A 50,519-nucleotide genomic window follows, 5' to 3' on the forward strand; every position below is an offset into this window, starting at 1 on the left:
ATCACATGCCCGTTGCGGACGGCAACACGAACCCACCGCACCGACACACCGGACCACACGACGGCTGCAACGGGCGGATCACCGGCACGGACCCGACCCACCCACCGGACAAACGGCGAAACGGCCCAACAGCCGGCCCCGGCCCGGCGGGCCCGACAGCCAGCCCCGGCCCGGCGGACACGCCCCGGCGACCGTCAGTCCGTCACATCGATCGCGTACCGGTTCGTCTCGACCCCGGCAGCCGTCACCACCTGCACCTCGACCCGTCCCGGCTCCACATCCACCGGCACGGGCACCGTCAGCAAGGCGTCCGTGGGGTTGCTGAAGCCCCCGGCCACCGGCACCAGCGGCACATGCACATGCACGGCCCCGATCCGGACCACCATCCGCGACAGCCGGTCCGCCGCCTGCGCCCCGGGCGGCACGAACCCCGCCCCCCGGATCTCGATGTCGTCACCGGTACGGATGGGCGCGTCGAGATCCCCAGCTTCCCGGGACCGCACCACGGAGAGGATCACCGGCCGCCCGCCCTCGGCGTACTTGCCCGCGAGATACGTACCGGCCGACACCAGCACCAGCAGCGCCAGCCCCCACGGAAGGTCCGGCAACTGCGCCGGCCGCCGAGCCAGCCGCACCCCCGCGAAGACGAGCGCCACCGCACTGATCACCACGTACTGGATGTCCGCGAAGCCCCCCTTCCCCGCATCGTCCGTGAGCAGATCGGCGGCCCGCGGCCGATCCGCCCGCACCTTCTGCAACCGTTGCCCCAGAACCCGCAGCCCCACCACCCGCCGCACCAGCACCGCCACCCCGCACACCACGGCGACGACAGTGACCACACCCGCGCCCCGCGCGAGCTCCAGCCCGGCGATCAGCTCGTCCCGGCGGCCGTGCGCGGACGCCGCCGCGAGCTGCCCGACGATCACCAGCACCGCGTACACCACGAACAGCACCCACCCCCCGGCCACCGCCCGGGACGTGGAGAGCCGGTTGTCCTCACCGATGACGGGTGCGAGCGCACCCCCACGGCTCCGGTGCAACCAGGCCGCGCCCGTCAGCAGCCCGGCCACCACGACCGCCGCGACCAGCCCGGCGGTCCGCGCCGCCGTCCACCCCGCGCCGATCGCGGTGAGCGCCTGCGCCAGCAGGAACACGCCCACACCGCCCCAGACCGCGTACGCGGTGTACCGCCACAGCCGCGCCAGCCAGGCCGTGCCCTCCAGCCGCCCGCGCTCGGCGACGAGGTCCGCGGACTGGGTCAGTTCGTCGGAGACCCACTGCCGGGACGCGGAGACCGAGTGCGCGACACCGGCCGGCAGCCCACGCCCGGACGCCAACTCCTCGCGCTTCGCCAGGAATTCGGCGACGGCACGCCGGTGCCCCGCCCGAGCCCCGTGCGGGCAGTCCCCACAGGTGCAGCCCCCTTCATGGGCACCATCGTGGGCACCTCCCCGGCCTCCCCCGGACGCACCCGAGAACGCCCCGGGATCCGCCCCTTGCCCGGCCCCGGCACCGCGCCCCGCACCGTGTCTCGCCTCCTGCACCGCCACGCCCGTTGCCGCCTTCCCGCGCCGCACATCTCCGCCCAGCCAGACCTTCCGTACGCCTGACTGCCGCCCAACTGCCTTACAACTGCCTTACAACTGCCCCGCGATGACAGCGAATTGTGCCGTACGGAACACGGCGCGAATCCGGCAGGTCCGGTCAGCGTGGGTGAAGCACGGGCGCCCGTGTTGACCGGGCTGCGAGAATTTCCCCATGGCCGAGATCATCCAGCGCGACGGGACCTGGGCCTTCGACGGCAGCACGGTCCGGATCACGCCGGGGCTGCACCGTTCCGTGCCGCTGTTCCGCCAGACGTACGGGGAGATCGCCGTCCCGCTGGAGGCGGTGTCGGGCATCGTCTACGAACCCGAGCGCAAGCGGGGCCGACTGCGGCTCAGGCTGCGCGAGGGCTCGGACCCCCTGCTTCAGGCGACCGGGGGCAGGCTGCCCGACGCGGCGGACCCGTACCGGCTCACGGTCGACGTCGACCGGTCCGGCGTCGCGGAGTACGTCGCCGAGGAGGTCCGCCGTGCGCTGCTGCTGGACCAGATCCCCAAGGAACCGGCGCGGTCGTACCTCCTGTCGGGCCCACCGGTCCCGGTCTCGGTGCGCTCCAGCGACGGGACGGTCTCGTTCGACGGCGTGCAGGTGCGGATCGACTGGTCGGACACGTCGGACCGGGTGAAGCGGGCGACGGGCCCGCGGATCATCGCGGTGGGCGACCTCGTACAGGTCGAGTGGCTGCCCAACTCCGGTTACGAGGACGGATTCCTGCGTTTCGTCACCCGCGAGACGGCGTTCTCCAAGCTGCCCACCGAGAAGGACCCGTACGCCCTGGACCTGTGGGGCAGCACGCGCCGTGACCTGCTGACCGCTCTGGTCGCCGCGGCGGTGACGGCGCGTCTGCCTCATCCGTCCACGCGGACGGACGAGCACGTGGCCCGGGAGCGCCCCGCGCTGACGGCAGCGGCACCGCCCGCGTCGGATCGGCACGACGTACTGCTGCGCCGGCTCAGGGAGTTGGGCGAGCTGCACCGTGCCGGGGTCCTGACGGACGAGGAGTTCGCCCTGACGAAGGCGGCGGTCCTACGCGACTTCTGACCCGCAACCCGGCACCGCCCCACAACCCACGCCCCATTGCGCCGCCCCTCCGATGCACGGTCCCTCAACGCACCGTCCCCCGACACACCGCGCCCGACACCACGCCTACGACAACAGATCCGGCTCACTCCGACTGATGTCCTGCCACAACGGCTGGTAGTTGATCCACGCCACCAGATCACCGCCGAGCTGTTCACGCGTGGCGACCGCCTGCTTGTGGTCGATGAGGAGGGGACGCCCCGCGGCCTTGGCGGTGAGCTGGACCTGGCAGGACCGCTCCATGGACAGGAACCACCAGGCGGCGGCGTCCACCGAGTCGCCCACGGTCAGCAGCCCGTGGTTGCGCAGGACGAGCGCCTTGCGGGTGTCGAGCGCGGCGGCGATCCGACGGCCCTCCTCGGCGTCGACGGCGACGCCGCTGTACGCGTCGTAGAGTGCGTGATCTTCGTAGAAGGCACAGCTCTCCTGGGTGATCGGGTCGAGCAGGTCGCCCAGCGCGGCGAGGGCGCGCCCGTGCACGGAGTGGCAGTGCGCGACGGCGACGACGTCGGGCCGGGCGGCGTGGACCTGCGCGTGCACGGTGAACGCCGCCTGGTTCACGTGGTAGCGGCCCTCGATCACCTGCCCGTCCTGGTTGGCCAGGACCAGGTCGCCGACGGTCACGTGCTTGAAGGGCATCCCGAACGGATTGACCCAGAAACAGTCGCTGTACTCGGGGTCGCGCGCCGTGATGTGTCCGGAGACCCCGTCCTCGAACCCGAGCCGGCCGAAGACGCGCAGCGCCCCGGCCAGCCGCTCCTTGCGGTGCCGCCGCTCGTCGTCGACCGAGTCGTGCATCGGCGGCATGGCGAACCGGAGCCGGTCGGTGGGTAGGGGCAGGGGCGGGGTGGGCCCGTGCATATGTCCTCCAGCACTGGCGTGTGCGGTACGGAGCGGAAGTTACCCGGGGTCAGCGCAGGAGAACAGAGTCGTCCGGTGAAGAGATGGCCACAACCGCGGCCGGAGGTCACTGGTCTGTCTGGTTGACACCGACCCACGCCTGGGACACGGGAGGCACTCATGAACCGCGCGGAGCGGCGGATCCTCGTCCTGCTCGGGCAGCTCGCGGAGCGGGACTTCGTCGTCGTCGACGATCTCGGCGGCTCACCGCGCCGGCTCGCCACACTCGCGTACGTGGCCGAGCAGCACGGTTTCCGTTACGCGCGGGCGCACCGGGTGGGACGTGCGCTGCAGATCCAGCTGGTGCGCACCGAGCGCGCGGGAACGGCACCGAAGGGCGAGGACTCGCGCACGGAAACGGGGCCGAGGACCGAGGACGCGCGTGCCGTGCCCGGGCTGCGTCCCGGCACGCTCCGGCCGCTCGGGGAGGCGGCACGGACAGTACGCGGGCTCCGGGACCGGATCGAGTTCGACGCGATGGCCGAGGACCCGAGCGCGTGGTCCCGCGCGGCGATCATGACGGGCTGCGCGCTCTTCGTCTCCCTGGTCTGCGCGGTGTACGGCTGGCGTGCGGCGCTGATCGGGTTCGCCGTCGCGGAGGCGTTGTCCATGGGCTTCCTGGCCCTGGAGGTCGTCCACCGCCGCAAAGTGGCGCGCCGCGTCGGTACGGCGGGCCTGGCACCCGGCTGACAGGAAACAGGGCATCCGGCCCCGAGGCCCCGACACCGGGCAGGGAAACCCAGACGGAAACGCAGACGGAAACCCAGACAGAAGACGTCCGGTATCCACGCCACACTCCTCGCATGACCGAGCACCCCACTCCCCGCCCGCCGACCTCCGCTCCCTCGTCGCCGTCGCCCTCGTCGCCCTCGGCACCGGCGGCACGACCGGCACGACCGGCACCCATGAAACCGGCGAACTGGGCAGCCTTCGCCGCCGCGGAACCTGATCTGGCCAGGACGGTCGAGGACCGCTTCGGCGGCTTCACGCACCACGTCCTGGCGACCCTCCGCAAGGACGGCTCGCCCCGCACGACCGGCCTGGAGGTGCGCTTCCTGAACGGCGAGTTGTGGCTCGGCATGATGCCCGGCTCGCTCAAGGCCCTCGACCTGCGCCGCGATCCGCGCTTCGCGCTCCAGGCGAACCCGGGGCCGGGCACGGGCATGGGCGGCGGGGACGTGCGGATCAGCGGCCGAGCGGTGGAGGTCGGCGACGAGGACGCGACGACGAAGGCGGCGTACGTGAAAGAGGTGGAACCGCCGCAGCCGTTCCACCTCTTCCGCACCGAGTTGACGGAGGTCGTACGGACCTACATCGAGGACGACACGTATCTGGTCGCCGAGGTCTGGCGGCCCGGAGAGCCGGTGCGGACTCTCAAGCGGACGTGACCTGGGGATCTACTCCCACTCGATGGTGCCCGGGGGCTTGGACGTGACGTCCAGGACGACGCGGTTGACGTCCGCCACCTCGTTCGTGATCCGGGTGGAGATCTTGGCGAGGACCTCGTACGGCAGGCGGGACCAGTCGGCCGTCATGGCGTCCTCGCTGGAGACCGGACGCAGGACGATCGGGTGACCGTACGTGCGGCCGTCGCCCTGGACTCCCACGGAGCGGACGTCGGCGAGTAGGACCACCGGGCACTGCCAGATGTCGCGGTCGAGGCCGGCGGCCGTGAGCTCCTCGCGGGCGATGGCGTCGGCCTCGCGCAGCAGGTCGAGGCGCTCCTTGGTGACTTCGCCGACGATGCGGATGCCGAGGCCGGGGCCGGGGAACGGCTGGCGCTGGACGATCTCGTCCGGCAGGCCGAGCTCCTGGCCGACCATGCGGACCTCGTCCTTGAAGAGCTTGCGCAGCGGCTCGACGAGCTCGAACTCGAGGTCCTCGGGGAGACCGCCCACGTTGTGGTGGGACTTGATGTTGGCCGTGCCGGTGCCGCCGCCGGACTCGACGACATCCGGGTAGAGGGTGCCCTGGACCAGGAAGGCGACGTCCTCGCCCTCGGCGGCCTCGGCGATGATCTCCGCCTGGGCCTGCTCGAAGACGCGGATGAACTCGCGCCCGATGATCTTCCGCTTCTCCTCGGGGTCGGAGACCCCGGCCAGCGCGGCGAGGAAGCGCTCCTCCGCGTCCACGACCTTCAGCTGTACGCCGGTGGCCGCGACGAAGTCCTTCTCGACCTGCTCGGTCTCGTCCTTGCGCATCAGACCGTGGTCGACGTACACACAGGTCAGCTGGGAGCCGATGGCCTTCTGGACGAGGGCGGCGGCGACGGCGGAGTCCACGCCGCCGGACAGGCCGCAGATGGCGCGCTTGCTGCCGACCTGCTCGCGGATGAGGGCGACCTGCTCGTCGATGACGTTGCCGGTGGTCCAGTTCGGCTTGAGGCCGGCACCGCGGTACAGGAAGTGCTCCAGCACCTGCTGGCCGTGCGTGGAGTGCATCACCTCGGGGTGGTACTGCACGCCGTAGAGCTTCTGCTCGTCGTTCTCGAAGGCCGCGACGGGGACGACGTCCGTGGACGCCGTGACGGTGAAGCCCTCGGGGGCGGCGCTGCACGCGTCGCCGTGCGACATCCACACCGACTGCTCGTCCGGCGTGCCCTCGAAGAGGGTGGAGCCGGACTTCGAGACGTGCAGGGGCGTGCGGCCGTACTCGCGGGCGCCGGTGTTGTCGACCGTGCCGCCGAGGGCCGTCGCCATCAGCTGGAAGCCGTAGCACATGCCGAACACGGGGACGCCGGCCTCGAAGATCTCGCGGTCGAGGCGCGGGGCGCTCTCCGCGTAGACCGACGACGGACCGCCGGAGAGGATGATCGCCGCCGGGTTCTTGGCGAGCATCTCCGCGACGGGCATGGTGCTCGGCACGATCTCGCTGTAGACCCGGGCCTCGCGGACGCGACGGGCGATGAGCTGGGCGTACTGCGCACCGAAGTCGACGACCAGGACGGTGTCGGGGGCGGCGGCAGCGGGGGTCGCTGATGACACGGGTTGCCTTCCGGCGGTGAGCATGGTGGGTGTGGTGCCGAGTCTACCGGGGGCCGGGACCGGGGCGCCGACGCCGGGTTTGTCACCCCGCCCGGGGCCCGCGGGAGCGCGCCGCCCGGGGTCTCAGCATCCGAACGAGCTTGGTGCGCGTCCGCCGCCGGTGCATACTGGCCGCATGTTCACGCACCAGACCACCGCGATCTTCGCGTTTACCTATGGCAACCGGCCCACCGGCTGCCATGGTCGTGCTGCTTGAGCAACTGACAAGCGACTTCCCAGGCGCCCCGGGCCGACAAGGCCCGGGGCGCCTGCCGTTTCCGGGCCCTGCCGCCCCGGGGCACCCCTCCCACGGACAGAGGAGCCCCACCATGGCCGACGTACTCGGCAAGACCGGTGCCCGCACCGACGAGGCCGCCGATGTGATCACCGGTGCCCGTGAGCGCATCGACGCGCTGGACGACCGGATCATCGGTCTCATGCAGGAACGGATGGCCGTCTCGGCGGTGATCCAGGAGGCCCGGATCTCGTCCGGCGGCCGCCGGGTGAACCTCTCCCGCGAGATGGAGGTGCTCGGCCACTACCGGGAGGCGCTGGGCAAGCCCGGCACCTCCCTGGCCATGACGCTGCTCGAGCTGTGCCGGGGCCGCGTCTGACCACGTCGGGGCCGCTTCTGAACCCGTACACGGCGTACGCACGTACGCATTCCGTCTCACCCGTACGGCGCGTGACCGGGCCGCCGCGGGCTTCGTTGGTCCCGGTGTCCGTGTCATCCAGGGGCGGGCCCGAAAGAACCACGCGTGGCTCCACTGGAGCGATGAGACGTACGGATCGTGCTGTGCGTCGTGGGACCTCGCTCCAGGGGTGTGACCGGACGGCAGGGGACAGCAGCCCGGTCACTCAAGAGAACGGTCGGCTCCGGGGACGCCCGGGGCCGGCCGGCGGAATCCGTTCGGAAGCGGTCGCGACGGTTGCGGAGGCCGTCGCCCGTCCAGCACGATGCGCGAACGGCTCCCGTACGAACCCTCCGGCCCCGTCAGTCCCGCACGACCACCGGTCCCGCACGACGACCGGTCCGGTACGAACAGCCCTGCACGACTCAGTCCCGTAGGCATCAGTCCCCCAGGCGTCAGCCCCGTACGAACGGCCCACCGTACGAGAACACCCGCCGTACGAGAACGACCCCGGCTCTCATGGCGGACACCCCGTAGCCGACCGATCAGCCAACCGGATCCACTCCACACCGCAGTACGCCCGTACCACCCGCTCGCCAAAGGTCGACACCACGTGCGCGCCTCGAACGCGCCGGGGCGCACGACCGGCGGTCACACCGGAACACCCCCGGACCGGCGACGCACCCCCCGGCGTCGCTCCCAGGCACCGGCGCTGCCCTGACGCCGGTGCTGACGAAAGAAGGGCCCCGCGGCTCCTCCCTGATCTCGGCTCCGCCCGAGCAGGGACCCACCGCGGGGCCCTTCGCCGTGCAATGACGCGTGCGGGTCTAGGTCCGGGACAACGTGCCGCAGGTGCCCGGCTCGTCGTGCTGGATGCCACGGCTGCGGTCGTACGGGTCGACGGTGGGGCCCGACGGGTCCGGGCCGCCGGGGTCGGCCGCGTCGAACCGCGGGTGCAGGAAGCCGTCGTAGACGTCGCAGGCCGAGTTGGCCAGGTCGCGGTCGTAGCGCCGGACCGAGAGTCTGCCGGGTGTGACCCGGTACTTCGTCGGGTCGGAGACCTCCAGGTCGAGGACGCGGCGCACGATGGTGCGGGTCACCGCGGTGGAGTTGTTGTCGGCCCGGGTCACGGGATACACGAAGCTGTAGTCGGCGTGGACGACGACGGAGGCGTGCTCGCCCGCCTTGAACGTGATCCGGCCGCGCGTCTTGACCACGTCCCCGACGAGCCGGACCTCCTTGGGGTCGAACCGGCTGAACAGTGCCAGCGGATCGTGGTCCTTGTCCGGTGACCGCAGCCAGCCGTTCACGTCGTCGAGCATCTTCGGCTGCTTCGGGTCGAGCGTGGCGATCGCCGCCTCGGGGCGTTCGCCGCGCAGCGTCGCCCGGTCGAGGTTGGCCTCGACGAGCAGGGTCTTGGTGCGCCGCAGCGCGGTGGCGACCTGCGCCTCGGTGAGCGGGCCGACCGCGGTGGCCCGGGGGACGACGATGCCGTCCGCGCCGTCGGCCCAGCGCTCGGCGGGCGATCCGGCGAACGGCCTGTCCAGCGTGGGGGTACCGGGCGACCGGGAGGGTACCGCCGTCGGGGGTGCGGTCTCGTCGGGGAGCCGGGAGGCCGCGGGGGCGTCGTCGGACGACGTGCCGAAGGGATCGCCCGGCAGGAGCGACGGCCTCATCGCGACGACCGCCACCACGACGGCGAGCGGCACTCCGATGACGGCCCACACGCGCCGGCGCCGCGTGGAGCGGCGCCTCGTCTCGTGCACCGAGGGGCCCACCCGCCAGCTCTCCGGCCGGTCGCCGCGCTCGTCCTGCTGCCGCAGCCGCTCGGTCACCATGCGCGCCCGCGCGGACGGCTCCTTGGGAGCCGAACTCCGGATGTCGCGCTCGGTGTCGCGGGCGAACTGCTCCCACACGTCGTCGCTGAAGGACGAATCCCCGTTCCCACCCGGCTTGTTGTCAGACACGAGGGACATTTCTAAGCGGTTCGAAAGGGCTTGCACAAGTCGCACCCGGATGTGACTCACCACACATAAAAATCATGTGAGGTACAGGACAACCATTCCCAGGTCCCACCGGTCACACCTGCAGAACCAACGGCCACACCCGCGCCCCACACGCGGAGGCCTCACCCAGACAAGCCCACTCGAGCGCCCGCGAAAGCGCGGCGCACCGGACTTTCGAGGTCTTCATGAAGCTTCGCCGTGCCATGGCCGCTGCGGCCGCGACGGCTGCCATAGCCCCGCTGGCGCTGCTGTCGGCGCCGGCCGCGTTCGCGACGGACGACACCGCCAGCCCGACCGCGAGCGCAACCGCATCCCAGTCTCCGAGCGAGTCGGCATCGCCGAGCGCCACCGAGACCACCCCCGAGGCGACCGCCTCCGCGACCGCCTCGGCGTCCGCGACCGAGTCCGCCCCAGCTCCGAGCGACTCCGCGTCCGCTTCCGCCACGTCCCCGGCGCCGAGCACCTCCGCTCCGGAGGAGTCCGAGTCGCCCGACCCGGAGCCGTCCGAGTGCGAGGACTCCAAGGTCGACGTGTCCATCACCGGCCTGCCCGGCAAGATCTCGGTGGGCAGCGGCTGGCACAAGTTCTCGCTGAACGTGGCGAACAACTCCGAGTCCACCCTCAGCGACCTCGGCTTCTTCGCCGGCGCCTCCTCCGACAAGGCGGGTGAGGACCTCTTCCAGAGCAAGAAGGTCCAGCTCCAGGCCTACAACCCGGACGACAAGGTCTGGGAGGACGTCGACTCCGAGGGCTACGCGGTCGGCTTCGTCGGCTACACCGACGAGCTCAAGCCCGACTACGAGGTCAACATCCCGATGCGCATCAACGTGAAGTCCAGCGCCCCGGTCGGCGCCGGCTTCTCCCTGGGCGCCAGCATCTACGGCGACGCCGACGGCGAGTGCACGGGCTTCGGCGAGGTCGCGTACAAGTTCCAGATCGTCGCCGCGGGCACGAACACCGACGGCACCAAGCCGCAGGAAGGCGGCAAGGTCCCGGTCTCGGACAAGCCCGCCGACAAGGGCAACACGCCCGAGGTCGACGGCAGCCTGGCCGAGACGGGCTCCAGCTCCGCCCTGCCGATGATCGGTCTCGTCGGCGGTATCGCCGTCGTCGCCGGTGCCGGCGCGGTGTATGTCGTCCGTCGCCGCAACTCGGGCGGCGCGACCGCGTAACGCGGCCGGGCCCGTACGCCTGGGCAGTACGCCTGATACGAGAAGAAGGACCTGCGCTCGGAGGGGGGCGCAGGTCCTTCTTTCTTTCTTCCGTGAGGGGGCGGACTTGCTTCCGTGAGGGGGCGGACTTGCTTCCGTGAGGGGCGCACCGGGTGCGCGGGGACCGCGCGCCGGGCGGGTGGCGCCGACGCGCACAGGGCCCCCGCGGGTCACTTCTTCGGCGGCACCGCGGGTATCCCCAGGAACGGCAACTTCAGCGCGCCGAACGCGTCCGCCGGGACGGCGGGGTGCAGCGGCTCCACCGGCTTCAGCCGCTCGTACGCCGCGCCCGGCGCCGGACGCGGGTCGGCCTCGCCCTTGTTGGGCCAGTACGACATCGCCCGCTCGGCCTGGGCGGTGATGGTGAGCGACGGGTTGACCCCGAGGTTCGCGGAGACCGCGGCGCCGTCGACCACGGAGATGCCCGGGTGGCCGTACAGCCGGTGGTACGGGTCGATGACGCCTTCCTCGGCGTCGGCGCCGATCGGGCAGCCGCCCAGGAAGTGCGCGGTCAGCGGCGTCCCCATCAGCTCGCCCACGTTGCTGCCCGCGAAGCCGTTGATCTCGGCGGCGATCGCGGAGGCGCTCTCCGAAGCCGCCTTGATCTGCTTGGGGTTGGGCGCCCCGTGGCCCTGCCGGGCGGTCAGCAGTCCCTTGCCCGCGCCCTTCGGCTTCAGGTACGTCGTCAGGGAGTTGTCCAGCGACTGCATCACCAGGCCGATGATGGTCCGCTCCGACCAGCGGCGGTTGGACAGCGAGCGGGCCACCAGGACCGGGTGCCGCGCCGCGTTGGCCAGCCAGCCCAGCACCCTCGACGAGCCCTCCGCGTAAGGGACTTGGAGGATGGACAGGCCGCCCATCGAGTTGGAGCCCTTGCCGTAGCGGACCGGCTCGATGTGGGTGTTCTCGTCGGGGTGGATGGACGACGTGATGGCGACACCGCGGGTGAAGTCGACGCGCTGCTCGCCGGTGGCCTTGCGGTAGCGGCGGTTGTCGGTCTGCGCGCCCACCAGCGCCTCGGAGTTGGTGCGGGTCAGCTCGCCCAGCTTCTGCGACAGGTGGGGCAGCTGGCCGCCCGCCTTCATGCGGTGCAGCAGGGTCTGCGTGCCGTAGGTGCCGGCCGCGAGGACGACCCGCTTCGCCTTGAAGGTCCGCCCCTCTCCCTTGCGCTTGCGGTCCGTGGGGAGGGTCTGGACGGCGTATCCGCCCTGCGAGTCGTCGGTGACGGACACCACGGTCGTCATGGGGTGGACCACGGCGCCCGCCTTCTCGGCGAGGTGGAGGTAGTTCTCGTTGAGGGTGTTCTTCGCGCCGTGGCGGCAGCCGGTCATGCACTCGCCGCACTCGGTGCACGCCTTGCGGCTGGGTCCGGCACCGCCGAAGTACGGGTCGGCGATCTCCTGGCCGGGGGCCGCCTTCGCACCGCCGTCGGCGTCCTGGCCGTCCCCGAAGAAGACGCCCACCGGCGCCATGTGGAAGGTGTCGCCGACGCCCATCGCCTCGGCCGCGGCCTTGAGGTGGACGTCCGACGGGGTCATGGTCGGGTTGAGCCGTACGCCCAGCATGCGCCGTGCCTGGTCGTAGTACGGCTTCAACTCCCCTTCCCAGTCGGTGATGTCCTTCCACTGCGGGTCCTCGAAGAAGGGCTTCGGGGGGACGTAGAGGGTGTTGGCGTAGTTGAGGGAACCGCCGCCGACGCCCGCGCCCGCCAGCACCATGACGTTGCCCAGCAGATGGATGCGCTGGATGCCGTACATGCCGAGCTTCGGGGCCCACAGGTAGTTCTTGATGTCCCAGGAGTTCTTGGGCAGGGAGTCCCGGGTGAAGCGGCGGCCCGCTTCGAGGACGCCGACGCGGTACCCCTTCTCCGTCAGGCGCAGGGCGGTGACGGAACCACCGAAGCCGGAGCCGACGACGACGACGTCGTAGTCGTACGCCGCCTCGTCAGGCTGATTCTGGGCAGAGCTCTCCTGTGACACGTGCTGCTCTCCTCGTTTCTCCTCGTCGAGAACCGCTGTGAGGAGCGGTGCGAAAGGGTGGGACGGACAGGGGGACGATCGGGACGGGGCGAAGAAGGGCGGGCCGACCGGCCCGCCCCGGGGGCCGCGGCGTCTAGCGGAGCCGGAACGCCTTCATGACCTTCAGGCTCCGGCTCATGAACGCCGCGTACTTCTCGTCGTCCATGCCGAGCGACGGCGCCATCGGCAGCAGCCGCTGCTGGGCGACCGTCTGGGCCTCCGTGTACTTGAGGATGCCCTCGGAGCCGTGCCGGCGGCCGAGACCGGAGTCCTTCATGCCGCCCATCGGCGACTGGACGCTGCCGTACGCGGGCGCGTAGCCCTCGTTGACGTTGACCGTGCCGGTGCGCAGCCGGGCCGCGACCGCGCGGCCCCGGCGGCCGTCCTTGGTCCACACGGAAGAATTGAGGCCGTAGGGCGTGGCGTTGGCGAGCTCGACGACCTCGTCCTCGGTCTTGAAGCGGTAGAGGGAGACGACGGGCCCGAAGGTCTCCTCGGCGCAGACGGCCATCGGCGCCTCGACGCCGTCGAGAATGGTCGGCTCGTAGAAGTAGGGGCCGATGTCGGGGCGGGCGACTCCGCCGGCGACGACCTTGGCGCCCTTGGCGACGGCCTCCTCCACGTGCCGGGTCACGGTCTCCAGCTGCCGCTCGCCGACCAGGGAGCCCATGTCGGCGCCGTAGGCCAGGGAGGTGCCGAGGCGCATGGCCCTGGTGCGGGCGGCGAACCGGTCCGCGAACGCGTCGGCGATGGACTCGTGGACGTAGAGCCGCTCGATGGATATGCAGAGCTGGCCGGCCGAGGAGAAGCAGGCGCGGACGGCGCCCGCGGCGGCCTTGTCGATGTCGGCGTCCTCCAGGACCACCATGGCGTTCTTGCCGCCGAGTTCGAGGGAGACGCCTACGAGGCGTGCCGCGGCGCCCTGGGCGACCTCCCGGCCGGTGCGCGTCGACCCGGTGAAGGAGACGTAGTCGGCGTGCTTGACGACCTCGGGACCCACGACGGGCCCGTCGCCGATGACGACCTGGAATACCTCGGCGGGCAGCCCCGCCTCGATGAGCAGGTCGCGCGCCCACAGAGCGGTGAGGCAGGTCTCGGTGTCGGGCTTCATCACGACGGCGTTGCCCGCGACGAACGCCGGGAGGGCGTCGCCGACGGACAGTTCGAGCGGGTAGTTCCAGGGGGCGATCTGGCCGACGACGCCGCGCGGGTGGCGCAGCTCGGTGACCTTGGTGAGGGTCGGCACGGCGCCGGTGTGCCGCTTGGGCCTCAGGTACGCGGGCGCCTTGCGTCCGTAGTGCCGTGCGGCGACCGTGACGGCCTGGACCTCCTCGTGCGCGTGCAGCCGGGCCTTGCCGGTCTCCAGCTGGATGAGGTCCAGCACCTCGGCCTGCCGGGCGAGGACGAGGTCGTGGAAGCGCAGGAGCACGGCGGCGCGCTGCCGGACGGGCGTGGCTCCCCAGGCGATCTGCGCCGTGCGGGCCCGCGCGAACGCCTCGGCGACGTCCTCGGGGGTGGACTCGGGCAGGTCGGCCAGCTTCTCGCCGGTGAACGGGGTGTGGTTGGCGGTCCGCCCGGATCCGGCCACACCCTTGGTGAGCTGGGCCACCAGCTCGGGCGTCACGACATCGGCCGCGGTGCGGGCTCCCGCGGGGGCGGGCGCGAGGGGGTTGGTACCGGGCCTGCCCGTACCGGCTTCGTCGCCGCTGGTCGTTTCCGTGGCCTGCTCCGTGGCCTGCGAGTCCGTCATGAGCCGCAGGGTATGCCTGCCCGGCCCCTTTGGGTACCCGTCGGTAATCGGCTTTCACGGACTGCACACACGCTGCCAGTGATCGCTGGCAACAAACGCCCTGATCAGGGCGTTGTTCGCCCGACGATCACGGGTTGATGACATCGCGGGGACGTCGCCGGGACACCGCGGGGACGACCGGGACGCCCGCGGTGGCCTTCCGGGGTGCCCTCGGCGGAGGACCCGGGCGTCCTCCGCCCTCGGCGGACGGCCGGGGCCGCGTACGGCGGAAGACCCCGGCGCCGTGACCGGAGGGCCGCGCCGCCCACGCCAGGTCCACGTCGCCCGACGGCCCCTCAAAGTCCCTTCGGCAAGCGGGCGATGCAGGAGCGAACACTTCCGACCTTGATCGGTTGACGATTCCTTGACCCTTCCCTCATAGTCCTTTCACTCTCGGACAGATCGAAGGATCGACAAAAATGAAGAGACTCGCGCTGTCGCGCGCAGGCATGGCCGCGGTCGCCTCGGCCCTCACCCTCACCCTGGCCACCGGCTGCTCCGACAGCGGCTCCGGCGACAGCGGCGAGAGCACCGGCGCGGACAAGGAGACCACTGCCGCGAAGGCCCTCAGCAGCGCCGAGCTGGAGCAGCGGATCATCGTCACGAGCGACGTCGACGGCTACAAGGTCGAGTCGGCGGACAAGTCCGACGGGTCCACCACCACCAAGGACGACCTCGAGGTGGAGGACGCGAAGTGCGCGCCGGTCGCCTACGTCATGGCAGGGCTCGCGCCCGGTGACTCCGCCGCCGACGTCAAGCGCGTGGTCACGCAGGACCCTTCGGCCTCCCCCAGCGTGTCTTCCTCCAAGAAGCTGGAGGACATGACCGACGAGGAGCTCGACGACGCGATGAAGTCGATCACCGACGCCCTGACCGGCACGGTGACGATCGTCTCGCTCTCCTCCTACGAGGGCGACGGCGCCGAGAAGACCCTGTCCTCGGTGTCCGACGCGGTGAAGGGCTGCGCGGGCGGCTTCAAGGTCGCGGACAAGGGTGACACCCAGAAGATCACCAAGGTGGAGGGCGAGAAGGCCTCCGGCGACGGCGACGAGGCCCTCGCGTTCGCGGTGACCGTGGATGCCGACGGTGGCGACGTGACCGTGCACGGCGAGGTCGTCCGCCACGGCAGCACGGTCGCCACGTACTACACGCTGAGCCTGGCCGCCTTCGCGGGCGAGACCCCGGACGGCGCCGCCGACTACGACATCCCGTCCGAGATCGTCAAGGCCCAGACCGCCAAGCTGGCCTGATCCCCGCGCGGGCCGCCGGCCGGTCCGGCTCGCCCGGGGTCGCCGGTCGGCCGGGCTCGACCGGGGCCACCGGTCCGCCCCGAGCGGGACCGCCGGGACCGCGGGTCCGGCCCGAGCCGGACCCGGGCCGCTGGAGCGGCCCGAGCGCAACCCCTCGCCCCCGACGGGGTCCTCAGAGCCTGTCGATGTCCAGGTTCGCGATCGCCGCCTTTGCGACTTCACGGCCGCGTGCCGTGAAGTCGCCCTCACCCGGGTAGCTGATGGTGAGCTTGTACATGTCGCCCGCGGACGACTTGTAGTAGAAGATCCTCACCTCGCGGGGGCGGGGGTTCTGGCTGTCGGTGGTCGTGTACCTCACCGTGTTCTCCGCTGCGGGCTTGCCCTCGTACTCGGTGCTCCCGTCCGTGGACGTCCGCGGCCCCTCGGGCATGTTCAGGGTGTACTCGCCGCTCTCCTTGAACCCGTCGTTGTCGGCGTACATCTCGGCGGCGGCCGAGCCCTTGATCTGCTTGCCGGTGTCCTCCTCCGTCTTTCTAGCCAGCGTGAGACCGACCCAGATGCTGCCGCTCAAGTCGGTGTACGTGACCCAGTGGGTCTTGTCCGACGAGCGGTCGGGCCGGCTCACCCGGTAGCCCTTGGGCACCGCGAGCGTCGCGGCGACGTCCTTCTCGTGCACCTTCTTCCAGCCGTCCGGCAGCGGCCCCGCGAAGGGGTCGGCGATCACCAGGTACGCCGCCACGGCCGCCGCGACGACCGCCGCACCGAGGCCGAGCAGGGCCTTGCGGCCCACCCGGATGCCCCTGCCGTCGGGCAACGCGACCTGCGTGACCTGCGCGACCTGGGTGGGCGCCGGGGCCGGCGGCCGCGCCGCCTCCTCCAGGAGCCGCCGCACCCGGTCCGCGCCCGGCCGGCGTGAGGGGTCCTTGTCCAGCAGGCCGTTGATGACCTCGGCGAGCGCGCCGCTCGCCGAAGCGGGCGCCGCGGGCGTGGAGTTGAGGACCGACTGAAGCGTCGCGGGCGTGTTGCTGCGCCGGAACGGGGAGACGCCCTCGGTGGCCGTGTAGAGCACCACGCCGAGCGACCACAGGTCGGACGCCGGCCCGGGGCGCTGCCCCAGCACCCGTTCCGGAGCGATGTACTCGGGTGAGCCGACGAAGCCGCCGGTGTCCGTCAGATCGGTCTCGCCCTCGATCTGCGCGATGCCGAAGTCGGTGAGGACGACGCGGTCGTGACGGCCCAGCAGGACGTTGTCAGGCTTGACGTCGCGATGCAGGATGCCCGCCGCGTGCGCGGCCTCCAGGGCTCCGAGGACCTCCAGGCCGACGCGTGCGGCCTCGCGGACGCCGAGCGTGCCCTCCTGCAGGGCGTCTCCCAGCGAGCGGCCCTGCACGAGCTCCATGACGATCCAGGGCTGTCCGTCCACGACCGCGACGTCGTGGACGTTCACGACCGCCGGGTGGTCGAGCCGTGCGGCGGCGCGCGCCTCGCGGCGCATCCGCTCGAAGGCGTTGGAGCGTTCACGCTCGGGAAGGTGGTCCGGGACGCGCGGCTCCTTGACGGCGACCTCGCGGTCCACCGTCTCGTCCTTGGCCCGCCAGACCGTTCCCATGCCGCCGTGCCCGAGCTTGGCGAGCAGGCGGTAGCGGCCGGCGATCAGCCGGCCCGTCCCCGGGTCCTGCGCGGGGCGGGCCTGCTGCTCGGGGACGACCTGGGTGGGCGTGGCGTAGGGATTGCCCGGGTACGGGACGGCCGACCGCGGTGCCGGTGCCGCCGGGCGCGGTGGTTGCAGACCGAAACTCGTTGGTTCGTCGGCCCCGTGCGGGACTCCCCCGTTGTTGCTCATGCCTCCATCTCTATCGCGGTGGGGGCTTCGGCTTCCAGACCCGCCGGCGGCCGGTCACAGACCCGTGACGCATGCCATCCCTTATCTCCCGTTTACGGCAGTACGTGCGGCCTGTGCCCGGGCTCATGCTCATGCGGCCGTCACGGCACGCGCGGACGGCCGTCCAGGTCACCGTGAACCGGCGCGCGGACGGCCGTCCAGGTCGCCATGAACCGGCGCAGACACCCGTCCAGGTCGCCATGAACCGGCGCGCAGACACCCGTTCAGGACGCCGTGAACGTGTCCACCGCCACGTCGAAGTACTCCTTCGCCTCCGTCGCCTTCCCGACCGGCGCCGAGACCCACACGTCGTACATCCGGCCGCCCTCCTCCCAGCACAGGTCGTAGGTGTGCCGGGCCCCCTCCGCCTCGTCGAAGCCGTCCCAGGTGAACTGCCACAGCGCGGCGGGCGCTCCGGCGTGGGTGGTCCGCTCGACGACGCCGTCGCGGTAACCCGGGTTGTTCGCGGGGCCCTTGGCGGCGGACTCCCGCATCACCGCGAGGGGGCCGCCCGGTTCGGGGGCGGCCACCTTGATGCCGATCCGGAAGGTCTGTCCCGGTGACATGTAGAAGACCCGCTCCCCCTGCGGATCGCGGGTGAACCCGTCGGGCACGGCGAGCGAGAAGCCCTGGTCCCGCGCGACGTGGTAGCCCGAGGGCGCGGCGGTACGGGAGGTGTCGGCAGGGCTCTGCCGCCGGGTCACGGTCACCGTCGGGGCGGGGCGCTCCGGCGACGCGGACGGCGTACGCGAGATGCTGGGCGTACTCGGGGCGCCGGACGTGTGGGCCGTGCCCGACGAGGAGGGCCTGCCGCCCCCGCCACCGCCGTCGTTCATCAGCAGGGCCGCCGCCGACACGCCCGCACCGGCCATCGCGGCGACCAGGGCCGCGGCGACCAGGACACCCCGTGTGGACTGCTTCGGCGGGCCGTCCGCCGCGGTGCCGGTCGATACGGACGGCACCGGCTTCGGTCTCGGCACGTCGCGCTGTGTCGGCGTGTACGGCACCGCCGGCCGCGGCGTACGCCCGGTATCCCGGAAGGCGCGCAGCATCCGCTCCGCCTCGGCCGCGCCGAGCCGCCGCTCGGGATCGCGTTCCAGCAGGCCGCGCACGACGGGCAGGAGCGGAGCGGCCTGGGCGGGCGGACGGATCTCGTCGACGACGACGGCGTGCAGGATGCCGCCCAACGAGTCGCGGCGGAAGGGCGATTCGCCGCTCAGGATCGTGCACAGCAGCGCGCCGAGCGACCACAGGTCGGACTCGGGTCCCGTCCTGACCCCGGACATCCGCTCGGGAGCGGTGTACTCGGGCGAGCCGACGAACGCGCCGCTCTCCGTCAGCGTCGTCGCGCCCGCCACCTGGGCGATGCCGAAGTCGGTGAGCACGACCCGGTCGCTGCCCGCCTCCAGCAGGACGTTGGCGGGCTTGAGGTCGCGGTGCAGGACACCCGCGTCGTGGGCGCGGCGCAGCGCGCCGAGGAGGTCGATGCCGATGCGCGCGGCCTCGCGGGCGTCGACCGGACCGTGCGCCGAGATCCGTTCGGCGAGGGAACCGCCGTCGATGAGCTCCATCACCATGTACGGCCGCTCGTCGTCCTCGACGACGTCGTGCACGACGATGATGTGCGGGTGACGCAGCTGCGCGACGGCACGGGCCTCGCGCAGGGTGCGGTCGCGTTGCTGCCGGGCCTCGTCCGCCGAGAGCGAGTCGTCGAGGGAGAGTTCCTTCACCGCCACCTGCCGGCCGAGCAGCTGGTCGGTGGCACGCCAGACGACCCCCATGCCGCCGCGCCCGATCCTGGCTGTCAGCCGGTAACGGCCCGCGATCACACGGACGTTCTCCCCCTCGGTCCCCATGGGCCCCATCATGCCGCACCGGACGTGGACCCTCCGGGGCGGCGACGACGGCGTGGGCGGTATCAGGCCTTGGGGCGCCAGCCCCGCAGCATCACGTCGAACTGCTCGCGGGCGGTGTCCCAGTCCGCCGCGGGCGCCGACATGTAGATCGCGTACTCGACGCCGTCACGGTCGAGGTAGGTCTCCTCGATGGCGCGGCGGGGGCCCGGGAACGGTGTCTGCTTGGGCAGTGCGGTCCAGGTGAAGTCCCAGAGGGAGCCGGGGCAGTCGCGGAAGGTGTTGGACTGCAGGCTCACCCGCGAGTAGGCCTGGAGCTTCGTCAGCTGCTTCTCCAGGTCGAGCTGGTGCATGTACGGGTTCTCGAAGTCCGGCGAGTCGTCCACGGCGATGCGGATGAAGTGCTTCCCGCCGTCGGGCGTGTAGTCGACCTGCGTGCCGTTGGCCTGCCGCTGCCACTTCTTGCTGGGCAGCGCGAGACTGAAGCCGTCCACGTCGTGCACGCGCACCCAGCTGTCGGGGACGGCACCGGCGGGGGTGGAGGTGGACTGCTCGCTCTTGCCGGTCCCGCCGGTCTCCTTGCCGGTCCGGGTACCACCGGTGCCGGTGACCGAGGTGTCGTCCTTGCGCCAGTCGCTCACGTACTTGACGCCGATGGCGGTGCCTCCGCCGACGAGCGCCGCCAGCACGACGACGAGGGCGCTGATGGGGCCGCGCCGCCGCTTGCGCGGGGTGGGCGCGGCTCCCGCGTGCAGGGTCTGGTGCGCGGTGACGCCGGGTCCGCCGTAGGCCGGCCCGGGGCCGCCGTAGGGCACGCCCGGCCCGCCGTGCGACGGCGGCACGTGCGCACCGGTCCCGTGGTCCGGTTGCCCCGGACGGTGCGTGACGTCGGTGTCCAGGTGCTCCGTCGGCACGTACGCCTGCGCGGCCTTCGGCCGACGTCCCTCCATGGCCTCGGCGAGCATCTGCTCGGTGTCCTGGGGGCTCGGGCGTGTGGCGGGGTCCTTGCGCAGCAGCGCGGTGATGACGGGCTCCAGCGGGCCGGCGTACTGCGGCGGCGGCGGTTCCTCGTCGACCACGGCCTGCATGGTGCTCAGCGGCGAGGTGCGCCGGAACGGCGACCGTCCCTCCACCGCCGTGTACAGGGTGGCCCCCAGGGCCCACAGGTCGGAGGACGGACCGGGATCGTGGCCGCGCACCCGCTCGGGCGCCAGATAGTCCACGGAACCGACGATCTCGCCGGTGCGCGTGATGGTCGTGTCGCCCTCGACCTGTGCGATGCCGAAGTCGGTCAGCAGGACGCGCCGGTCGGCGGACAGTAGGACGTTGCCCGGTTTGACGTCACGGTGGAGTACGCCGGCGGCGTGGGCCGCCCGCAGCGCACGGAGCACCCACAGCCCGATCCGGGCCGCCTCGGCCGGTTCGACGCGGCCCTGTTCCTTGACCTCGTCGGCCAGCGAGTTGCCCTCGACCAGCTCCATGACGATCCATGGACGGTTGTCGTGCTCCAGGACGTCGTGCACGGTGACGACGGCCGAGTGGTTGATCCGGGCGGCGGCCCGCGCCTCCGCATGGGTGCGGGCGAGCAGCCTGGCCAGGTCGCCCTCGGCGACGTACAGCGCGGCGGTCAGCTCTTTGACCGCGACCGCGCGGTGCAGCACCTCGTCGTGTGCGCGCCACACCCGGCCCATGCCACCGCTGCCGATGGAGTCGACAAGCCGGTAGCGGCCCGCGAGGAGCAGGCCCTGCATCTGATTCACGTTTCCCCGCAATGGTCTTGACAGGGTCAGACTAAAGAGCGGTCCCCGCGCAGGGAACAAGCGGGGTCGTACGGAGACCGCACTGTGACGGTTCTCCCTTCCGTGTACGGAAGGGAACCAACCGGTGTTCACGTCTCTCGCCTGCGCACACCGGTGTTCAGGGGCCGGACGCCCGTACGGTCCGTGCTCAGCCGGTGACTTGGTAGGTCTGCGACGCCTGCTCGTACAGACGGGTCACCTCGTCCCGCTCGGCCTCGGGGCCGCGTACCTGCACCACGTGGTAGCGCCCGCCGACGAGGATCGCGAGGTTGCGGACGTAGAGCGAGCGGCCCTGGGAGTCCTGCCAGGTGAACTGGCCCTCGGCCATGGCCCGTCCGCCCACGTCGATGCGCCGCATCCCGCTGGACGTCGCCCAGGTCGAGTCCCGGAACGGCTGCAACTCCTTCTCGCTCTCACGCTGGTACGTCATCGGGTCGCTGCCGTACGTCCCCGTGCCGTCCCTGCCGGGCACGACGACGAGCTCGAAGTCGCCCTGCGAGTAGACGACCTGACCTCGGCCGTTCTTCGGTGTGCGGTCCCAGCCGCTCGCCACGGCGACCCGGAATCCCTCGGGGTCCTCGCGCAGGGTGAAGCCCCGGGCGACGTCCGGGTCGTCCGGGTTCTGCGAGGCGGCCGAACTGGACGCCCCCGACGGACTCTTGTCCGTGTCCGGGGAGGTCTGGTCGGGACGTGGCTCGCTGCTCGCCTTCGCGTCCCCGCCGGTGTCGGGCGGGGAACCGATGTCCCCGGCGGAGCCGGTCCGCTCGCCCGCCGAACCGCCGCTCCGGTCGGTCTTGGGCATGAAGACCATGGCGTACGCGATCGCGGCGGCCAGCAGGAGCAGGACCAGCAGGAGCAGGTTCCGGCCCAGCCGGCGGGGTTTCGCCGTCCGGTCCTGTCTGGCGCGCTTGTGGCGGGCGTGCGGGCTGGTCGCGGGCAGCCCGGCGCGGCGCCTGCGGACGAGCTCGCCCCGGCGCCGCACGATCGGCAGCCGGCTCGGGTCGAGGGGGGGTGCCGCGACGACATGAGCCCCGGCCTCCGGTTCCGGCGCGGACCGTACCAAGGACCGCAGCCAGCCGCGCAGCTCCTCGAAGTCGAGGCGCTCGGTGGGGTCCTGGCGCAGTAGCGACTCCACGACGGGCCTCAGCGGCCCGCATTCCTCGGCGAACGCGGGCGGCTCCGCGCACACCAGCTGCACCAGCTCGGCGGTGTTCTCCTCCGGGTAGGGCGCGTGGCCCTGCACGGCGCGGAAGAGCAGCGCGCCCAGCGCCCACAGGTCGGTCGCGGGGCCGATCGGTGCCGCCAGCTGCCAGTTCTCGTGGACGGGGCCGGCCTGTTCGGGTGCCCACCGCTCGGTCACGGGGCCGACCACGGCCATGCGCGCCTGCCGGGCGCGCTCCGCGGCGAGCGCCGTGCCGGGCCCGCGGCGCGAGGGCGTGGCGCCGACGAGCTCGCCCCAGCCGCCGCCCCCCGCCTGCACGTCCCGTGCCTGCGGGCCCTGCCCCGGCCCGTCCTCGGTTCCGTAGGGCCGGCCCTGCGCACGTCCGTCACCGGGTGCCCGGTCGGTGTCGGCGCCCCGAGGGGCGCCGTGGGTCCGCGCGGGCACGCCGGGGCCGCCGCCCTGTCCGGCGGCGGAGGTCTGCTGTCCGGGTGCGAGCGGGGGCAGTCCGCTCCGTGTGACCGCCCCGCCGTACGGGCCTTCGGGGAGCGCGCCCTGCCGGCCGTCGCCCCCGCCGGCCCCGGTACGCGGCTGCGCGCCGTGCCAGCTGCCGCGGCCCCCGACGCCGTACGGATCGGCGATCCGACCGGGAGGTGCGGTGTGGGGGCGCTCCACGCCCTGGCCCGGCAGCCGGGGCGGTCCGCCGTGTCCGGTCTCGTGCGGGCCGGGGTTCCCCGGCACCTGGGTGTCGGGCTGTCCGGGGTGCTCCGAGGTCCTGGGCGCCGGGAGCGCGAACCGGTCGCCCCGCTGTTCCTCCTGCACACGTGCCGCGGCGCGCGCACCGGCACGGTACGCGGCGATGGCTCCTGCCCGCGCCGCCCGGATGTCGCCGCCGGGTCCGCCCGCTCCCCGGCCGCCCCCGGCGGCCGGGCCGCCCGCTTCGAGCGCCCGTGGTCCGGCGCCCGCGGCGGCTCCGGGCATCCCCGGAAGGGACGTGCCGTGCTCCGCCCGCGCCTCGATCGCGGCCCGTCGTGCCGCCTCTGAGTCGGCTCCGGACGAGGCGGCCACGGCGACGCCGGGCACCCCGCCGTTCCCGGAGACGGGACCGCCGGGGCCCCGGCCTCCGGCACCCCGGGGCGCTCCCCGCGTGCCGGGTCCCGAGGCATCGCGCGAGGCATCGCGCGAGGCGTCCGCGCCCGCCGGACCGCCGTGCCCCGAGGGTCCGTTACCCGCCCGACCGGCGCCGTCGGCTCCGGTCCCGGATCCGTCGCCGACGTCCTCGCGGGCGGGCACCGGGTCGTACCCGCACAGCGCTTCCTCGGCGGCCCCCGCGGCGAGACCGGTCAGCATGACCCGGCCGTCGTCGCAGACGAGCACCGTGCGCACGGTGATGTTGCGGTGCACCCAGCCGTGCGCGTGCAGGACGCGCAGCGCGGTGAGGACGTCCGAGGCGACCTCGGCGGCGCGGTACGGGCTCAGCGGCTTCTCGGCGAGCAGTGCGGCCAGGGGCCTGGCCGGCACCAGCTCGCTCACGATCCACAGCGACCCGCCCTCGGCGAACACGTCGAACACCTGGTCGAGCCGGGGATGGTCCGGGATCTGCGCGGCGGCCTGGGCGGCCTCGACGGCCCTGCGCACGGCCGGTTCGGTGGGTCGGCGGGTGGTCCTGGCGGACGCCCGCCGTGCCCCGCCGTCCCGGGCCACGAACCCCTCGGGCAGGCCGTCCGCGTCGAGCACCTCGGCCTCGACGACCTCCGGCAACGGCACCTGCCGTACCAGGACTTCCTGCCCGCTGTAGGTGTCGAAGGCGCGGGACTCGGCGAACTCGTACTCGTCGGACGGGGGCAGCGGCAGCCGGTAGCGGTCGGCGAGGACCCGTCCCGCATAGTCGTCCACGATGCCTCCCCCGGCCGATCGGTTGGTCAATTCCGTTCGCCTTGCGTTCCGTTACGGCTTCGTACGGTCCGCAACCACTCACGATACGTGCCGGAGGCAACCCGCAAGCGGGGATGCGAGATCTCAGGGCCACCATCCGTGGCAGAACGTCACACCGGTGAGCGGTACGTCACGACTTCGGCTGGAACGTCTTGGTCAGCGTCTTCCAGGTGTCCTTGCGCAGATCGCTGTCCCAGTCGGCCGCTTTGGCCGTGTACATCAGGGCATATCCCTGATGCGAGTTGACGACGAACCCACGGTCGATGGACCGGTACGCGGTGCCGCCCTCCGAGTAGGTGAACTCCCAGTCGGCCGTGTTCCAGCCGCGATAGTCCACCTTCTCTATGCGCACCCGCTGGTACTGCGAGCGCACCATGTACCGCTCCTGGTTCTTCCAGTCCGCGACCGGGTCGTCCTTCGGCGTCGTCGTCCAGCCGACGAGGAGCTTCTGACCGTCGGGGCCGGTGAAGCGGGCACCCGCGGCGCCCGTGGACTGGTACTTCCACCCCTTCGGAAGCCCGATCGAGAAGCCCTGCGCGCTCTTGTACTTCGACACGGCCGTGGAGTCCGACGCCTTGCCGCCGTCCGAGCCGCCCGACGGGGCCTCCGCGCTCGCCGACGGGTCCGACGTGTCGCCCGCGTTCCCGTCCCCGTCGGAGCCCTTGCCCTTGTCCTTGTCCTTGTCCGACTTGTCGTCGCTGTCCGTGTGGGCGGCGCCGCCCTTGTCCTTGTCGTCGCTGCCGCTGCCGCCGGCGGTCACACCGCCGGAAGCGGCCGACTTGGTGTCGCCGCTCTTGCCGCCCTTGGCCCCCTCGTCGTCCCCGCCGCCGAGCGTGAGCGCCAGCACGGTCCCGAGCACGGCCAGCGCGACGAGCACCGCGACGATCACCAGCGTCCGGCGCGGTACGACATCCGTGAGCGACGCCCGCGGCGCCGGCCGCGGCGGCCGCTCCGGAGCCACCGGCCAGCCCGACCCGGAGACACCGCCCGGCGAGCCCGCGGAACCCGCCGCCGTGGCCGCCGAACCGGAGTCCGACGACGCCCCGTCGCGAGCCCCCGCCTTCCCGGCGGGAGCCGCACCGGCCCCGGACGCCTTCCCGGACACCGGCGCCGAGGGCGACGGCGAGGTGGCCGCACCGGCACCGGCGGTGGCCGCTCGCTCGCTCCCCGCCGTACCGGCGGACTCCTTCGCGCGCGCCGTCGCCGCCGCGGTGGCGGCTCCGGCGGCCGAGGCGGCCTTGCGCACCGAACGCAGCGCTCCGCGCAGCCGGTCCCCGGCCTCCTCGCCCCGCTTGCCCGAGGCGCCGCCCGAACTTCCCTTGCCGGGTCCCTCGTCGGGCACCGGTGGCAGGGCCACGACCTTCGTCGCGTCGGCCGGCTCCGGCTCCGCCTTCTTCGGCTCGGGCGTGTGCAGCACCTCGTTGAGCAGGGAGCGCGCTCCCGCGTCGTCGAGCCGCTGCGCGGGGTCCTTGGCCAGCAGGCCGTAGATCACGCTCTCCAGGGGACCCGCGTTCTTCGGCTGCTCGACCGGCTCGGTCATCACCGCGGTGAGCGTCGCGATCGCGGAACCCTTGTCGTACGGAGGGACACCCTCCACCGACGCGTACAGCAGACCGCCCAGCGACCACAGGTCGGCGGCGGGGCCGGGCTTGTGCCCGCGGGCCCGCTCCGGCGAGATGTAGGAGGGGGCGCCGACGAGCATGCCGGTCGAGGTGATGGACGGATCGCCCTCGACCTGGGCGATGCCGAAGTCGGTCAGCACGACCCGGCCGTCGTCGGAGATCAGCACGTTCGACGGCTTCACGTCCCGGTGCAGGATGCCCTCACGGTGCGCCGAGCGGAGCACGTCGAGTATCGCCAGACCCACCTCGGCGGCGCGCCGCGGCGTGAGCAGCCCGTCCTCGCGGATGACCTCGGCGAGCGACTTGCCCTCGACGAGCTCCATCACGATCCACGGCCTGTTGTCCTCGTCGACCACGTCGAAGACCGTCACCGCGCCGTTGTTGCGGATCCGGGCGATCGCCTTGGCCTCGCGCAAGGTGCGCGTGACCAGCCGTCGCTTCTCCTCCTCGTCGATGCTCGACGGGAACCGCAGCTCCTTGACGGCGACCGTGCGGCCCAGGGTCTCGTCCTTGGCCCGCCACACCGTGCCCATGCCGCCGCGGCCGAGAACATCCCCCAGCCGGTAGCGCCCGGCGAGGAGACGTTCGCTCTTGTCCTGACGGGATGCTCCCGCCCGCTCCGCCTCCGACATGCGTCCCCTCATGCAACCCGCCCTGACAGAGCCTCCATTGTCCCTCACCCGACAAGCGCTCAGCGCCCAGGGTGCCTCTCACGCGGCGACGGCCCGGCGACCGCGACGTCACTCGGGCCGGGACCGCCGCAGACCCGCGGGACGACGTCCCGCATGATGGACCGCGACAAGGAAGGACCGCCGATGCCTGCGCGCCGGACACCTCGGACACTCCTGGCCATACCCGTGTCCCTGACGCTGTTCCTGCTGGTCCCGGCCGACCTGCCCGACCTGGCTCCGACGAGCTCGCCGACAGGGCCCTCGGTCCGTTCCCGAAGTCCTGGCGCAGCCGCGACGGACGCAGCGCTCGCCCGTCTCGTCACCCGGGGCGGAGCCCCGGCCGCCGCTCTGCTGGCCCGCGAGGAGTCCGGCACGCGCTTCGCCACCACCGGTGGCGCGATGGCGCGCTCGGACCACTTCCGGGCGGGCAGCGTCACCAAGACGTTCATCGCCACGGTCGTCCTGCAACTTGCCGCCGAGCACCGGCTGTCCCTGTCCGACACCGTGGACGACCACCTACCCGGTCTGGTGCGCGGCGCCGGCAACGACGGCCGCGAACTGACCCTGCGCGCCCTGCTGACGCACACCAGCGGCCTGCACGACTTCACCGCGGACACCGGGGGCACCGTCCCCGTCACCCCGCTTCAGGCCGTACACATCGCGCTCACCCACCCTCCGGCCGACCGCGGCCGCTTCGCCTACTCCAACACCAACTACGTACTGCTCGGCCTGGTCGTCGAGCAGGTAACCGGCCACTCCTACGCCGCCGAGGCGGAACGGCGCATCATCACCCCCCTCGGTCTGTCCGGAACGTCCTTCCCGGGAAGCCGCCGCTCCCTCCCCGCGCCGCACGGCCGGGCGTACGCCGCGGACGGGTCGGACGTCACCACGCTCGACCCGCGTGTGGCCGGCGCGGCGGGCGAGCTGGTCAGCACCCTCGCCGACCTGAACCGCTTCTACACGGCCCTGCTCGGCGGTGACCTGCTGCCCCCGCGTCTGCTGCGCGAGATGCGCGACACCCGCACCGCACATGGCTCGTACGGCATGGGGCTGTTCCCCGTGAAGCTGTCGTGCGGCGTCACGGTGTGGGGGCACAACGGCCGGATCAGCGGCAGCTACGTGCGCACCGCGGCCACCGGCGACGGCCGCCACGTCCTCACCTTCCGCGTGAACACGGACGGATTGACAGATCCCGACCTCGAACCCGCGCTGCTCGCGGCCGAGTTCTGCCCCCGCACCTCGTAGAACGACTGGATTCCGGACAAAGATCCCCACTACCGACACTCGTTCGAGTGAGGAGCGCGGTCTACAGCGGCACGATGTCCGGCGCTCCAAGCCGCGCCGCGTCCGCCGTCAGGTCGTCGGGCTGCCGCTGCGACTCCCGCTCGGCCTCGACGCGCTTCTCGTAGTGCTCGACCTCGCGCTCGATCTGGTCCTTGTCCCAGCCGAGGACCGGGGCCATCAGTTCGGCGGCCTCGCGGGCGCTGCGGGTGCCGCGGTCGAAGGTCTCGATGGAGATGCGGGTGCGCCGCGTCAGGACGTCGTCGAGATGCCGGGCGCCCTCGTGCGAGGCGGCGTAGACGATCTCGGCGCGGAGGTAGTCCTCGGCGGCCGCCAGGGGCTCGCCCAGGGAGGCGTCCTCGGCGATGAGGTCGAGGAGCTCCTCGGCGAGCGACCCGTACCGGTTCAACAGGTGCTCGACGCGCACCACATGGATTCCGGTGCGCTGCGCGATCCGCGCCCGCGCGTTCCACAGGGCGTAATAGCCCTCGGCTCCGAGCAGCGGCGTCTCCTCGGTGACGCATTCGGCGACCCGCTGGTCGAGGCCGTGCACCGCCTCGTCCACCGCGTCCTTGGCCATCACCCGGTACGTCGTGTACTTGCCGCCCGCCACGACGACGAGCCCGGGCACGGGGTGGGCGACGGTGTGCTCGCGCGAGAGCTTGCTGGTCGCGTCCGACTCCCCGGCGAGCAGCGGCCGCAGGCCCGCGTAGACGCCCTGGACGTCGTCGCGGGTGAGCGGGACCGCCAGCACCGAGTTCACGTGTTCCAGGAGGTAGTCGATGTCGGCGCTGGACGCGGCGGGGTGGGCCTTGTCGAGGTCCCAGTCGGTGTCCGTGGTGCCGACGATCCAGTGCCGGCCCCAGGGGATCACGAAGAGGACGGACTTCTCGGTGCGCAGGATCAGGCCCGTCGTCGAGGTGATCCGGTCCTTCGGCACGACCAGATGAATGCCCTTGGAGGCCCGTACGTGGAACTGGCCTCGCTCCCCGACCATCGCCTGGGTGTCGTCGGTCCACACGCCCGTGGCGTTGACGACCTGCTTGGCACGGATCTCGTACTCCCCGCCGCCTTCGACGTCCTGGACGCGGGCGCCGACGACCCGTTCGCCCTCGCGCAGGAAGCTGGTGACACGGGCGCGGTTGGCGACCTTCGCGCCGTACGACGCGGCGGTGCGGACCAGGGTGGCGACATAACGGGCGTCGTCCATCTGTGCGTCGTAGTACTGCAGGGCGCCGACCAGGGCGTCCTTCTTCAAGGCGGGTGCGACGCGCAGGGCCTGTCGGCGGCTCAGGTGACGGTGCCTGGGCAGGCCTCGGCCGTGGCCCCGGGCCAGCGACATGGCGTCGTAGAGCGCGACGCCCGAGCCCGCGTAGAACCGCTCCCAGCCCTTGTGCTGGAGCGGGTAGAGGAACGGGACGGGCTTCACGAGGTGCGGTGCGAGCCGCTCGAGGAGGAGGCCTCGTTCCTTGAGGGCCTCGCGAACCAGGGCGAAGTCGAGCATCTCCAGATAGCGCAGCCCACCGTGGATCAGCTTGCTGGACCTGCTGGACGTGCCTGATGCCCAGTCACGGGCCTCGACCAGGCCCGTGGACAGGCCGCGTGTCACGGCGTCGAGCGCGGTGCCCGCGCCGACCACGCCCGCCCCCACGACCAGCACGTCCAGCTCACGCTCGGCCATCCCCGCCAGTGCCTCGGCACGCTCGGCCGGCCCCAGTGTCGCTGTCCTCATCGCTGCCTCCCGCTGTCCGTCGCGCTGGCCGCACCTGTCCGGCGAGACCGGGCCCGCATCTCCCCGCCCTCAAGTCTGACCGCGATGCCCTGCTTCGGCCACCGTCCGCTCCTCAGCCTGTGGACAACTCTCGACGACGCGCAGGGAATCTCAGCCAAACAATCCAGCAAATCGGTCATATTTACTCCTAGTGTGACATTGCACTCGCTCGTTCTGTCCACCGGGCTTGCGCACCTGTCCCGCTTCGGCTACTGGGAAGGACGGCCAACGCCATGCCCGCAGATCTCGCCGTCATCGGACTCGGTCATCTCGGCCTGCCTCTGGCCCAGGCGGCCGTGGCCGTCGGCATCCCCACACTCGGCTACGGAACGGGGCCGGAAAGCGGACCCCTCACCCCGGCCGAGCTGCGTCGGATGCTCGCGGGGGGCTTCCGGCCGACCACCAACCCGGCCGAACTGGGCCGGGTGCGCACCGCGGTCATCTGTGCGCCGGCCCCGCGAGGTGCGGACGGCGGCCTCGACCTCGGCCAGGTGGAGGCCGCCGCCCGCACCCTGGCCACCCGGCTGCGCCCGCACACCACGGTGATCCTGGAATCACCCGTGTACCCCGGAACCACCGAGGATTTCCTGCGTCCTCTGCTCGAAGAGGGTTCGGGGCTGCGCGCGGGGCGCGACTTCTTCCTCGCCTACTCACCCGGCCGGGTCGACCCCGGCAACCGCGACTTCACGCCCGCCAACACACCGAAGGTCATCGGCGGCCTGACCCCCGCCTGCACCGAGTCGGCCGCCGCCTTCTACGGCCGCCTCACCGACAAGGTGGTGCGCGCGCGTGGACCGCGGGAGGCCGAGACGGTGCAGCTCCTGGAGACCAACTACCGCCACGTCAACATCGCGCTCGTCAACGAGATGGCGGTGCTCTGCCACGGGCTGGGCGTCGACCTGTGGGACGTCATCCGGTGCGCCGAGACGAAGCCGTTCGGCTTCCAGGCGTTCCGTCCGGGCCCCGGTGTCGGTGGGCACGGCACGGCCCAGGACCTCGGCGGCCACACGGGGCGCACCCTGCGGATGGTCGAACTGGCCCAGCAGGTCAACGACCAGATGCCGCAGTACGTCATCCAGCGCGCCGCCGCACTCCTCAACGAGCACGGGAAATCGGCCCGCGGCGCGCGCGTGCTCCTCCTCGGCGTCACCTACAAGGCGGATGTCGTCGACCAACAGGGCTCCCCGGCCCACGAGATCGCGGTCCGGCTGATGGAACTCGGCGCCTCCGTCAGCTATCACGACCCCTACGTGCCGGCGTGGAGCGTCCTGGGCCGGCCCGTGCCACGCGCCGACTCCCTCTACGAGGCCGCGGCCGACGCCGACCTGACGATCCTGATCCAGCAGCACCGCACCTACGACCTGCAAGGTCTGTCCGTGAAGGCCCAACTCCTCCTGGACACACGGGGAGCCACTCCGACAGGAGCGGCGCACCGCCTCTGACCTCCCGGTAATCCCCTCCCACCCGGTCACTCGGGCCTGCTACTGTGCGGCAGCTCCGCACACAGGTGCGCCCGGGTCCCGGGCGCCCACAGGTGTGCTCCCACATCTTGCGCACACCACAGGTGCGCCCGCATTCCCTGGGGGGAACCACATGAGTCAGTCGACTCCGCCGCCGTCCGGCCCGCCGCTCGAGAACCCGTACGCCGGTCAGGCACCCGCCCCCGGGCAGAGTGCCCCGCAGGGCGCGCCCCAGCCGGGCTTCCCGGTCGCCCCGGTGGCGCCGGCCGCTCCGGTGCGCGACAACCTGGTGCTCGGCCTGGCCGCCGCCTTCGTCGCCGCCCTGGTCGCCGCCGGCGTCTACGGCGCCATCATCGGCCTGACCAAGCACGAGATCGGCTGGGCCGCGGTCGGCGTCGGCTTCCTCGTCGGCCTCGCCGCGGGCCGCGTCGGTGGCCGCAACCAGATCCTGCCGGTCGCCAGCGTGATCCTGTCCGTCGCCTCGATCTACCTCGGCCAGCTCGTCGGCGAGGCCATGATCGGCGCCAAAGAGCTCGGCGTCGGCTTCAACGAGGTCTTCATCGACCACTTCGACGTGGTCCAGGAGGCATGGAAGGAAGAGGCCGACCCGCTGACGTTCGTCTTCTTCGCGATCGCCGCGTACGTGGCATTCCAGAGCGCCCGCAAGGTCGGGGACTGAGGGTGCCCCCTATGTGTTCTTGATGCTGCTCGGCCTGCCGGCCGCGACAGCCGGCGGCTGGATCGCTTTCAACATCCGGGGGGCCGCCGACGCGCTGGAGGCCCTCCGGCAGCGCAACCTGGACCTGAACGCCCTGGCCGCAGGCCGCTTCGCTCCGCCGGCCGGCTCGACCCTCGGTCTCCGTCACCGGGTGTACGGCACGGTCACCGGCATCGGCGGCGTCGGCCTGGTCCTCGCGAGCATCGCCGAACTGCTGACCAACGGCTGACAGGCCGGTCTCACGACGAAGGGCCCGTTCACCGAGTGAACGGGCCCTTCGCGCGTACAGGCTTCGTGCCCGCGGACTACCGCTTGTGCTGGGAGTCCGCGACCGTCACCTCGACACGCTGGAACTCCTTGAGCTCGCTGTACCCGGTGGTGGCCATGGCGCGGCGGAGGGCGCCGAAGAAGTTCATCGAGCCGTCGGGGGTGTGCGAGGGGCCCGTGAGGACCTCCTCGATGGTGCCGACGGTGCCGAGGTCCACCTTCTTGCCGCGCGGCAGCTCCTCGTTGACCGCCTCCATGCCCCAGTGGTGGCCACGGCCCGGCGCGTCGGTCGCGCGCGCGAGCGGGGAGCCCATCATCACCGAGTCGGCGCCGCAGGCGATCGCCTTGGGGAGGTCACCGGACCAGCCGACGCCACCGTCCGCGATGACGTGCACGTACCGGCCGCCGGACTCGTCCATGTAGTCGCGGCGGGCCGCGGCGACGTCCGCGACCGCGGTGGCCATGGGCACCTGGATGCCCAGGACGTTGCGCGTGGTGTGCGCCGCGCCGCCGCCGAAGCCGACGAGGACACCCGCCGCGCCGGTGCGCATGAGGTGCAGGGCCGCCGTGTACGTGGCGCAGCCGCCGACGATCACCGGGACGTCGAGCTCGTAGATGAACTGCTTCAGGTTCAGCGGCTCGGAGGCGCCCGAGACGTGCTCGGCGGAGACCGTGGTGCCGCGGATGACGAAGATGTCCACGCCCGCGTCCACGACGGCCTTGGAGAACTGGGCCGTGCGCTGCGGGGACAGGGCCGCGGCGGTGACGACGCCGGAGTCGCGCACCTCCTTGATGCGCTGCCCGATCAGCTCCTCCTTGATGGGAGCCGCGTAGATCTCCTGGATGCGGCGGGTCGCGGTGTCCGCGTCCAGCTCGGCGATCTCGTCGAGCAGCGGCTGCGGGTCCTCGTACCTCGTCCAGAGCCCTTCGAGGTTGAGGACGCCCAGGCCGCCCAGCTCGCCGATGCGGATCGCGGTGGCCGGGGAGACGACCGAGTCCATCGGGGCGGCCAGGAACGGCAGCTCGAAGCGGTAGGCGTCGATCTGCCAGGCGATCGAGACCTCCTTCGGGTCCCGCGTACGGCGGCTCGGGACGACGGCGATGTCGTCGAAGGCGTACGCCCGGCGGCCGCGCTTGCCGCGCCCGATCTCGATCTCAGTCACGTGTGTGGCCTTTCCCTCTTCGCTTCTGCGCCTCCCAGTATCCCCGACGCCCACGCCGAGGGCGGCCCCGGAACCTCCGGGACCGCCCTCGGGACGCGGATCGGCGCGTGTCCACGCGCGCGTGGACGACGATGGGCCCCCGCGCGCGGGGGCCCATCGATGCCGTACGGGTTACTTGCGGCTGTAGTTCGGCGCCTCGACCGTCATCTGGATGTCGTGCGGGTGGCTCTCCTTGAGACCCGCCGAGGTGATCCGGACGAACCGGCCGCGCTCCTGGAGCTCGGGGACGGTGCGGCCGCCGACGTAGAACATCGACTGGCGCAGGCCGCCGACCAGCTGGTGGACGACCGCGGACAGCGGACCCCGGTAGGGCACCTGGCCCTCGATGCCCTCGGGCACGAGCTTCTCGTCGGAGGCGACGCCCTCCTGGAAGTAGCGGTCCTTGGAGAAGGAGCGCTGCTCGCCGCGGGACTGCATGGCGCCCAGGGAGCCCATGCCGCGGTACGACTTGAACTGCTTGCCGTTGATGAACAGCAGCTCGCCCGGGGACTCCTCGCAGCCGGCGAGCAGCGAGCCCAGCATCACCGTGTCGGCGCCCGCGACCAGGGCCTTGGCGATATCGCCGGAGTACTGCAGGCCGCCGTCGCCGATGACCGGGACTCCGGCCTCCTTGGCGGCGAGCGACGCCTCGTAGATCGCCGTCACCTGCGGCACGCCGATGCCGGCGACGACGCGGGTGGTGCAGATGGAGCCGGGACCGACACCGACCTTGATGCCGTCGACGCCCGCGTCGATGAGCGACTGGGCGCCGTCACGGGTGGCGATGTTGCCGCCGATGACGTCGACGCCGGACGAGTTCGACTTGATCTTGGCGACCATGTCGCCGACGAGCCGGGAGTGGCCGTGCGCGGTGTCGACGACGATGAAGTCGACACCCGCCTCGATGAGGGCCTGGGAGCGCTCGAAGGCGTCGCCGGCCACACCGACGGCCGCACCGACGAGCAGCCGGCCCTCGGCGTCCTTGGCGGCGTTCGGGTACTTCTCGGCCTTCACGAAGTCCTTGACCGTGATGAGGCCCTTGAGGACGCCGGAGTCGTCGACGAGCGGAAGCTTCTCGATCTTGTGGCGGCGCAGCAGCTCCATGGCGTCCTGGCCGGAGATGCCGACCTTGCCGGTGACCAGCGGCATCGGCGTCATGACCTCGCGGACCTGACGCGAACGGTCGGTCTCGAAGGCCATGTCGCGGTTGGTGACGATGCCCAGGAGCTTGCCGCCGCCGTCGGTGACGGGCACCCCGGAGATGCGGAACTTGGCACAGATCGCGTCGGCCTCGGCGAGCGTCGCGTCCGGGTGCACCGTGATCGGGTCGGTCACCATGCCGGACTCGGAACGCTTGACCAGGTCGACCTGGTTGGCCTGGTCCTCGATGGACAGGTTGCGGTGGAGGACGCCGACACCGCCCTGGCGCGCCATCGCGATCGCCATGCGGGACTCGGTCACCTTGTCCATGGCTGCGGAGAGCAGCGGGATGTTCACCCGCACGTTCTTCGAGATGTACGAGGCGGTGTCGATCTGGTCGGGCGCCATGTCCGACGCGCCCGGCAGCAGCAGCACGTCGTCGTAGGTCAGCCCGAGTGTCGCGAATTTGGCGGGCACTCCGTCGACGTTGGCAGTCATGACACCTTCCCCAAATGGCCTTGATCGGTGCGGATGTCCATGCTAACGGGAAGCATGGCTCTCTCATTCCACGGTTGAGGGTGCGCTTCGGCTTCGTATGTTCGTACGGGACCGGTGACCTCGACGTTCATCGCGGGTCCGGTCGGGGGCGCGCGCAGCGGGCCACCTCCCTCCGCTCCCGTCGCCCTTCGCACCTGTGCGACGGGGAATCCCGTCGGCGCCGGCACGCGGCGCGTGCCGCGGCCGACGGACCGCTACTGCTCCGCGAGCGCCCGCAGACGGCTGAGCGCCCGGTGCTGGGCCACTCGTACGGCCCCGGGTGACATTCCCAACATCTGGCCCGTCTCCTCGGCCGTCAGGCCCACCGCGATGCGCAGCAGCAACAGTTCGCGCTGATTCTCGGGGAGGTTGGCCAGGAGCTTCTTGGCCCATTCGGCGTCACTGCTGAGCAGGGCGCGCTCCTCGGGACCGAGGGAGTCGTCGGGGCGCTCGGGCATCTCGTCCGAGGGGACGGCCGTCGAGCCGGGGTGGCGCATCGCGGCGCGCTGAAGGTCGGCGACCTTGTGCGCGGCGATGGCGAAGACGAACGCCTCGAAGGGGCGCCCGGTGTCCTTGTAGCGCGGCAGCGCGAGGAGGACGGCGACGCAGACCTCCTGCGCCAGGTCCTCGACGAAGTGCCGCGCGTCGCCCGGAAGCCGGGACAGACGGGTGCGGCAGTAGCGCAACGCGAGTGGGTGCACGTGGGCGAGCAGGTCGTGCGTGGCCTGCTCGTCGCCGTCGACCGCGCGATGGACGAGCGCACCGATCACCGTCGTCTCGTCTTCGCGCATCGGTCCATGGTGCCTCGGCGTCGTCCGTTCCGTGGCACCGCGTCCATAGTTGTGCACCGAAGCGTTATGAGCAGGTGCGCCGGAACTCATCTCCTGCGCCCTCCCCTTCCGCTCGACCGACCTGTCCCCGAGGAACTCCACACCTCAAGGATGCGGCATCCGCCGGGAAACGGGGATCGGGCACCGAAGAGGCTCTCTCTGAGGGCCCGGCCCCGCCCGCCGTCGAGCGGGCGGGGGCTACTGCCGTCATACCCTCGGGGCCGCTCACCTAGCGAACCAGACCCCACCGGAAGCCGAGCGCCACGGCGTGCGCGCGGTCCGAGGCACCGAGCTTCTTGAAGAGCCGCCGGGCGTGCGTCTTGACCGTGTCCTCGGAGAGGAACAGCTCGCGGCCGATCTCGGCGTTGGAGCGGCCGTGGCTCATGCCCTCGAGGACCTGGATCTCCCGCGCGGTGAGGGTGGGCGCGGCGCCCATCTCGGCCGAACGCAGTCTGCGCGGCGCGAGCCGCCAGGTGGGGTCGGCGAGCGCCTGCGTCACGGTGGCGCGCAGCTCGGCGCGCGAGGCGTCCTTGTGCAGATAACCGCGGGCGCCGGCGGCGACGGCGAGCGCCACACCGTCCAGGTCCTCGGCGACGGTGAGCATGATGATGCGCGCACCGGGGTCGGCGGACAGCAGCCGCCGGACGGTCTCCACGCCGCCCAGGCCGGGCATGCGTACGTCCATCAGAATGAGGTCCGAACGGTCGGCACCCCAGCGGCGGAGGACTTCCTCGCCGTTGGCCGCCGTCGTCACACGCTCGACGCCGGGCACGGTCGCCACCGCGCGGCGGAGCGCCTCTCGGGCAAGCGGGGAGTCGTCGCAGACGAGGACGGATGTCATGGCCGTCCTCCGCAGCTGATGCGCGTCACCTTGAGCCTCCAGGCTGGTACGAATCGTCACCTGTGCGGTCGACACTCGCCGACGGATTCTTCCGTCTTCCCGAGCGCTTGTTCCTTCAACCGCCTCCGCACTCTCAACGATGGTCACTCGAAAGAGTTACGGGGCACTCCGTCGTCTTCGGCACTGTACGTGAGGGTGCGGACACGGTGCAGACATGCACAACGGACCCTCAATGTTTCATCACAACCTATGCCCCATTTAGACCGATTTCTTCCCATTTGTTGGTGTCTGCGGCTAGATTCGCAATGAGTCATATTTTCATCTCCTTAGATCGTAGATGTACGGTCGGTGGGGCATAGCAGCCCAGAACGGCAACAAGGGGACACGCAATGGCAGATTTCTCCCGCCTTCCCGGTCCGAACGCGGACCTCTGGGACTGGCAGCTCCTCGCGGCCTGCCGCGGGGTCGACAGCTCGCTCTTCTTCCACCCGGAGGGCGAGCGCGGTGCGGCACGGAGCGCTCGCGAGAACTCGGCCAAAGAGGTCTGCATGAGATGCCCGGTACGCGCCGAGTGCGCGGCACACGCGCTGGCGGTGCGCGAGCCGTACGGCGTGTGGGGCGGGCTGACCGAGGACGAGCGCGAAGAGCTCATGGGGCGGGCGCGCAACCGGCTGGTCTCGGCATCGGCCGGTGGAAGCAGTCACGCCTCGAACAACTGAAGGAACGTTTCTTCACTCCGGGCACGTGTGCGCGTGCCCCTGCATCGACGTGCACGCACGCGTGCCTCCCGACGTCCGCGACCGGACCGTCAGCGGGCGGCGGCTCGCGCCAGCCTGTCGAGCGTCGCCGCCACCGCCGGCACCTGTGCCAGATCCGGCAGCGTGAGGGCGACGATCTCGCGACGCACCGGCGGCTCCACCGTCACCGTGCGGGCCCGCTTGGGCCGGACGGACTCGATGGCCAGTTCCGGGAGGACCGCGACGCCGAGGCCCGCACCCACGAGACCGACCACGGCCGGGTAGTCGTCGGTGGCGAAGTCGATGCGGGGCTCGAAGCCCGCATCCCGGCACACCTCGACCAGCTGTCCGCGACAGCGCGGGCAGCCCGCGATCCACGACTCGCCCGCGAACTCGCCGATGGCCACCGACCCGGCCGCGGCCAGAGGGTGACGCTCGGGCACCAGCGCGACGAGCCGGTCCGTCAGCAGGGGCCGGACCACGAGGTCGTCCCACTCCTCACCGCCCGTGCCCTCGTAGCGGAAGGCCAGCGCGATGTCGCAGTCGCCGTCCCGGAGCTTCTCCACGGACTCCGGCGGTTCGGCCTCCTCCAGGAAGACGCGGGTCCCCGGGTGCGCGGCGCGCAGTGCGGCGAGGGCGGTCGGCACGAGGGTGGAGCTCCCGCTGGGGAAGGACACCAGCCGGACCCGGCCCGCGCGCAGGCCGGCGATCGCGGCGACCTCCTCCTCGGCGGCCGTGAGACCGGACAGGATGCTCGCGGCGTGCTTGACCAGCGCCTCGCCCGCCTCGGTCAGACGCATCTCACGACCGGTGCGGATCAGCAGAGGGGTGCCGACGGAGGCCTCCAGCGCCTTCATCTGCTGGCTGACGGCCGGCTGGGTGCAGCCCAGCTCGCGCCCGGCCGCGGAGAAGGAGCCGGTGGCGGCGACGGCGCGCAGGACACGGAGATGACGGGCCTCGATCACCCTCCGAGCATAAGCGAGCCTTGGGGTGCGCCGCCAATATTGCGTCGACGCTTTGGCCGTGGTCGCCTAGCGTGGAGGACATGAAGCTTCTGTCGCTGAATCTGGGCCGGGCACAGGCCGTTGCGTACACCGACCAGCCGGAGGGCCTGACCGGCATCGACAAGCAGCCGGTGGACGGCGCCGTGCGGGTGACCGCGCCCGGCCCCAAGTCGATCGGCGGCAGCGGACTCGCCGGGGACGCGGTGTGCGACGGGCGCCACCACGGCGGGGACGACCAGGCGGTGTACGCGGTGGCCCGCGAGGACCTCGCCGCCTGGGAGCGCGAGCTCGGCCGGCCGCTGCGCAACGGCGTGTTCGGCGAGAACCTCACGACCGAGGGGCTGGACGTCTCCGGCGCGCGGATCGGCGAGCGCTGGCGTATCGGCTCCGAGGTCGTCCTGGAGGTCACCAGCGGACGCATCCCCTGCCGCACCTTCCAGGGGCACCTCGGCGAGAAGGGCTGGGTCAAGCGCTTCACCCGGAAGGCCGCGCCCGGCGCGTATCTGCGGGTGATCGAGCCCGGTGAGATCCGCACGGGCGACGCGATCGAGATCGTGCACCGGCCGGACCACGACGTCACGGTCGCCCTCCAGTTCCGCGCCGTGACGACCGAACGGGAGCTGCTGCCAAGGCTGTTGACGGCCGGCGACGCGTTGCACCCGGAGGCGCGGGCGAAGGCCCGGAAGTATGTGGCCGCCCAGGGCGACCGGTAGCGGGCGGGCCACGGCGCGGGGAACCCTTCGGGCACGGCCGGGTGTTGGACGGCGGCGGGCGCCGGACGCCTGGCCAGGTCACTAACCTTGCGCCATGACAACGGCTCTGATTACGGGATCGACCGCGGGGATCGGTGCCGCCTTCGCGCGGCGCCTGGCGGCTGACGGGCACAACCTCGTTCTGGTGGCGCGCGACACGAAGCGACTGCACGAGCAGGCCACCGAACTGCACGACCGGCACGGCATCGAGGCGGAGGTGCTGACGGCGGACCTGGCGACCGACGGCGGCATCGAGGCGGTCGCCGCGCGCCTGGGCGACCGGAAGAACCCGGTCGACCTCCTGGTCAACAACGCGGGCTTCGGCAACAAGGGCCGCTATCTGGACGTATCGATGGCGGACGAGCTCAAGATGCTCAAGGTGCACTGCGAGGCGGTGCTCCGGCTGACGTCGGCGGCGACCGAGGTGATGTGGGAGCGCGGCCGGGGCGGAGTCGTCAACGTCGCCTCGGTGGCCGCGTTCGTGCCGCGTGGCACGTACGGCGCGTCGAAGGCGTGGGTCGTGCAGTTCACGCAGGGCGCGGCGCGGGACCTCGCGGGCAGCGGGGTGCGGCTGATGGCGCTGTGCCCCGGCTTCGTGCGCACCGAGTTCCACCAGCGCGCCGGGATGGGCACGGACAGCATCCCGAAGTGGATGTGGCTCGACGCGGACAAGCTGGTGGCGGCGGCGCTCGCGGACCTCGCCCGGGGCAAGTCGCTGTCGATCCCGGACCCGCGGTACAAGGCGCTGATGGGCGTGGTGAAGGTGACACCGCGGGCGCTGCTCGGCGGGATCACCTCGAAGACGGGGCGGAAGTACGGGCCCCAGTGAGCTGGGCGGGGCCGTTAGGGCCTGTCCGCGCCTTCAGGTGATATCCCCTTCAACCACGACAGTTGAGGGGGATTCTCACTAAAATGGACGCATTCATCCGGACCACGTGGGCCGGGAGGCTGCGCCATGACATTCGTGCAACTGATCGACTGCAAGACGAGTCGGTTCGACGAGATGAACCGGCTGATGGACACCTGGGTCGAGCAGACCCGGGGGAAGCGGACCGCGACGCACAGCGTCATCGGCAAGGACCGGTCCGACGCGTCCCACTTCATCGAGATCGTGGAGTTCCCCTCGTACGAGGAGGCCGTGCGGAACTCGAACCTGCCGGAGACCGACAGGATCTTCCAGGAGATGGTCGCCCTCTGCGACGAGACGCCGACGTTCACGGACCTGGACGTGATCCGTGACGAGCAGCTGTACGAGGCCACCGTCCGCCGGTTCTTCGACACGGTGGCCACCACGGGCGACCTGCCGCCGCTCAACGACCTGATGGTCGAGCACTACCACGACCACGATCCCGCCAACGAGCAGGACAACCTGGGCCTCGACGCCATGCGGCGCGAGATCGAGATGTGGCGGGGCGGGTTCGACTTCTCCTTCACCGTGGACGACCAGCTGGCCCAGGGCGACCGCGTCTGCACGCGGTGGACCTGGAACGGCACCCACACCGGCGACTTCATGGGGATCCCTCCGAGCGGGATGACGGTCACCATGACGGGTACGACCGTCTTCCGCTGCCAGGAGGACGGGAAGATCGCCGAGGGCTGGTGGCAGTACGACCGGCTCGGGCTGATGGCCCAGCTCGGCGCGCTCGACGCACTGGAGACCTAGGGAGCCGCGGTCCCCGGACACCCCGTGCGGCCACGCGAGCTCCGGCCCCTGTGGAGCATGAGGCTCGCACGGCGCCGGCAACGCGGGAGGCCCCCGCTCCCTGTCGGGAACGGGGGCCTTCGCGAGGCACTGCTCGACGTCGTGCCCAGGGCATCACGCCGTGCGGCGCGTCGTCTCAGTGGGCGTGCCCGTGGCCGTGGCCGTGGCCCGCGTCGGCCTCCTCCTCGGCCGGCTTCTCGACGACCAGGGTCTCGGTCGTCAGGAGCAGGGAGGCGATGGAGGCGGCGTTCTCCAGGGCGGAGCGGGTGACCTTGACCGGGTCGATGACGCCGGCCTTGACCAGGTCGCCGTACTCGCCGGTCGCGGCGTTGAAGCCCTGGCCCTTGTCGAGCTCGGCGACCTTGGAGGTGATGACGTAGCCCTCCAGGCCGGCGTTCTCGGCGATCCAGCGCAGCGGCTCGACGGCGGCGCGGCGCACGACCGAGACACCCGTGGCCTCGTCGCCGGTCTTGCCGAGGTTGTCCTCGAGGACCTTCACGGCGTGGACGAGCGCGGAGCCACCACCGGAGACGATGCCCTCCTCGACCGCGGCGCGGGTCGCGGAGATGGCGTCCTCCAGACGGTGCTTCTTCTCCTTGAGCTCGACCTCGGTGGCGGCGCCGACCTTGATGACGCACACGCCGCCGGCCAGCTTCGCGAGGCGCTCCTGGAGCTTCTCGCGGTCCCAGTCGGAGTCGGTGTTCTCGATCTCGGCCTTGATCTGGTTGACGCGGCCGACGACCTCGTCGGAGCTGCCGCCACCGTCGACGATCGTGGTGTCGTCCTTGGTGACGGTCACACGGCGGGCGGTGCCCAGCACGTCCAGGCCGACCTGGTCGAGCTTGAGGCCGACCTCCTCGGCGATGACCTGACCACCGGTGAGGGTGGCGATGTCGCCGAGCATGGCCTTGCGGCGGTCACCGAAGCCGGGGGCCTTCACGGCGACGGCGTTGAAGGTGCCACGGATCTTGTTGACGACGAGGGTGGAGAGGGCCTCGCCCTCGACGTCCTCGGCGATGATCAGCAGCGGCTTGGAGGCGTTGGCCTGGATGACCTTCTCCAGCAGCGGCAGCAGGTCCTGGATGGAGCTGATCTTGCCCTGGTGGATGAGGATGTACGGGTCCTCGAGGACCGCCTCCATGCGCTCCTGGTCCGTAACGAAGTACGGCGACAGGTAGCCCTTGTCGAAGGCCATGCCCTCGGTGAAGTCCAGCTCCAGACCGAAGGTGTTGGACTCCTCGACGGTGATGACACCGTCCTTGCCGACCTTGTCCATCGCCTCGGCGATGAGCTCGCCGACCTGCGGGTCCTGGGCGGACAGACCGGCGACGGCGGCGATGTCGGACTTCTCGTCGATCGGGCGCGCGGTGGCGAGGAGCTCGTCCGAGACCGCCTTGACGGCCGCGTCGATGCCCTTCTTCAGCAGCGCCGGGGAGGCACCCGCGGCGACGTTGCGAAGGCCCTCGCGCACGAGCGCCTGGGCGAGCACGGTGGCGGTGGTCGTACCGTCACCCGCGATGTCGTTGGTCTTGGTCGCCACCTCCTTCACCAGCTGGGCGCCGAGGTTCTCGTACGGGTCCTCGACCTCGACCTCGCGGGCGATGGTGACACCGTCGTTGGTAATGGTGGGGGCGCCGAACTTCTTGTCGATGACGACGTTGCGGCCCTTGGGGCCGATCGTCACCTTGACCGTGTCGGCAAGCTTGTTGACGCCGCGCTCAAGGGCGCGACGGGCGTCCTCGTCGAACTTCAGGATCTTCGCCATAGGAGCGGTTCAGCCCTCTCGGAAAACTGGGAGAAACGAACGGCGCCCCCGGCGCCCGGCTTGTTGACGTCGCGGGGGCCAGGGGCGCAGTTCACTGCAATTCTGGGTGAATTACTTCTCGACGATCGCGAGCACGTCGCGGGCCGAGAGGACGAGGTACTCCTCGCCGTTGTACTTCACCTCGGTGCCGCCGTACTTGCTGTACAGCACGACATCGCCGACGGTGACGTCGAGCTCGACGCGCTTTCCGTCCTCGATGCGGCCCGGGCCCACGGCCAGGACGACGCCCTCCTGGGGCTTCTCCTTGGCGGTGTCCGGAATGACCAGGCCAGAGGCCGTGGTCTGCTCGGCGTCCAGCGGCTGGACCACGATGCGGTCCTCGAGCGGCTTGATGGCAACCTTGGAGCTGGCGGTCGTCACGATCCGACCTCCCCCTTCGGAGATCTCACGGGGTTAACTGTCTGAGGTGGCGACCAGGTCGATCCGTCGTCGCGGGTGCCGGACCTGCCCGTCGCTATTGGCACTCTCCAGGGGGGAGTGCCAGGGCCGAGACTATGACTGCGATTAGCACTCGGTCAAGCGGAGTGCCAACGCGGCGCTTACATGTCCGCAAAACCTCGGCGCGCGTCCGCGCGTGTTCTCGTCCGTTTCCCCCTCGACGAGGCGGAGCTCAGAGGTAGTCCTCCAGCCGGGCCACCGTGAATCCCTGCGCCTGGATACGGCGCAGCAGACGGGTCGTGGAGTCGATGAGCGTCACTCCGCCGGTGTCCTCCGGCCGGGCCAGGACGATGTCGCCCGGCCGCAGCTCGTGCCCCTGCTCGTAGCTCAGCCCTTCCGCCCGCATGGAGGCCCGCCACAGCACGACGGCGGCGACCCCGCAGTCGGCGGCGGCGCGCAGCGTGGTGTGGTCGTAGGTGCCGTACGGGGGCCGCAGCAGCCGGGGCCGGATGCCGAAGCGCTGTTTGAGCTTGTCCTGCTGGCCGCAGATCTCGGCGCGCTGGCCGGCATAGGGCAGGCCGCGCAGGGAGGCGTGGTCGAGGGTGTGGTTCTGCACGCTCGCGCCGACCGCGCGGAGCCGGGCGAAGTCGCCGTACCCCGGCCCCAGGACGGTGTCCGTGAGGAACATGCTGACCGGCAGCCGCAGTTCACGGACCATGTCGACGAACCGCGGATCGCGCTCGGCGCCGTCGTCGTAGGTCAGGAAGACCACTCGATCGTGGGTGGGGACGTGGTCCACGACGGGCGGCAGTCCGGGACCGGCGGGGCGCGCGACGGTCCGGGCGGGCGGGCGCGGCGGGCGGGCGAGCGGGGCGGCGAGGCCCCAGCGGCGGTACGCCGGCTCCCGGGGCCGTACCTTCTGTGCCGCCTTCTTGCCCAGCCGCTCGATGGGGTCGACGGACTGGGCGCAGCCGGTGAGCAGCACGGCGGCGAGCAGTCCGGCACCGAGCGCACGCACCCCGCCCCGCGCCGGGTGCGGTGGCCGCGGGCGCGCCGGGCGCCGCACCCGGAGCCTCACAGGTAGTCCTCCAGGCGCGCCACCGCGTACCCCTTGTCCGTGACCTTCTTCAGGAAGCGGCGGACCATGTCGGTCATCGTGCCGTCCCAGTCGGCGCGGCCCCGGAAGTGGGTGAGGACGATGTCGCCGGGGTGCAGGTCGCGGTCGTCCTCGCGGTACTCCCAGTGGTCGACGTAGACCTCCTCGTCCCAGATCGGGGCGTACTTGATGCCGCAGGACCTGGCGGCGCGCAGGGTGTCGCCGTCGTAGTTGCCGTAGGGCGGCCGGAAGAGCGTCGGGCGCTTGCCGAACTGCTTCGTCATGATGGCCTGCATGCCGCAGATCTCCTCCCTCTGCTCGTCGTACGACAGCCCGGGGAGGTACGGGTGGTGCAGCGTGTGGTCGTTGAGGCTGACACCGCGGTCGCGCATCTCGCGGAAGTATCCGTAGTCGTCCTTGATCAGGTAGTTGCTGAGGAAGGCGGTGTACGGGATCTTCAGGTCGCTCATCATCCGCAGGAACTTCGGATCCTTCTCCTCGCCGTCGTCGATGGTGAGGAAGACGACCTTGTCCTTGGTGGGGACGGTGGTGAAGACCGGGGGCAGCCCCTCCTCCTCCTGGCCGTCGACCTCGAACCCGTCGCGGGCCTTGATCACCGGCTTCATGGCGGGCGGCGCCGGGGGCACGAGCGGCGCCCTGTCCAGGCCCCAGCGCTTGGCGGCGGCGACGCGCTCGGCCTGGGTGTTGCTCACCCGGTCGGCATAGGAGCCGGCGGCGGGGGAAGCCTTCACCTTCGCCGGCTGGCCGGGGGTTCCCTCGACGCCGGATTCCTCGCCGGAGCAGCCGGAGACGAGAGCGGTGAGGGCGAGCACGGCAAGACCGACGCGAACACCGGCCCGCATTGCGGCGTTTTTATCATTTTGTCGCACTGATCGCATGGTGCGGGATCTTCCCCGCGCGAGCCCCTCACGAGGCCCCGACACCACCGCGGCCCCACTGCCGGACGCGCAGCATCCACCGACTGGCCCACAATGGGCCGGTGAACGACGTCTCCTTCGCCTCCCTCCTCACCCCCGAGGGCCGCGCCCTGCTCGACGAGGTCCGCGGCACCGACCCGGCGCGGGAACTGGCCGTGGCCACCCGGCTGCGCCGCGAGCACCCGGCCGAGCTGGTCTCCGCCGCCCTCGGGCAGGAGCGGCTGCGGCAGCGGGCCACGGCGAAGTTCGGGGCCGAGGACGCGGAGCGGATGTTCTTCACCTCGAACGGGGTCGAGCAGTCGACGCGGACGAGCGTGGCGGCCCACCGCGCGCGGCGGTTCCAGGAGCTGGGCATCCGCTCCGTGGCCGACCTGTGCTGCGGGATCGGCGGCGACGCGATCGCGCTGGCCCGCGCCGGCATCCGCGTCCTCGCCGTCGACCGCGACCCGCTGACCGCGGCGGTCGCCCGCGCGAACGCGGACGCGCTGGGGCTCTCGGAGCTGATCGAGGTCCGCGAGGCGGATGTCACCGCCGTCGACACCTCCGCGTACGACGCGCTCTTCGTGGACCCGGCACGGCGCGGCGGCCGCGGCCGGATCTTCGACCCGGAGGCCTATTCGCCGCCGCTGTCCTGGGCGGTCGAGACGGCGACGAAGGCGCCGCCGGCCGCCTTGAAGATCGCCCCCGGCATCCCGCACGAGACGGTGCCCGCCGAGGCCGAGGCCGAGTGGATCTCCGACGGCGGGGACGTGAAGGAGGCCGTGCTGTGGTTCGGCACCGAGCCGGGACTGGTGCGGGCCACCCTGCTGCCCGGCCCGCGCGAGCTGCGCGGCCGAGGCCTGCCCGATCCCGCCGTGCGTCCGGTCGGCCGCTACCTGTACGAGCCGGACGGCGCCGTCATCCGCGCACACCTGGTCGCGGAGGTGGCCGACGACCTCGACGGCGGCCTGATCGACGAGACCATCGCCTACGTCACGGCGGACGAGCTGCGCCCGACGCCGTACGCCTCCGCCTACGAGATCACCGACCTGCTGCCCTTCAACGTCAAGCGCCTGAAAGCGTTGCTGCGGGAACGCGAGGTCGGTGTGCTGACGGTCAAGAAGCGGGGCTCGGCCGTGGAGCCGGAGGAGCTGCGGCGGAAGGTGAAGCCGCAGGGGCCCGCTTCCGCGACGGTGTTCCTGACGCGGGTGGCGGGTGCCCCGACCATGCTGGTGGGGGCACCCGCGCAGCCGCCTACCGCTGGTGGCGACTGCTGAGCGGAGCGAGGTCCGGCACGGCGACGGACCGCGGCGCCGTGCCGTGGCACCCGCGGCCGGCCCGCCGACCGTGGCCGAGGAGTACGAACTCCCCTGCGGGGCAAGACCGTTGCAGTCCGGCGCGTACGTCCACCGGCCGCTGCTCGCACTGATCGCCGCGCCCGCGGAGTTCCGTGCCGCCGTCGGCACCGAGCCGGTGCCGCCGAAGGCCGCCGGAGTGCCCGGGTTCGCGGCGCCCTTGACCAGGTAGGACCTGGTGTCGGCGGTGCGGGCGGTGACGTCCGTCCACAGCAGCGGGCCGACACGTTCGTCGCGGCGCCCGCCGTGGTGCCGCCGCGCCGGCTGTCCGGGTATGCCCGCGCCGCGCTGCTCGGCGCGCGCCACCCCATCGTGGTCGCCCCGAAGTACCCGGTGTCCTCGTCGGTGGACGCGGTCACCGGGTACTTCGGGGCGAACGAAGAGCGTCACGCCCGTGCACGGCAGCGGCGCAGCTGTAAGTCTTCGCTGATCATTTTGGGAGCTGATCACCTCGGGAACGGAGTGACGGCGGTTCGATCACGCCCCGCCCAGCTCGCGAGCCCGGGCCGCCAGCAGCTCCCGCTCCCGTTCGTTGCGCGTCAGCGCTGCCGCGCGCTCGAACTCCGCCCGCGCCTGCTCCGTGCGACCGAGCCGGGCCAGCAGATCGCCGCGGACGCTGGGCAGCAAGTGGTAGTCGCGCAGGGCGGGTTCACCGGCGAGGGCGTCGACGATCTCCAGGGCCGGGCCGGGCCCCTCGGCCATCGAGACGGCCACGGCACGGTTCAGCTCGACCACCGGGGACGGCGTACGGGCCGCCAGCAGGCCGTAGAGGGTGGCGATCTGCCCCCAGTCCGTGTCCTCGTACGCGTACGCCTGCGCGTGGCAGGCGGCGATGGCGGCCTGGAGGGCGTACGGGCCCGGGCCGCCCGCGGCGACGGCGTTGGCCCGGCCCAGCGCGGTGAAGCCGCGGCGGATCAGCATGCGGTTCCAACGGCGGCGGTTCTGGTCCCTGAGCAGGACCGGTTCGCCCGAGGGGGAGGTGCGGGCGGGCGTGCGGGACGCCTGGAGCTCCAGCAGGGCGGCGAGCGCGTGCACCTCCGGCTCCTTGGGCATCAGCTCGGCGAGCACGCGCGCCAGCCGCAGGGCGTCCTCGCACAGGGCGGGGCGCAGCAGGTCGTCGCCCGTCGTGGCCGCGTAGCCCTCGTTGAAGACCAGGTAGATGATCTCCAGGACCGACCCCAGCCGGGCCTCCCGCTCGGGGCCGCACGGGACCTCGAAGGCGACGCCCTTCGCCGCCAGCGTCCGCTTGGCGCGCACGATGCGCTGGGCGACCGTCGCCTCGGACGTGAGGTAGGCGCGGGCGATCTCGGCGGTCGTCAGGCCGCCCAGGAGACGCAGGGTGAGCGCGATGCGGGCCTCCGCGGAGAGGACCGGATGGCATGCGGTGAAGACGAGGCGGAGCAGGTCGTCGTCGATGTCGTCCGGGTCGGAGGGTTCGTCGACGTGATGCGGCGCGGACAGCGAGAGGTCCCGGCCGACCTCCTCCAGCTTGCGCGCGTACCGCTCCCGGCGGCGTACGAGGTCGATGGCGCGGTGCTTGGCCGTGGCCGTCAGCCAGGCGCCCGGGTTGTCGGGCACGCCGTCCCGCGGCCACTGCTCCAGGGCCGCGACCAGTGCGTCCTGGGCGAGTTCCTCGGCGATGCCGACGTCCCGGACGATCCGGGCGACGGCGGCGATGATGCGCGGCGACTCGATCCGGAAGATCGTCTCGACGGTCTCCAGGGCGTTGCCGCCGGACCCGGCCGCGGTGAAGGTGGGCTGCTCTTCCACAGCCCACCATCAGACACCCTCCGGGCGGCCGGGCCAAGCGGCCCCCGGGGCGGGCGTGAGCCCGGGCGGCCGGGGCGGGGCCCCGGCCGACTCCCTGTCAGCCCTCCGCGATCTCCCGGACCTCACAGGTCACCGTCCAGTGCTCCTCGTGCACCTTCAGGAACCGCTTGGTCCACTCCAGGGCCTCGGCCATGTCCTTGCACTGCATGAGCGCGTAGCCGCCGACGACCTCCTTGGACTCGGTGAAGGGCCCGTCGGTGACGGACAGCTGGCCGCTCTGCCAGTGCACCCGCTTGCCCTGGGCGCTGGGCGTCAGCCCGGCGGTGTCGAGCATGACCCCGGCCTTCGTGATCTCCTCGATGAGCTCGCCCATCCGCTGCATCAGTTCGGGGCTCGGGCCCTCGGCGGGCGCGGTGCTCTCGTCGATCTGGACCAGCGACAGGTAGCGCGGCATGGTGACTCCTCGTATCCGTGACTCTTGGGCTTCGGAGGCGGAGCTCCTCCCCGCCTCTCACCCATGCGTCGAACGGGGCACGCCGGTATCGACACTGCTGCGGAATTTCTTCGAAGTTTTTCTGCCGAGGTCGTTTTCGCAGGTCAGGAGGGTGCAAAAAACGGGTGGGTGCCGGCTGACGCCCCGGCCGGCCGGTCGTCGCCGAGCGCGCTGTCGATGTCGACGCTCTTGATGTTGTGGTCGAGGTGCCGGTACGCCCAGCCGGCGCCGGATGCGCAGAGCACGAGGACGCCGGCGAGAACGGCGCCGGCCGCCTTCAGCAGGTGCCGTCTGCCGCCGTGTCCCGCGACGCCCTCGTGGTCGTCCCCGTGTTCGTCCTCACCCGTCACGCAGAGGAACGTAAGTCCGGATTATGACGAGCAGGAACCTGTTCTCGGGTTTCCTTGGGAAATTCCCAGACTTCTCAGGCGTACCTCAGCGATCGCGGTGCGCGCTCAGCCCAGGGTCACCGTCGGGGCCGGATTGCTCCCGCTCCACGAGGCGTTGAAGCCGAAGGACACCGAACCGCCGCTCGGTACGGTCCCGTTGTAGGACGCGTTGGAGCAGCTGACGGTGGCACCCGTCTGCGTGCAGGTGGCGTTCCAGGCCTGGGTGATCCGCTGGCCCGCGCCGTACGTCCAGTTCACCTTCCACGACGACAGCGCGGCCCCGGAGCAGGTGATCGTCACCTGACCCGTGAAGCCCGTGTTCCACTGGCTCGTGACGCTGTACGTCGCCGTGCACGCGCCGGTGGGAGGCGGCGTCGACGCCCCGCCCAGCGAGGTCGCGATCGCGGAGTACGCCGGTTTCGGGGCGTAGTTCTCGTCGTACGGGGTCGCCGCGCCGTAACCCGGGAAGACGTCCGGGATCCAGGAGTCGGAGTCCGTGAAGCCCCAGACGGTGACACCGGCGCACCGGGTGACCGCGACGCACGCGTCGAACACGGCCCTGTAGTCGGCGGCCTGCTGCGCCAGCTTCGCGCTGTCGGCGGGCAGTTGCATACGGATGTCCAGCTCCGTGACGGCGACGTCGACCCCGAGGTCGGCGAAGCGCTGGATGTTCTGCTGGAGTGTGCCGGGGACCTGGCCGAGGATCAGGTGGGCCTGAAGGCCGACGCCGTCGATCGGGACGCCGCGGTCCTTCAGCGACCGGACCAGGTTGTAGAGAGCGGTGCTCTTCGCGTTGACGCCCTCGACGTTGTAGTCGTTGATGTAGAGCTTGGCGCTCGGGTCGGCGGCGTGCGCCCAGGTCAGCGCCTGGGCGATGTAGTCGGCGCCGAGGCCGTTGTACCAGAGCGTCGAGCGGTAGGTGCCGTCCTCGTTGAACGGCTCGTTCACCACGTCCCAGGCCGCCAGCTTGCCCTTGTACCGGGTGACTTCGGTGGTGATGTGGTCCTGGAGCAGGCTGCTGAGCTGCGCCTGCGTCCAGGTGCCGTTCGTCAGCCAGCTCGGGTTCTGGCTGTGCCAGACGAGGGTGTGCCCGCGCACCTGCTGACTGTGGGCCTGGGCGAAGGCGACGATCTGGTCGGCCTCGGACCAGTTGAAGCTGCCCCGGGTGGGCTCGACCGAGCCCCATTTCATGGCGTTGCCCGGGGTCAGTGAGTTGAACTGCCCGCCGGCGATGTCGCCGTAGGCGCCGGTGAGCTTGGAGCCGGTGACCGCGGTGCCGATGACCTTGCCCTTGCGGCGGCGAGGTCGCGCAGCGGGGTGTCGGCTGCGTGGGCGGTCGTCCCGGCCGCGAGCAGGGCGACCACGGCCGCGGCGCCCGTGAACAAGGCCGAGAGTCGTTTCCCTAAGGATGTTCTGGAGGTTCTCATTGCGGGTTGCCTCCGAAAGTTTCGGTCGTTCAACCGATTGACTTCGGAGCAGTATGGGAGCGCTCCCATAGGTCGTCAAGACATCCGTCACGCCTGTCTCGCCGTCCTCGCCGTCCTCGCCGTCCTCGCCGTCCTCGCCGTCCTCGCCGTCCTCGCCGTCCTCGCCGTCCTCGCCGTCCTCGCCGTCCTCGC

40 protein-coding genes and 1 pseudogene are annotated in these 50,519 nt (G+C 71.6%); 16 read left to right on the plus strand and 25 right to left on the minus strand.

Annotated features, from left to right (window positions below; translation table 11 throughout):
- Positions 1–194: 194 nt before the first annotated feature.
- Entirely contained in the window at positions 195–1,550 is a 1,356-nt protein-coding gene (locus H305_RS0139765) for a hypothetical protein (protein ID WP_078629471.1), read from the minus strand.
- A 208-nt stretch (positions 1,551–1,758) separates the two neighbouring features.
- On the opposite strand from H305_RS0139765, the gene H305_RS0139770 reads away from it, so the two are divergent.
- Positions 1,759–2,646 carry a DUF4429 domain-containing protein gene (locus tag H305_RS0139770; RefSeq protein ID WP_028805374.1) on the plus strand — a complete coding sequence of 296 codons (888 nt, stop codon included), beginning with the start codon at positions 1,759–1,761 and terminating at the stop codon, positions 2,644–2,646.
- Between the two features lie 105 nt (positions 2,647–2,751).
- On the opposite strand, the gene H305_RS0139775 is transcribed toward H305_RS0139770, so the two are convergent.
- Positions 2,752–3,546: a class II aldolase/adducin family protein gene (locus H305_RS0139775; protein ID WP_028805375.1), complete on the minus strand. Its 795-nt coding sequence runs from the start codon at positions 3,544–3,546 to the stop codon at positions 2,752–2,754.
- Between the two features lie 159 nt (positions 3,547–3,705).
- On the opposite strand from H305_RS0139775, the gene H305_RS0139780 reads away from it, so the two are divergent.
- Both H305_RS0139780 and H305_RS0139785 read left to right on the plus strand, forming a co-directional pair.
- On the plus strand, positions 3,706–4,275 hold the full coding sequence (locus tag H305_RS0139780; protein ID WP_028805376.1) for a hypothetical protein: 570 nt from the start codon (positions 3,706–3,708) through the stop codon (positions 4,273–4,275).
- A 215-nt stretch (positions 4,276–4,490) separates the two neighbouring features.
- Entirely contained in the window at positions 4,491–4,973 is a 483-nt protein-coding gene (locus H305_RS0139785) for a pyridoxamine 5'-phosphate oxidase family protein (protein ID WP_028805377.1), read from the plus strand.
- Between the two features lie 9 nt (positions 4,974–4,982).
- Here the strand turns inward: H305_RS0139785 and guaA are convergent, their stop codons facing one another.
- The gene (gene guaA / locus H305_RS0139790) at positions 4,983–6,569 is read right to left on the minus strand and encodes a glutamine-hydrolyzing GMP synthase (RefSeq protein WP_028805378.1); all 1,587 of its coding nucleotides are present in this window, start codon (positions 6,567–6,569) and stop codon (positions 4,983–4,985) included.
- A gap of 368 nt (positions 6,570–6,937) precedes the next feature.
- On the opposite strand from guaA, the gene H305_RS0139795 reads away from it, so the two are divergent.
- Positions 6,938–7,222, plus strand: a complete 285-nt coding sequence (locus tag H305_RS0139795) for a chorismate mutase (RefSeq protein WP_028805379.1) — start codon at positions 6,938–6,940, stop codon at positions 7,220–7,222.
- A gap of 845 nt (positions 7,223–8,067) precedes the next feature.
- Here the strand turns inward: H305_RS0139795 and H305_RS0139800 are convergent.
- Positions 8,068–9,216: a hypothetical protein gene (locus H305_RS0139800; RefSeq protein WP_028805380.1), complete on the minus strand. Its 1,149-nt coding sequence runs from the start codon at positions 9,214–9,216 to the stop codon at positions 8,068–8,070.
- A 215-nt stretch (positions 9,217–9,431) separates the two neighbouring features.
- Here H305_RS0139800 and H305_RS48395 point away from each other — a divergent pair, with 215 nt between their 5' ends.
- Positions 9,432–10,418 (plus strand): LAETG motif-containing sortase-dependent surface protein, encoded by a 987-nt coding sequence (locus H305_RS48395; RefSeq protein ID WP_028805381.1) that lies wholly within the window; start codon positions 9,432–9,434, stop codon positions 10,416–10,418.
- Positions 10,419–10,627: 209 nt separating this feature from the next.
- Here H305_RS48395 and H305_RS0139810 read toward each other — a convergent pair whose 3' ends face one another.
- Together H305_RS0139810 and H305_RS0139815 are read right to left on the minus strand one after the other, a co-directional pair.
- Complete coding sequence (locus H305_RS0139810) at positions 10,628–12,436, minus strand: GMC family oxidoreductase (protein ID WP_028805382.1); 1,809 nt, start codon at positions 12,434–12,436, stop codon at positions 10,628–10,630.
- A gap of 133 nt (positions 12,437–12,569) precedes the next feature.
- Positions 12,570–14,225: a succinic semialdehyde dehydrogenase gene (locus H305_RS0139815; protein ID WP_028805383.1), complete on the minus strand. Its 1,656-nt coding sequence runs from the start codon at positions 14,223–14,225 to the stop codon at positions 12,570–12,572.
- Between the two features lie 458 nt (positions 14,226–14,683).
- Between H305_RS0139815 and H305_RS0139820 the strand changes: the two genes are divergently transcribed.
- Positions 14,684–15,514: a hypothetical protein gene (locus H305_RS0139820; protein ID WP_051371485.1), complete on the plus strand. Its 831-nt coding sequence runs from the start codon at positions 14,684–14,686 to the stop codon at positions 15,512–15,514.
- 172 nt (positions 15,515–15,686) lie between these two features.
- Here the strand turns inward: H305_RS0139820 and H305_RS0139825 are convergent, their stop codons facing one another.
- From H305_RS0139825 to H305_RS0139845, 5 genes are all read right to left on the minus strand, one after another.
- Positions 15,687–17,357: a serine/threonine-protein kinase gene (locus H305_RS0139825; protein WP_028805385.1), complete on the minus strand. Its 1,671-nt coding sequence runs from the start codon at positions 17,355–17,357 to the stop codon at positions 15,687–15,689.
- Between the two features lie 263 nt (positions 17,358–17,620).
- Positions 17,621–19,252, minus strand: a complete 1,632-nt coding sequence (locus tag H305_RS0139830; protein ID WP_028805386.1) for a serine/threonine-protein kinase — start codon at positions 19,250–19,252, stop codon at positions 17,621–17,623.
- A 62-nt stretch (positions 19,253–19,314) separates the two neighbouring features.
- The gene (locus H305_RS0139835) at positions 19,315–21,000 is read right to left on the minus strand and encodes a serine/threonine-protein kinase (RefSeq protein WP_028805387.1); all 1,686 of its coding nucleotides are present in this window, start codon (positions 20,998–21,000) and stop codon (positions 19,315–19,317) included.
- 196 nt (positions 21,001–21,196) lie between these two features.
- Positions 21,197–24,103 (minus strand): protein kinase, encoded by a 2,907-nt coding sequence (locus H305_RS0139840; protein WP_028805388.1) that lies wholly within the window; start codon positions 24,101–24,103, stop codon positions 21,197–21,199.
- A 169-nt stretch (positions 24,104–24,272) separates the two neighbouring features.
- Positions 24,273–26,396 carry a serine/threonine-protein kinase gene (locus tag H305_RS0139845; protein WP_028805389.1) on the minus strand — a complete coding sequence of 708 codons (2,124 nt, stop codon included), beginning with the start codon at positions 26,394–26,396 and terminating at the stop codon, positions 24,273–24,275.
- Positions 26,397–26,579: 183 nt separating this feature from the next.
- Here H305_RS0139845 and H305_RS0139850 point away from each other — a divergent pair, with 183 nt between their 5' ends.
- Entirely contained in the window at positions 26,580–27,680 is a 1,101-nt protein-coding gene (locus H305_RS0139850; RefSeq protein ID WP_028805390.1) for a serine hydrolase domain-containing protein, read from the plus strand.
- Between the two features lie 61 nt (positions 27,681–27,741).
- On the opposite strand, the gene H305_RS0139855 is transcribed toward H305_RS0139850, so the two are convergent.
- Entirely contained in the window at positions 27,742–29,448 is a 1,707-nt protein-coding gene (locus H305_RS0139855; protein ID WP_028805391.1) for a glycerol-3-phosphate dehydrogenase/oxidase, read from the minus strand.
- Positions 29,449–29,720: 272 nt separating this feature from the next.
- Between H305_RS0139855 and H305_RS0139860 the strand changes: the two genes are divergently transcribed.
- The 3 genes from H305_RS0139860 (at position 29,721) to H305_RS0139870 (ending at position 31,894) form a co-directional block, all read left to right on the plus strand.
- Complete coding sequence (locus H305_RS0139860) at positions 29,721–30,929, plus strand: nucleotide sugar dehydrogenase (RefSeq protein ID WP_028805392.1); 1,209 nt, start codon at positions 29,721–29,723, stop codon at positions 30,927–30,929.
- Between the two features lie 151 nt (positions 30,930–31,080).
- On the plus strand, positions 31,081–31,626 hold the full coding sequence (locus H305_RS0139865; protein ID WP_028805393.1) for a hypothetical protein: 546 nt from the start codon (positions 31,081–31,083) through the stop codon (positions 31,624–31,626).
- 13 nt (positions 31,627–31,639) lie between these two features.
- Positions 31,640–31,894, plus strand: coding sequence for a hypothetical protein (locus tag H305_RS0139870; protein WP_028805394.1), 255 nt, complete (start codon positions 31,640–31,642; stop codon positions 31,892–31,894).
- 76 nt (positions 31,895–31,970) lie between these two features.
- On the opposite strand, the gene H305_RS0139875 is transcribed toward H305_RS0139870, so the two are convergent.
- From H305_RS0139875 to H305_RS0139890, 4 genes are all read right to left on the minus strand, one after another.
- On the minus strand, positions 31,971–33,095 hold the full coding sequence (locus tag H305_RS0139875; protein WP_028805395.1) for a GuaB3 family IMP dehydrogenase-related protein: 1,125 nt from the start codon (positions 33,093–33,095) through the stop codon (positions 31,971–31,973).
- 171 nt (positions 33,096–33,266) lie between these two features.
- The gene (guaB, locus tag H305_RS0139880) at positions 33,267–34,772 is read right to left on the minus strand and encodes an IMP dehydrogenase (RefSeq protein ID WP_028805396.1); all 1,506 of its coding nucleotides are present in this window, start codon (positions 34,770–34,772) and stop codon (positions 33,267–33,269) included.
- Between the two features lie 254 nt (positions 34,773–35,026).
- Entirely contained in the window at positions 35,027–35,602 is a 576-nt protein-coding gene (locus H305_RS0139885) for a sigma-70 family RNA polymerase sigma factor (protein ID WP_028805397.1), read from the minus strand.
- A 268-nt stretch (positions 35,603–35,870) separates the two neighbouring features.
- Positions 35,871–36,482, minus strand: coding sequence for a response regulator transcription factor (locus H305_RS0139890; RefSeq protein ID WP_003948568.1), 612 nt, complete (start codon positions 36,480–36,482; stop codon positions 35,871–35,873).
- A gap of 389 nt (positions 36,483–36,871) precedes the next feature.
- Here H305_RS0139890 and H305_RS0139895 point away from each other — a divergent pair, with 389 nt between their 5' ends.
- Complete coding sequence (locus H305_RS0139895) at positions 36,872–37,201, plus strand: WhiB family transcriptional regulator (protein ID WP_028805398.1); 330 nt, start codon at positions 36,872–36,874, stop codon at positions 37,199–37,201.
- Between the two features lie 89 nt (positions 37,202–37,290).
- On the opposite strand, the gene H305_RS0139900 is transcribed toward H305_RS0139895, so the two are convergent.
- Complete coding sequence (locus H305_RS0139900; RefSeq protein ID WP_028805399.1) at positions 37,291–38,184, minus strand: LysR family transcriptional regulator; 894 nt, start codon at positions 38,182–38,184, stop codon at positions 37,291–37,293.
- A gap of 80 nt (positions 38,185–38,264) precedes the next feature.
- Between H305_RS0139900 and H305_RS0139905 the strand changes: the two genes are divergently transcribed.
- From H305_RS0139905 to H305_RS0139915, 3 genes are all read left to right on the plus strand, one after another.
- Complete coding sequence (locus H305_RS0139905) at positions 38,265–38,936, plus strand: MOSC domain-containing protein (protein ID WP_028805400.1); 672 nt, start codon at positions 38,265–38,267, stop codon at positions 38,934–38,936.
- Positions 38,937–39,030: 94 nt separating this feature from the next.
- The gene (locus H305_RS0139910) at positions 39,031–39,804 is read left to right on the plus strand and encodes an SDR family NAD(P)-dependent oxidoreductase (RefSeq protein WP_028805401.1); all 774 of its coding nucleotides are present in this window, start codon (positions 39,031–39,033) and stop codon (positions 39,802–39,804) included.
- A gap of 126 nt (positions 39,805–39,930) precedes the next feature.
- On the plus strand, positions 39,931–40,638 hold the full coding sequence (locus H305_RS0139915) for an ester cyclase (RefSeq protein WP_028805402.1): 708 nt from the start codon (positions 39,931–39,933) through the stop codon (positions 40,636–40,638).
- 175 nt (positions 40,639–40,813) lie between these two features.
- Here the strand turns inward: H305_RS0139915 and groL are convergent, their stop codons facing one another.
- The 4 genes from groL to H305_RS0139935 all read right to left on the minus strand — a co-directional run bounded on the left by groL (position 40,814) and on the right by H305_RS0139935 (position 44,839).
- On the minus strand, positions 40,814–42,442 hold the full coding sequence (gene groL, locus H305_RS0139920) for a chaperonin GroEL (protein WP_028805403.1): 1,629 nt from the start codon (positions 42,440–42,442) through the stop codon (positions 40,814–40,816).
- 111 nt (positions 42,443–42,553) lie between these two features.
- Complete coding sequence (gene groES / locus H305_RS0139925) at positions 42,554–42,862, minus strand: co-chaperone GroES (RefSeq protein ID WP_028805404.1); 309 nt, start codon at positions 42,860–42,862, stop codon at positions 42,554–42,556.
- A gap of 250 nt (positions 42,863–43,112) precedes the next feature.
- Positions 43,113–43,898, minus strand: coding sequence for a polysaccharide deacetylase family protein (locus H305_RS0139930; protein WP_028805405.1), 786 nt, complete (start codon positions 43,896–43,898; stop codon positions 43,113–43,115).
- 56 nt (positions 43,899–43,954) lie between these two features.
- A complete protein-coding gene (locus tag H305_RS0139935) occupies positions 43,955–44,839 on the minus strand; it encodes a polysaccharide deacetylase family protein (protein WP_028805406.1) in 885 nt (294 codons plus the stop codon).
- Positions 44,840–44,976: 137 nt separating this feature from the next.
- Between H305_RS0139935 and H305_RS0139940 the strand changes: the two genes are divergently transcribed.
- Both H305_RS0139940 and H305_RS0139945 read left to right on the plus strand, forming a co-directional pair.
- Positions 44,977–46,170 (plus strand): class I SAM-dependent methyltransferase, encoded by a 1,194-nt coding sequence (locus tag H305_RS0139940; RefSeq protein WP_028805407.1) that lies wholly within the window; start codon positions 44,977–44,979, stop codon positions 46,168–46,170.
- Positions 46,157–46,420, plus strand: a complete 264-nt coding sequence (locus H305_RS0139945; protein WP_158690657.1) for a hypothetical protein — start codon at positions 46,157–46,159, stop codon at positions 46,418–46,420. Before H305_RS0139940 ends, H305_RS0139945 begins: the two co-directional genes overlap by 14 nt.
- 305 nt (positions 46,421–46,725) lie before the next feature.
- Here the strand turns inward: H305_RS0139945 and H305_RS0139950 are convergent, their stop codons facing one another.
- The 4 genes and pseudogenes from H305_RS0139950 to H305_RS48400 form a co-directional block, all read right to left on the minus strand.
- Positions 46,726–48,018 carry an RNA polymerase sigma factor gene (locus tag H305_RS0139950; protein ID WP_028805409.1) on the minus strand — a complete coding sequence of 431 codons (1,293 nt, stop codon included), beginning with the start codon at positions 48,016–48,018 and terminating at the stop codon, positions 46,726–46,728.
- A 97-nt stretch (positions 48,019–48,115) separates the two neighbouring features.
- Positions 48,116–48,472 carry a YciI family protein gene (locus H305_RS0139955; protein WP_028805410.1) on the minus strand — a complete coding sequence of 119 codons (357 nt, stop codon included), beginning with the start codon at positions 48,470–48,472 and terminating at the stop codon, positions 48,116–48,118.
- Between the two features lie 143 nt (positions 48,473–48,615).
- Positions 48,616–48,861, minus strand: a complete 246-nt coding sequence (locus H305_RS0139960; protein WP_028805411.1) for a hypothetical protein — start codon at positions 48,859–48,861, stop codon at positions 48,616–48,618.
- Between the two features lie 105 nt (positions 48,862–48,966).
- Positions 48,967–50,327: pseudogene (locus H305_RS48400) on the minus strand (endo-1,4-beta-xylanase).
- Positions 50,328–50,519 lie beyond the last annotated feature (192 nt).

It is taken from the genome of Streptomyces sp. 142MFCol3.1, from assembly GCF_000424945.1.
In the GTDB taxonomy this organism is placed as follows: Bacteria; Actinomycetota; Actinomycetes; order Streptomycetales; family Streptomycetaceae; genus Streptomyces; species Streptomyces siamensis.

What these genes read in the sequence shown, in the direction of transcription:
- H305_RS0139770 (WP_028805374.1), top strand. Translation starts at nt 1,759, where the DNA reads ATGGCCGAGATCATCCAGCGCGACGGGACCTGGGCCTTCGACGGCAGC.
- H305_RS0139775 (WP_028805375.1), bottom strand. Translation starts at nt 3,546, where the DNA reads ATGCACGGGCCCACCCCGCCCCTGCCCCTACCCACCGACCGGCTCCGG.
- H305_RS0139780 (WP_028805376.1), top strand. Translation starts at nt 3,706, where the DNA reads ATGAACCGCGCGGAGCGGCGGATCCTCGTCCTGCTCGGGCAGCTCGCG.
- H305_RS0139785 (WP_028805377.1), top strand. Translation starts at nt 4,491, where the DNA reads ATGAAACCGGCGAACTGGGCAGCCTTCGCCGCCGCGGAACCTGATCTG.
- H305_RS0139795 (WP_028805379.1), top strand. Translation starts at nt 6,938, where the DNA reads ATGGCCGACGTACTCGGCAAGACCGGTGCCCGCACCGACGAGGCCGCC.
- H305_RS0139800 (WP_028805380.1), bottom strand. Translation starts at nt 9,216, where the DNA reads ATGTCCCTCGTGTCTGACAACAAGCCGGGTGGGAACGGGGATTCGTCC.
- H305_RS48395 (WP_028805381.1), top strand. Translation starts at nt 9,432, where the DNA reads ATGAAGCTTCGCCGTGCCATGGCCGCTGCGGCCGCGACGGCTGCCATA.
- H305_RS0139815 (WP_028805383.1), bottom strand. Translation starts at nt 14,225, where the DNA reads ATGACGGACTCGCAGGCCACGGAGCAGGCCACGGAAACGACCAGCGGC.
- H305_RS0139820 (WP_051371485.1), top strand. Translation starts at nt 14,684, where the DNA reads ATGAAGAGACTCGCGCTGTCGCGCGCAGGCATGGCCGCGGTCGCCTCG.
- H305_RS0139825 (WP_028805385.1), bottom strand. Translation starts at nt 17,357, where the DNA reads ATGAGCAACAACGGGGGAGTCCCGCACGGGGCCGACGAACCAACGAGT.
- H305_RS0139830 (WP_028805386.1), bottom strand. Translation starts at nt 19,252, where the DNA reads ATGGGGACCGAGGGGGAGAACGTCCGTGTGATCGCGGGCCGTTACCGG.
- H305_RS0139835 (WP_028805387.1), bottom strand. Translation starts at nt 21,000, where the DNA reads ATGCAGGGCCTGCTCCTCGCGGGCCGCTACCGGCTTGTCGACTCCATC.
- H305_RS0139845 (WP_028805389.1), bottom strand. Translation starts at nt 26,396, where the DNA reads ATGTCGGAGGCGGAGCGGGCGGGAGCATCCCGTCAGGACAAGAGCGAA.
- H305_RS0139850 (WP_028805390.1), top strand. Translation starts at nt 26,580, where the DNA reads ATGCCTGCGCGCCGGACACCTCGGACACTCCTGGCCATACCCGTGTCC.
- H305_RS0139855 (WP_028805391.1), bottom strand. Translation starts at nt 29,448, where the DNA reads ATGAGGACAGCGACACTGGGGCCGGCCGAGCGTGCCGAGGCACTGGCG.
- H305_RS0139860 (WP_028805392.1), top strand. Translation starts at nt 29,721, where the DNA reads ATGCCCGCAGATCTCGCCGTCATCGGACTCGGTCATCTCGGCCTGCCT.
- H305_RS0139865 (WP_028805393.1), top strand. Translation starts at nt 31,081, where the DNA reads ATGAGTCAGTCGACTCCGCCGCCGTCCGGCCCGCCGCTCGAGAACCCG.
- guaB (WP_028805396.1), bottom strand. Translation starts at nt 34,772, where the DNA reads ATGACTGCCAACGTCGACGGAGTGCCCGCCAAATTCGCGACACTCGGG.
- H305_RS0139885 (WP_028805397.1), bottom strand. Translation starts at nt 35,602, where the DNA reads ATGCGCGAAGACGAGACGACGGTGATCGGTGCGCTCGTCCATCGCGCG.
- H305_RS0139890 (WP_003948568.1), bottom strand. Translation starts at nt 36,482, where the DNA reads ATGACATCCGTCCTCGTCTGCGACGACTCCCCGCTTGCCCGAGAGGCG.
- H305_RS0139895 (WP_028805398.1), top strand. Translation starts at nt 36,872, where the DNA reads ATGGCAGATTTCTCCCGCCTTCCCGGTCCGAACGCGGACCTCTGGGAC.
- H305_RS0139905 (WP_028805400.1), top strand. Translation starts at nt 38,265, where the DNA reads ATGAAGCTTCTGTCGCTGAATCTGGGCCGGGCACAGGCCGTTGCGTAC.
- H305_RS0139910 (WP_028805401.1), top strand. Translation starts at nt 39,031, where the DNA reads ATGACAACGGCTCTGATTACGGGATCGACCGCGGGGATCGGTGCCGCC.
- H305_RS0139915 (WP_028805402.1), top strand. Translation starts at nt 39,931, where the DNA reads ATGACATTCGTGCAACTGATCGACTGCAAGACGAGTCGGTTCGACGAG.
- groL (WP_028805403.1), bottom strand. Translation starts at nt 42,442, where the DNA reads ATGGCGAAGATCCTGAAGTTCGACGAGGACGCCCGTCGCGCCCTTGAG.
- H305_RS0139935 (WP_028805406.1), bottom strand. Translation starts at nt 44,839, where the DNA reads ATGCGGGCCGGTGTTCGCGTCGGTCTTGCCGTGCTCGCCCTCACCGCT.
- H305_RS0139955 (WP_028805410.1), bottom strand. Translation starts at nt 48,472, where the DNA reads ATGCCGCGCTACCTGTCGCTGGTCCAGATCGACGAGAGCACCGCGCCC.